60 protein-coding genes and 1 riboswitch (1 of these 61 running past the window's edge) are annotated in these 57,671 nt (G+C 37.8%); of the genes, 40 read left to right on the top strand and 20 right to left on the bottom strand.

Annotated features, from left to right (window positions below; genetic code table 11):
* Positions 1–906, bottom strand: partial view of a PepSY-associated TM helix domain-containing protein gene (locus ACFX4L_RS07615; protein ID WP_377404595.1) — the 5' portion only. 438 nt of this gene lie to the left of the window's left edge; the window shows 906 of its 1,344 coding nt (coding positions 1–906); the start codon lies at positions 904–906; its stop codon lies off the left edge, out of view.
* Positions 907–1,289: 383 nt separating this feature from the next.
* Between ACFX4L_RS07615 and ACFX4L_RS07610 the strand changes: the two genes are divergently transcribed.
* The 5 genes from ACFX4L_RS07610 to ACFX4L_RS07590 all read left to right on the top strand — a co-directional run bounded on the left by ACFX4L_RS07610 (position 1,290) and on the right by ACFX4L_RS07590 (position 5,880).
* Positions 1,290–2,348: a M4 family metallopeptidase gene (locus ACFX4L_RS07610; protein WP_377385500.1), complete on the top strand. Its 1,059-nt coding sequence runs from the start codon at positions 1,290–1,292 to the stop codon at positions 2,346–2,348.
* 32 nt (positions 2,349–2,380) lie between these two features.
* Positions 2,381–2,698 carry a protealysin inhibitor emfourin gene (locus ACFX4L_RS07605; protein ID WP_377404592.1) on the top strand — a complete coding sequence of 106 codons (318 nt, stop codon included), beginning with the start codon at positions 2,381–2,383 and terminating at the stop codon, positions 2,696–2,698.
* Between the two features lie 344 nt (positions 2,699–3,042).
* Entirely contained in the window at positions 3,043–4,149 is a 1,107-nt protein-coding gene (locus tag ACFX4L_RS07600) for a DNA sulfur modification protein DndB (protein WP_377404589.1), read from the top strand.
* The gene (locus tag ACFX4L_RS07595; protein WP_377404586.1) at positions 4,136–5,167 is read left to right on the top strand and encodes a DNA sulfur modification protein DndB; all 1,032 of its coding nucleotides are present in this window, start codon (positions 4,136–4,138) and stop codon (positions 5,165–5,167) included. The genes ACFX4L_RS07600 and ACFX4L_RS07595 overlap by 14 nt, the downstream gene beginning before the upstream one ends.
* A 155-nt stretch (positions 5,168–5,322) precedes the next feature.
* On the top strand, positions 5,323–5,880 hold the full coding sequence (locus ACFX4L_RS07590; RefSeq protein WP_284469766.1) for a competence protein ComK: 558 nt from the start codon (positions 5,323–5,325) through the stop codon (positions 5,878–5,880).
* 83 nt (positions 5,881–5,963) lie between these two features.
* Here the strand turns inward: ACFX4L_RS07590 and ACFX4L_RS07585 are convergent, their stop codons facing one another.
* The 5 genes from ACFX4L_RS07585 to ACFX4L_RS07565 all read right to left on the bottom strand — a co-directional run bounded on the left by ACFX4L_RS07585 (position 5,964) and on the right by ACFX4L_RS07565 (position 9,077).
* Complete coding sequence (locus ACFX4L_RS07585) at positions 5,964–6,209, bottom strand: type 2 periplasmic-binding domain-containing protein (protein WP_377385485.1); 246 nt, start codon at positions 6,207–6,209, stop codon at positions 5,964–5,966.
* A 202-nt stretch (positions 6,210–6,411) separates the two neighbouring features.
* Positions 6,412–6,861: a hypothetical protein gene (locus tag ACFX4L_RS07580; RefSeq protein ID WP_377385482.1), complete on the bottom strand. Its 450-nt coding sequence runs from the start codon at positions 6,859–6,861 to the stop codon at positions 6,412–6,414.
* A gap of 59 nt (positions 6,862–6,920) precedes the next feature.
* The gene (locus tag ACFX4L_RS07575; RefSeq protein ID WP_377404583.1) at positions 6,921–7,226 is read right to left on the bottom strand and encodes a hypothetical protein; all 306 of its coding nucleotides are present in this window, start codon (positions 7,224–7,226) and stop codon (positions 6,921–6,923) included.
* Between the two features lie 426 nt (positions 7,227–7,652).
* On the bottom strand, positions 7,653–8,507 hold the full coding sequence (locus ACFX4L_RS07570; RefSeq protein ID WP_377404580.1) for a DUF1835 domain-containing protein: 855 nt from the start codon (positions 8,505–8,507) through the stop codon (positions 7,653–7,655).
* A gap of 303 nt (positions 8,508–8,810) precedes the next feature.
* Positions 8,811–9,077 (bottom strand): hypothetical protein, encoded by a 267-nt coding sequence (locus ACFX4L_RS07565; RefSeq protein WP_377404577.1) that lies wholly within the window; start codon positions 9,075–9,077, stop codon positions 8,811–8,813.
* A gap of 583 nt (positions 9,078–9,660) precedes the next feature.
* Between ACFX4L_RS07565 and helD the strand changes: the two genes are divergently transcribed.
* A complete protein-coding gene (gene helD / locus ACFX4L_RS07560; protein WP_377404574.1) occupies positions 9,661–11,997 on the top strand; it encodes an RNA polymerase recycling motor HelD in 2,337 nt (778 codons plus the stop codon).
* A gap of 79 nt (positions 11,998–12,076) precedes the next feature.
* Positions 12,077–12,292 carry a hypothetical protein gene (locus tag ACFX4L_RS07555; protein ID WP_377404571.1) on the top strand — a complete coding sequence of 72 codons (216 nt, stop codon included), beginning with the start codon at positions 12,077–12,079 and terminating at the stop codon, positions 12,290–12,292.
* Between the two features lie 1,037 nt (positions 12,293–13,329).
* On the opposite strand, the gene ACFX4L_RS07550 is transcribed toward ACFX4L_RS07555, so the two are convergent.
* On the bottom strand, positions 13,330–14,601 hold the full coding sequence (locus ACFX4L_RS07550; RefSeq protein ID WP_377404568.1) for a cation:dicarboxylate symporter family transporter: 1,272 nt from the start codon (positions 14,599–14,601) through the stop codon (positions 13,330–13,332).
* 200 nt (positions 14,602–14,801) lie between these two features.
* Between ACFX4L_RS07550 and ACFX4L_RS07545 the strand changes: the two genes are divergently transcribed.
* Together ACFX4L_RS07545 and ACFX4L_RS07540 are read left to right on the top strand one after the other, a co-directional pair.
* Positions 14,802–16,073: a sensor histidine kinase gene (locus tag ACFX4L_RS07545; protein ID WP_377404565.1), complete on the top strand. Its 1,272-nt coding sequence runs from the start codon at positions 14,802–14,804 to the stop codon at positions 16,071–16,073.
* Complete coding sequence (locus ACFX4L_RS07540; RefSeq protein ID WP_377385461.1) at positions 16,070–16,987, top strand: response regulator; 918 nt, start codon at positions 16,070–16,072, stop codon at positions 16,985–16,987. Before ACFX4L_RS07545 ends, ACFX4L_RS07540 begins: the two co-directional genes overlap by 4 nt.
* Here the strand turns inward: ACFX4L_RS07540 and ACFX4L_RS07535 are convergent.
* Complete coding sequence (locus ACFX4L_RS07535) at positions 16,959–17,306, bottom strand: DUF3951 domain-containing protein (RefSeq protein WP_377404562.1); 348 nt, start codon at positions 17,304–17,306, stop codon at positions 16,959–16,961. The genes ACFX4L_RS07540 and ACFX4L_RS07535 overlap by 29 nt on opposite strands.
* Positions 17,307–17,504: 198 nt before the next feature.
* Between ACFX4L_RS07535 and sspL the strand changes: the two genes are divergently transcribed.
* A complete protein-coding gene (gene sspL / locus ACFX4L_RS07530) occupies positions 17,505–17,636 on the top strand; it encodes a small, acid-soluble spore protein L (protein ID WP_061464729.1) in 132 nt (43 codons plus the stop codon).
* A gap of 159 nt (positions 17,637–17,795) precedes the next feature.
* On the opposite strand, the gene ACFX4L_RS07525 is transcribed toward sspL, so the two are convergent.
* Positions 17,796–19,058 carry an ATP-binding protein gene (locus tag ACFX4L_RS07525; RefSeq protein WP_377404559.1) on the bottom strand — a complete coding sequence of 421 codons (1,263 nt, stop codon included), beginning with the start codon at positions 19,056–19,058 and terminating at the stop codon, positions 17,796–17,798.
* 204 nt (positions 19,059–19,262) lie between these two features.
* Here ACFX4L_RS07525 and ACFX4L_RS07520 point away from each other — a divergent pair, with 204 nt between their 5' ends.
* From ACFX4L_RS07520 to ACFX4L_RS07510, 3 genes are all read left to right on the top strand, one after another.
* Positions 19,263–19,718 carry an SRPBCC family protein gene (locus ACFX4L_RS07520; protein ID WP_377404556.1) on the top strand — a complete coding sequence of 152 codons (456 nt, stop codon included), beginning with the start codon at positions 19,263–19,265 and terminating at the stop codon, positions 19,716–19,718.
* A 301-nt stretch (positions 19,719–20,019) separates the two neighbouring features.
* A complete protein-coding gene (locus ACFX4L_RS07515; RefSeq protein ID WP_377385447.1) occupies positions 20,020–20,184 on the top strand; it encodes a hypothetical protein in 165 nt (54 codons plus the stop codon).
* Positions 20,185–20,370: 186 nt separating this feature from the next.
* Complete coding sequence (locus ACFX4L_RS07510) at positions 20,371–21,807, top strand: hypothetical protein (RefSeq protein ID WP_377404553.1); 1,437 nt, start codon at positions 20,371–20,373, stop codon at positions 21,805–21,807.
* Between the two features lie 168 nt (positions 21,808–21,975).
* Here ACFX4L_RS07510 and ACFX4L_RS25400 read toward each other — a convergent pair whose 3' ends face one another.
* Entirely contained in the window at positions 21,976–22,107 is a 132-nt protein-coding gene (locus ACFX4L_RS25400) for a hypothetical protein (protein ID WP_483878231.1), read from the bottom strand.
* Between the two features lie 599 nt (positions 22,108–22,706).
* Here ACFX4L_RS25400 and ACFX4L_RS07505 point away from each other — a divergent pair.
* From ACFX4L_RS07505 to ACFX4L_RS07470, 8 genes are all read left to right on the top strand, one after another.
* Entirely contained in the window at positions 22,707–24,530 is a 1,824-nt protein-coding gene (locus ACFX4L_RS07505) for a T7SS effector LXG polymorphic toxin (RefSeq protein WP_377404550.1), read from the top strand.
* A gap of 27 nt (positions 24,531–24,557) precedes the next feature.
* Positions 24,558–25,013 (top strand): DUF4274 domain-containing protein, encoded by a 456-nt coding sequence (locus tag ACFX4L_RS07500; RefSeq protein ID WP_377404547.1) that lies wholly within the window; start codon positions 24,558–24,560, stop codon positions 25,011–25,013.
* 120 nt (positions 25,014–25,133) lie between these two features.
* Positions 25,134–25,346: a bacteriocin immunity protein gene (locus tag ACFX4L_RS07495; protein WP_377404544.1), complete on the top strand. Its 213-nt coding sequence runs from the start codon at positions 25,134–25,136 to the stop codon at positions 25,344–25,346.
* A gap of 125 nt (positions 25,347–25,471) precedes the next feature.
* Positions 25,472–25,981, top strand: a complete 510-nt coding sequence (locus ACFX4L_RS07490) for an ankyrin repeat domain-containing protein (protein ID WP_377404541.1) — start codon at positions 25,472–25,474, stop codon at positions 25,979–25,981.
* Between the two features lie 282 nt (positions 25,982–26,263).
* Positions 26,264–26,476 (top strand): hypothetical protein, encoded by a 213-nt coding sequence (locus ACFX4L_RS07485; RefSeq protein WP_377404538.1) that lies wholly within the window; start codon positions 26,264–26,266, stop codon positions 26,474–26,476.
* A 117-nt stretch (positions 26,477–26,593) separates the two neighbouring features.
* Entirely contained in the window at positions 26,594–27,043 is a 450-nt protein-coding gene (locus tag ACFX4L_RS07480; protein WP_377404535.1) for an SMI1/KNR4 family protein, read from the top strand.
* A gap of 301 nt (positions 27,044–27,344) precedes the next feature.
* Positions 27,345–27,794, top strand: a complete 450-nt coding sequence (locus ACFX4L_RS07475; RefSeq protein ID WP_328136719.1) for an SMI1/KNR4 family protein — start codon at positions 27,345–27,347, stop codon at positions 27,792–27,794.
* Positions 27,795–27,944: 150 nt separating this feature from the next.
* Positions 27,945–28,499, top strand: a complete 555-nt coding sequence (locus tag ACFX4L_RS07470) for a hypothetical protein (protein WP_328136720.1) — start codon at positions 27,945–27,947, stop codon at positions 28,497–28,499.
* 86 nt (positions 28,500–28,585) lie between these two features.
* On the opposite strand, the gene ACFX4L_RS07465 is transcribed toward ACFX4L_RS07470, so the two are convergent.
* Together ACFX4L_RS07465 and ACFX4L_RS07460 are read right to left on the bottom strand one after the other, a co-directional pair.
* On the bottom strand, positions 28,586–28,927 hold the full coding sequence (locus ACFX4L_RS07465; RefSeq protein ID WP_377404532.1) for a BglII/BstYI family type II restriction endonuclease: 342 nt from the start codon (positions 28,925–28,927) through the stop codon (positions 28,586–28,588).
* 116 nt (positions 28,928–29,043) lie between these two features.
* Positions 29,044–30,447, bottom strand: coding sequence for a Sau3AI family type II restriction endonuclease (locus ACFX4L_RS07460; protein ID WP_377404529.1), 1,404 nt, complete (start codon positions 30,445–30,447; stop codon positions 29,044–29,046).
* A 243-nt stretch (positions 30,448–30,690) separates the two neighbouring features.
* On the opposite strand from ACFX4L_RS07460, the gene dcm reads away from it, so the two are divergent.
* Complete coding sequence (gene dcm / locus ACFX4L_RS07455; protein WP_377404526.1) at positions 30,691–31,938, top strand: DNA (cytosine-5-)-methyltransferase; 1,248 nt, start codon at positions 30,691–30,693, stop codon at positions 31,936–31,938.
* A 39-nt stretch (positions 31,939–31,977) separates the two neighbouring features.
* Here the strand turns inward: dcm and ACFX4L_RS07450 are convergent, their stop codons facing one another.
* On the bottom strand, positions 31,978–32,418 hold the full coding sequence (locus ACFX4L_RS07450) for a very short patch repair endonuclease (protein ID WP_377404523.1): 441 nt from the start codon (positions 32,416–32,418) through the stop codon (positions 31,978–31,980).
* A gap of 829 nt (positions 32,419–33,247) precedes the next feature.
* Here ACFX4L_RS07450 and ACFX4L_RS07445 point away from each other — a divergent pair.
* Positions 33,248–34,531 (top strand): hypothetical protein, encoded by a 1,284-nt coding sequence (locus ACFX4L_RS07445; RefSeq protein ID WP_377404520.1) that lies wholly within the window; start codon positions 33,248–33,250, stop codon positions 34,529–34,531.
* Positions 34,524–37,079: an SNF2-related protein gene (locus tag ACFX4L_RS07440; RefSeq protein WP_377404517.1), complete on the top strand. Its 2,556-nt coding sequence runs from the start codon at positions 34,524–34,526 to the stop codon at positions 37,077–37,079. The genes ACFX4L_RS07445 and ACFX4L_RS07440 overlap by 8 nt, the downstream gene beginning before the upstream one ends.
* Positions 37,080–37,170: 91 nt before the next feature.
* Here the strand turns inward: ACFX4L_RS07440 and ACFX4L_RS07435 are convergent, their stop codons facing one another.
* Positions 37,171–38,730: a MutH/Sau3AI family endonuclease gene (locus tag ACFX4L_RS07435; protein ID WP_377404514.1), complete on the bottom strand. Its 1,560-nt coding sequence runs from the start codon at positions 38,728–38,730 to the stop codon at positions 37,171–37,173.
* A 503-nt stretch (positions 38,731–39,233) separates the two neighbouring features.
* Positions 39,234–41,192 (bottom strand): oxidoreductase, encoded by a 1,959-nt coding sequence (locus tag ACFX4L_RS07430; RefSeq protein WP_377404511.1) that lies wholly within the window; start codon positions 41,190–41,192, stop codon positions 39,234–39,236.
* Between the two features lie 340 nt (positions 41,193–41,532).
* On the opposite strand from ACFX4L_RS07430, the gene ACFX4L_RS07425 reads away from it, so the two are divergent.
* From ACFX4L_RS07425 to ACFX4L_RS07415, 3 genes are all read left to right on the top strand, one after another.
* The gene (locus tag ACFX4L_RS07425; protein WP_377404508.1) at positions 41,533–43,293 is read left to right on the top strand and encodes a sigma-54 interaction domain-containing protein; all 1,761 of its coding nucleotides are present in this window, start codon (positions 41,533–41,535) and stop codon (positions 43,291–43,293) included.
* Between the two features lie 96 nt (positions 43,294–43,389).
* The gene (locus tag ACFX4L_RS07420) at positions 43,390–43,530 is read left to right on the top strand and encodes a hypothetical protein (RefSeq protein WP_214793556.1); all 141 of its coding nucleotides are present in this window, start codon (positions 43,390–43,392) and stop codon (positions 43,528–43,530) included.
* Positions 43,531–45,132 carry a sodium:solute symporter family protein gene (locus ACFX4L_RS07415; protein ID WP_377404505.1) on the top strand — a complete coding sequence of 534 codons (1,602 nt, stop codon included), beginning with the start codon at positions 43,531–43,533 and terminating at the stop codon, positions 45,130–45,132.
* An 81-nt stretch (positions 45,133–45,213) separates the two neighbouring features.
* Here the strand turns inward: ACFX4L_RS07415 and ACFX4L_RS07410 are convergent, their stop codons facing one another.
* On the bottom strand, positions 45,214–45,708 hold the full coding sequence (locus ACFX4L_RS07410; RefSeq protein ID WP_377404649.1) for a L,D-transpeptidase family protein: 495 nt from the start codon (positions 45,706–45,708) through the stop codon (positions 45,214–45,216).
* 198 nt (positions 45,709–45,906) lie between these two features.
* Here ACFX4L_RS07410 and ACFX4L_RS07405 point away from each other — a divergent pair, with 198 nt between their 5' ends.
* The 3 genes from ACFX4L_RS07405 (at position 45,907) to ACFX4L_RS07395 (ending at position 47,695) form a co-directional block, all read left to right on the top strand.
* A complete protein-coding gene (locus tag ACFX4L_RS07405) occupies positions 45,907–46,245 on the top strand; it encodes a hypothetical protein (RefSeq protein ID WP_230300828.1) in 339 nt (112 codons plus the stop codon).
* 167 nt (positions 46,246–46,412) lie between these two features.
* Entirely contained in the window at positions 46,413–47,138 is a 726-nt protein-coding gene (locus tag ACFX4L_RS07400; RefSeq protein ID WP_377404502.1) for a ZIP family metal transporter, read from the top strand.
* A 176-nt stretch (positions 47,139–47,314) separates the two neighbouring features.
* On the top strand, positions 47,315–47,695 hold the full coding sequence (locus ACFX4L_RS07395) for a hypothetical protein (protein WP_377404499.1): 381 nt from the start codon (positions 47,315–47,317) through the stop codon (positions 47,693–47,695).
* A 104-nt stretch (positions 47,696–47,799) separates the two neighbouring features.
* Here ACFX4L_RS07395 and ACFX4L_RS07390 read toward each other — a convergent pair whose 3' ends face one another.
* Positions 47,800–48,681, bottom strand: coding sequence for a 5'-methylthioadenosine/S-adenosylhomocysteine nucleosidase (locus ACFX4L_RS07390; RefSeq protein ID WP_377404496.1), 882 nt, complete (start codon positions 48,679–48,681; stop codon positions 47,800–47,802).
* Positions 48,682–48,861: 180 nt separating this feature from the next.
* Positions 48,862–48,965, bottom strand: a riboswitch (purine riboswitch).
* A 316-nt stretch (positions 48,966–49,281) separates the two neighbouring features.
* Between ACFX4L_RS07390 and ACFX4L_RS07385 the strand changes: the two genes are divergently transcribed.
* Complete coding sequence (locus tag ACFX4L_RS07385; RefSeq protein ID WP_089362937.1) at positions 49,282–49,545, top strand: hypothetical protein; 264 nt, start codon at positions 49,282–49,284, stop codon at positions 49,543–49,545.
* A 60-nt stretch (positions 49,546–49,605) separates the two neighbouring features.
* On the opposite strand, the gene ACFX4L_RS07380 is transcribed toward ACFX4L_RS07385, so the two are convergent.
* A complete protein-coding gene (locus tag ACFX4L_RS07380) occupies positions 49,606–49,959 on the bottom strand; it encodes a hypothetical protein (protein WP_377404493.1) in 354 nt (117 codons plus the stop codon).
* 233 nt (positions 49,960–50,192) lie between these two features.
* Positions 50,193–51,119 carry an NAD(P)-dependent alcohol dehydrogenase gene (locus tag ACFX4L_RS07375; protein ID WP_377386090.1) on the bottom strand — a complete coding sequence of 309 codons (927 nt, stop codon included), beginning with the start codon at positions 51,117–51,119 and terminating at the stop codon, positions 50,193–50,195.
* A gap of 203 nt (positions 51,120–51,322) precedes the next feature.
* On the opposite strand from ACFX4L_RS07375, the gene ACFX4L_RS07370 reads away from it, so the two are divergent.
* The 4 genes from ACFX4L_RS07370 (at position 51,323) to ACFX4L_RS07355 (ending at position 53,261) form a co-directional block, all read left to right on the top strand.
* Complete coding sequence (locus tag ACFX4L_RS07370; protein WP_377386087.1) at positions 51,323–51,892, top strand: dihydrofolate reductase family protein; 570 nt, start codon at positions 51,323–51,325, stop codon at positions 51,890–51,892.
* A 280-nt stretch (positions 51,893–52,172) separates the two neighbouring features.
* Complete coding sequence (locus tag ACFX4L_RS07365; protein WP_377404490.1) at positions 52,173–52,682, top strand: DUF6773 family protein; 510 nt, start codon at positions 52,173–52,175, stop codon at positions 52,680–52,682.
* Between the two features lie 11 nt (positions 52,683–52,693).
* Positions 52,694–52,891 (top strand): helix-turn-helix transcriptional regulator, encoded by a 198-nt coding sequence (locus ACFX4L_RS07360; protein WP_063235187.1) that lies wholly within the window; start codon positions 52,694–52,696, stop codon positions 52,889–52,891.
* Positions 52,892–52,904: 13 nt separating this feature from the next.
* Positions 52,905–53,261 (top strand): sigma-G-dependent sporulation-specific acid-soluble spore protein CsgA, encoded by a 357-nt coding sequence (locus tag ACFX4L_RS07355; RefSeq protein ID WP_377404487.1) that lies wholly within the window; start codon positions 52,905–52,907, stop codon positions 53,259–53,261.
* A gap of 46 nt (positions 53,262–53,307) precedes the next feature.
* Here ACFX4L_RS07355 and ACFX4L_RS07350 read toward each other — a convergent pair whose 3' ends face one another.
* Positions 53,308–53,952 carry a hypothetical protein gene (locus tag ACFX4L_RS07350; RefSeq protein WP_061464651.1) on the bottom strand — a complete coding sequence of 215 codons (645 nt, stop codon included), beginning with the start codon at positions 53,950–53,952 and terminating at the stop codon, positions 53,308–53,310.
* A 752-nt stretch (positions 53,953–54,704) separates the two neighbouring features.
* Here ACFX4L_RS07350 and ACFX4L_RS07345 point away from each other — a divergent pair.
* The 5 genes from ACFX4L_RS07345 to ACFX4L_RS07325 all read left to right on the top strand — a co-directional run bounded on the left by ACFX4L_RS07345 (position 54,705) and on the right by ACFX4L_RS07325 (position 57,354).
* Positions 54,705–54,923 (top strand): DUF1659 domain-containing protein, encoded by a 219-nt coding sequence (locus ACFX4L_RS07345; RefSeq protein ID WP_061464650.1) that lies wholly within the window; start codon positions 54,705–54,707, stop codon positions 54,921–54,923.
* Between the two features lie 44 nt (positions 54,924–54,967).
* Entirely contained in the window at positions 54,968–55,183 is a 216-nt protein-coding gene (locus ACFX4L_RS07340) for a DUF2922 domain-containing protein (RefSeq protein WP_377386076.1), read from the top strand.
* A 52-nt stretch (positions 55,184–55,235) separates the two neighbouring features.
* Entirely contained in the window at positions 55,236–55,391 is a 156-nt protein-coding gene (locus ACFX4L_RS07335; RefSeq protein WP_064465749.1) for a YvrJ family protein, read from the top strand.
* 413 nt (positions 55,392–55,804) lie between these two features.
* Positions 55,805–56,188: a VOC family protein gene (locus tag ACFX4L_RS07330; RefSeq protein WP_377404646.1), complete on the top strand. Its 384-nt coding sequence runs from the start codon at positions 55,805–55,807 to the stop codon at positions 56,186–56,188.
* 368 nt (positions 56,189–56,556) lie between these two features.
* On the top strand, positions 56,557–57,354 hold the full coding sequence (locus ACFX4L_RS07325) for a fumarylacetoacetate hydrolase family protein (RefSeq protein WP_284469819.1): 798 nt from the start codon (positions 56,557–56,559) through the stop codon (positions 57,352–57,354).
* Positions 57,355–57,671 lie beyond the last annotated feature (317 nt).

The following is a 57,671-nucleotide window of genomic DNA, read 5'->3' as shown; positions in this document are numbered from 1 at the left end:
ATCCGTTTCTGTTGGAATATTAATGCTATAACTTGGATGCATACCCTCTCGATTCGCTATCGTAACTACATCATCAATGGACAGTGGGATAAAACCTTGAATATCTGAGATAGGTACATCTAAATTTTCTGCTGCCCAAGGTACATCTGCAATATCTTTTGTTTTAATTAAGGATGTTGGAGCACTTCCTGTCCATATGGAAGGAGGATACCCAGATCCGGAATTGGTAGTTAACGTTTGAAAGTTACTTCCCCAAAAACCTGACCAAGGCAAACCTGTCATAATTAAAAATAACATTCCTGCTGATATCCAAAATGCAGGTACTGCATGTAAATCTCTTCTGAAAGTATTTTTACCTTTATTTATTCTTGGAAAAAGAACACCAGAAAGACTTAACTTATTTTTGGGAGACCATAAATAAAGACCAGAGACAATTAACACAACTGCCCAACACGCAGCTAACTCTACAACTCTGTCTCCCAAGGTGCCAGCCATCAGTTCACCATGAAATTCTTCAATCTTATCCATAAGTCTGTCTTCATCTTTTAACTCTCCAATAGATTTACCTGTATACGGGTCTATAAAAATGGTAAGGGACTCATTATTAGCAGTAATGCTTACTTCGCTTGAACGGGAGGCAGTATCTCCGGGCTGATATTTTGTCACCACTGCATCAGGGTATAGCTTCTTCACATTCTCAATCTGCTGAGATGCTGGTATCTTATCTCCTTGCTGAATAACCTCTTGATAGTCTTGGTAAAGCAAGTGTTCAATCTGTGGCTTAAATAAATAGATGGAGCCAGTAACTGCCAGAATAATAAGTAAGGGTGCAAAAATAATTCCAGCGTAAAAATGCCATCTCCATACTGTTCTATACAGAGAAGTGTTTGGTTGTTTAGTTTCCATTTATTCAGGACCTCCGAGTCGTACTATTAATTTCACTATATAGATGATAAAAGAAAAATGTGAGAAAAATATGAAATTTATTAAAAAATTGGAAGTTTGTATTTGTTAAAGATGAATGAGCATATCGACTAAGAAGAATAACTGTAACTAAGGAGTGAATCTGCCGAGAAAGAGTTTGCAAGCAGTACAATAGGAAGGAATGAAGGGAAATGAGGTAAGTATGGCGAAAGTAATCTATAGAAATGTGTTGAATATAGGAAAAGCATCAAACACTCACTTGTTGAACGGATAAGTAGCATGAAGGATGTTGAAGACAGACGCGTTGGCATTATTGTATAACGAAAATGTAAATGATCGAAAAAAAACATGAAGGAGTGTTGAATATGCACAAAAGAGATTGTTCCAAAAAGTGTCAGTGTTTCATCGTACCTAACTATATTCTTGAGAATTTGGCACAAAATGATGTGGAAGAAGCACGGGTCAGTTTAGCGAAAAGCCGTCATATGCGCAGGCGCAGAATCTTGAAAGAATATGATATTGATGGTGTTGTCGCTTTAACTGATGCAGGATCTGGTCCTCGTGGAGAATCTGCCCGCCATGTTTATGATTGCAGGGGAGGAACGAAACTCCGGGAGAATGAGGCCAGGAAAGAAGGGGATCGATCAAGTGCAGACCCAGTAGTTAACGCTGCATATGATTATAGCGGAGTTGTGCGTGACTACTTCAAGGATGTCTTGCATCGTAATTCAATTGATAACAAAGGCCTTGATCTCATTCTGAACGTTCATTATGGGAATAAATTCACGAATGCCTATTGGGACGGGGATGAAATGGTTTTTGGTGACGGCGATGGGGTCATCTTTAGCAATTTTGCCAATTCACTCGATGTTATTGGACACGAACTTACACATGGGGTTACGCAGTTCACAAGTGGATTGGAGTATGATGGTCAGTCTGGGGCCTTGAATGAACATCTTTCGGATGCGTTTGGAATTGCCATAAAACAATTTCATTTAAAGCAAACCGCGGGAGATGCAGATTGGCTAATCGGTGCTGATATAATGGGACCATCACTGAAAGGACAGGCGCTCCGTTCGATGAAAGCACCAGGTACTGCATTTGACAATAAGTTAATGGGGAAAGATTTGCAGCCTGATCACATGAGGAACTTCTATAAAGGAGATCGGGATAATCATGGTGTCCATATCAATAGCGGCATACCAAACAAGGCCTTTTATCTAGTATCGATGGAGATCGGAACGGACAAAGCGGCTTTGATCTGGTTCAATGCGATGCAGAATTTATTTGCAACGGCAAATTTCAATCAATTCGTACAAATTGTCATCAAGTCAGCGCAAAAACTTGTTGATAGTGGAGAAGTTCCGAAAACAGCTGTAGGGACAATTGAAAATGCTTTTAAAGCGGTTGGACTGCCTGAGTAGTCATAATCCATGAATAGGAGGCTTCATTTAACATGCATATCCAATTTAGCTGCATAGGGGGATTTGCCAACCTCGACTTGAACTTTCAGATAGACACAGATGAATTGCCAGAGGGAAAAAATGAGGAATTACTGAATTTAATGAAGACAGCTGACCTTCCAAATGCCCACCTAAGTAAAATGGCTGGAGCCAAAGCCCAAGGAGCGGACTCGTTTTTATACAAGCTGGATATAGCCGATGAAAAGCAGAAACAGTCCTTCTCATTTACTGACACAACAGCACCGGAGGAAATACAGCCCTTATTGGATTACTTACGTAACTTAGCCATTGAAATAAAGATGGCAGAATAGATTAAGCTTAATCAAATTTAGAAGAAAAAAGTCTATCATTCAGATAGACTTTTTTTTACGTGTTCTTAAAACTTCACAAAAATGTCATTTCATTTCACTTTTTACATGGATTTTGGCTGTTTGTTCTTTAAATGGACACAAAATAACAAGGAAATATCGATATAGAGTAGCAGATTTGAAAAGGAAATTGGAAAGTATAGCTCTTTAATGAGAGCTTGTAAAGAGTTAGCCAGTCAAACAGGTAATTGAGTCACAATAGGGAACGAATTTTGATAGAGGTACAAACAGAGCGGTTTTACAAAAAATGCATAAAATAGGATAATGGTCACAGAGAGGTGAAGTGAATGACATATCAAGAAATGAAAGTGACGATACCCGGAAACAGCTGTACCCAATTCGGGAAGAGCATATTGATCTCGCAAATCCAATTCTCCACATTGGAGGCAATATTCGAAGTCGATGAGGCGGTTCAAAGAAAGCTTGATCTCAATAGAAGGACTGAAATCAGGGAGTTCATCATTGATTCTGTATCGGAAGGGGACTTTTACTTTTCCCCGTTCATCTTCTCGAGCAGGGGAGCGATCAAGGAAGTGAACGATGGAGGAGAACTGCCACCAGGAAGCAAAATATACATACTTGATGGTCAGCACAGGACCTACGCCCTAATTTCAGCCATCAGTCACTTAAGGGCGCGGAAGGAAGCGGAAGAAGAAATAGGTAACTTTAAGCAAGCGGAAAAGCTTCAAAATCAAATTGATAAGTTAAAGACCTACCCCGTCACCATTCAAATCTATTTAAATCTGGAAACGCATGAAGAAAGACAGCTATTCAATGATATTAATACGAAGCGAAAAGAGCCGCATATAGGATTGGTGATGAAGTACGATCAGCGGGATGAATATGCAGAACTGACACGGGACATTGCCAGGATATTAGAAAGTGAGATGGAGATAGAAGCCACCCTTTCGAGGATAAACGTGAACTGTACGGCGTTGACTTCGCTGACGATCATGAGGCGCTGCCTTATCGCTTTATTTGAAGGAAACGTCTCCGTGAAAACGGGCAAAGCCAATTATGGTGATGTAACCAAAGACGAAATCATCAGCATCGCAACCGCATTTTTCGAATCATGGCTGGAAATCTTTCCGAAGAAGATGGCAGACCGGAAAACATTCACATCCGGCTATTCCGGCATTCAAATAGCCCTTGCCAAAACGATCCACCAACTTCACAAACATCATGAAATCCCCTATGAAGAAGCAATCGATCACATGCTGCCATTGAAAGAAGCCTGCACATGGAAGCATGAGGATCCCTTGTTTTCACACATCTACGATCCCTTTAAAAAAAGAGTCAAAAACCATTCGACTACAAACGCCATCCAGAAAACGGCTCTCGTGTTCAAACGAAAAATAGAACAGGAAGGAGGATGGCTGCATGATTCTAGGTGAATTGGACCGGAAAAGAAGGAAAATGGTTTCCTACTCAATCATGGAACTGGTCCACATGTATCGCAATGGACAAATCGCCACTAGGGAAATCAACCAGCTGCGGGTCCGGTCGATCAAGAATTATCTGTTGGACAATGCTTTAACGAAAAATATCTATCTGCCACCACTCGTTGCCAACAGCAGGGAAGGAATCATCCTTAATGGAGAAGCGTTCGAATTATCGATCATCGATGGAACCCAACGAATTGCGGCTTTCGCACAATTGGAGGACAGTATCCTTAAAGCGTTAAAGAAGGATGAAGAAAAAGTGAAACAAGCTTACGAACTGGATTCACTCATGAAGGAAAGCTCGATTGCCATCCAAGTATTTGAAGGGCTTACACAAGCGGAAGAATCCCAGCTCTATCTGGATCTCAATCTAAAAGGCAAGAAAGTGGCCCTTTCCAAACGGATTTCATTCGACTCGCGAAACAACCTCAACGTCATTACCAATCAGGTGCTTCAAACTCATCAATCGTTAAAAACAGCCGGTGTCGAACTTGAAAAGCGTTCCATCAATCGACCAGGCAATAAAAACCTGCTATCGCTATCGCAATTGAGGCAGGTCATCGGCATCTTCATGACTGGGAAGGTACACGTAAACATCGAAGAGAAAGTTTCATCAAGTCCGCTTTCTAACAGTGAATACATCACACTCATTCATTTATATCTTAATGAACTATTCGACATATACCCGGCCGAACAGATGGGAGATTACACAAAATGCATGCTTGCCAGCTACCCTCTTTTCGTTGCCGTTGCGCTTTATGCCAATGACAAAATGGAAAACCAGCATATCGAACAAAGACAACAGCTGATTTCCACGAGAATGTCAAAATTGAAAGAGGTGGACTGGAGCCCTGCCAATCCCATTTGGAAGGAGTTTAAAGGAACGTACAAAGGACGGCCGCCATTATTTCACCTAAGCAAAGATAAAAACAATATCGAAGAGCTAGTGCGTTGGCTGTATAGCTGTTGAGGAGGTGAGGGAAATGTGATTTTGAAAACAGTAAAAAACCCCTAGGTGAGTACGTCCGGTCAGACAATCACCTAAGGGCTTGCGAGCAGGAGTATACCTGCCTCTATAACCAGTATACTCCTAAAAAATGAATAGTGAAATGGGGAGTGAATGGAATGATGATACGAAAAAACTATTTATTGAATATGGAAACGGTGGGAATGATGGAGCGTTACGATTCAAATGGTGTCGAGATGACGACGGTAGTGGAGGGAGAGAACACATTCCATGTTGCACAACCGCGTCAGGAAATCCTGAATAACACGCTAAACCACTTTGGCTTGGATCTGGATGGCGGTCTTGCAGCAGCCAAATCCGTGCTTGGCGGTAAATACAGGCTGCCCGTCTGCATAAATGCCCAGCTGGGAATGGTCTGGTTCTCCTCCCGCTCATTCCGGAAAAGAGGAGGGGTCTGGTTTTCCTACATTCACATTAGTGACCTCGAGGAAATGAACGAAAAAGAAACATTGGTCCACACAGACTATGGCCATTGCCTTCCTGTATCCTTAAGCAAAAATCAGCTTGCCTTCAAAAGGGACCAAGCATCCTATCTGCATACGACCTTCCATGGACGCTCTTTGGGCAAAAAAACCTTTTATTACGAGCCGGGAAGCGGAATCACCTTTTGCAAAGAACCTGGGGAGGTTCATTACAGGGTGAAAGGGAAGGCATAATAAAATCAATGAGAGGCAGACCGCCGAATTGGCGGTCTCTTGTATTTCCAACATATCATTGATCGTTTCTGCTGCCTTCTAGGTTAGGTTTTAATGAAATCGATCCAAGTTCTAGTAGTGTAAGAGAGATAACTGTCCTTTTTCCAAGCGATGCCGATTTGCCAGTTAATACGGGGGTTAAGGTGAATGACTTTAATCTTTCCTTCACTAACATCAATTTGTTCTAAATCACTTTGGGGGAGGATCGTTACATCCTCCACAAATCGCACAGTGATAAGGGGATATTCTTTGTGGAATAGTGCCATGAGTTCAGAGAAAATGTCCGACAAACCCCTTCTATTATCTTCTTTTTAATAGAATAGCTACTATTAATGATACTTGTAGGAAAATTATAATTAAAAAAGACAACATATAATCACTATCTAAAGATGCATTATAGCTAAGTATAAAAAATAAAATTACTGATATTACTAGGATAAAAATAAAATTAATAATGATTTGCCTCATAGCCCCTCCCATTCTAACAACAGATCAATAAGACAGAGTTAATGCATATGACCTTGTATCTGTAGTTTGAGTTGGTGTAATAGATAAACCGGCCGGATAAACTGACACAGAAGGTGTACCAGAAATTCTTTTATGACCATATTCTATTTTTATGTTTATTTTACCATTTTTAGATGTGGGAACATATACGTATTGTCCAATATACCCTTTATGCTTAGTTTTACTAGTAGAAGCTTTTAAATCATATGAACCAGCCACACCAGCACTTGGTTCCCAATTACTTGGAGAATACTTGATTGCATAATCAATCCAACGTCCATTTCCTTGTTGATCTTGAGAATATCTGTGTTGGTGTTGTGTTACTTTTCCTCCACTAGTTGGCAGATACAGTCCTGAACTTGAAGGGAAACCAATAGTCATTTTATCAACTAAATTATATGAAGGTGTTTTTAACCATTGAAAGTTACCGTACATATAAAATTTATTTTCTTTTGAACGATCACTAGTTACTTTATATACAGTTCCACCTAGTTTTATAGTTGTTGCAGCGATAGTTGCAAAAGTACTAACTTCCCTGGTTTAATAAATTCTGGTTCTATATCCATAATTTCTGATCCAGAATCTATAAGTTGAGCCTCCTCTTCAATTAATTGTCTTGCAACTTCAACAGGTAACTCCTCGGCTTCTTCTTGAGTATTGCCAACTTCATTTACAAAATAATCTAACTCTTCTTGAGTTAGTATTTCTTCACTACCGTTTGTACCATTTTCCTCAGCAAATCCTATTGTTGTAAAACTAAAAGAAAATAAAAATACTGATACTATAGATAGATATCTCATTTTTTTGCCCCCCTTTAATACTATTATTCTATCATTGAGTAGTACTATTGTCTCATATTTTTGTATGAATTTATCGAAATTTGTAATTTAAATAAATTTTATCGATTAATGGAAAATTCCGAATGACCATTAAATAATAAAAATCGTTTCGCAAATTGTTAACTAATAGTGAATTCTGTAGAAAAGAAAAATAAAAAAAGTGATAAAAGTTTAAACCTAAACTTTTATCACTTTTTTACCTTGTTTTGAGTATGTTCAGCTTGGCGACATGTCCCTGCCTGCCAAATTTCGAAGGGCAAGGGGAAAAGGGTGAAGATTTTTTGAGTGTTTTTCTCAAAAAAATACTACCCGAACCTTGCGTGGAGAAAAGCCTTCTAGGAGATATAGAAGGCAATATTGGTCGAATAACCATTCATTTAAAAAACGTTAAGATCGTAGTTTTATGCTATAGAATCTCATTGCTACAGGGACACCCTCAATGTCAAAAGTACCATTATTTATTAGATGCCTAACCCGGTATTCAATAAATTCGTCTCCTAAATATTGTTCTAGATGACCAATTACTTCACCTACTAATCTTGCACTTTTCATAAAATCCCTATTCTTTTGTTGGCTGTGTACCTTTAGGGCCTTGTTGATGATGAATAGGTCATAAAAATCTTCATCAACGCCATGAACTTCACCATTATCCCAAATACGTAATACATCTTGTGCCTCAGCTAAAAGCTCCCATTCTTGATGGAGTTTTTTTCTATCCTCGATGGAAATAGGGGTGTTCGTTTTATTTTTCTCGTAGATCGACTTCAGTTTTTCCGGAGGAATTCCACCGGTAGTAAGAGGGGAGTATACCCTATTTGAACCCTTGAATTCTTCTTGATAGGCTTTAGTCGTATTAATTAAAATGATGTTATTTCGCTTCTCATTCAATAAATACAAAACATATCTAACTCCTGTTTGTTCATGGGAACTATCGCCTGCCCAAAGGAAGATGGTGGTTTCTTCTGGAACATGACAAACTAAATCCTTAGTTTTATTAAAATCTTTCCCATAGTCCATTTCATAGTAATCATCTTCTGATAAAAACCGTGTTCTGAACCAATCTATTCTTTGTTTCACTCCAACTTCATCATGTAATTTCCAGATAGGTCCTACTGAAAAGATGTCCGAAAAACATAGCACCTGCTCTTCATTTTCCATACCTAGTTCTCTTAGACCCATTTTCAACGATCCAGAAGTTGATTGTCCAAAAACAATGTGTAAAACTTCACTCTTATTTATCACAGCTCTTGCACCAACTTTTTGTACAAGTTTAACTCATTTGCGGTAAATAATCTAATAAGCTTTATTTTATTGGAGCTACGAGTAGCGCCAATAATAAGTAATGCATCCGTTAGTGTTCCTGGTAAGGGCCGGAAATTCTCTATACCTGCTTTAATTCCAATAAAAAGTAAAAAAGGTTTCGGGGAAGCCATTCCGAATCCTTTTTATCTACAAACTGTAGCTAAAGCATACAGGTTTTTAGCCTTTTTCTCGTGGTTTATCTTCCACTAATCCCCATTTAGTTCATTAAGAGTTCATCTTTTTTTATCTTTCAAACCGTCCAAAATGTGTATTTTCTCGCTTTATAAGTGCATCACCAAGATTGATTCTGCTCATAAGTCTCTCATGGTCCGAAGGAAAACGTTCTCTAATGTTTGCAACTCCCTCTATTGTTGGGATATCACGATCAGGGCTAGGACGTTCTTCTCTTTGAAATCCGTGGCTCAAACCACCATCAATATTGTTGTCAGCGTTATTATTAGTAGGATCTCTACGTGTATCGGGGTTCCCTCCATTATTATCTTGTGGCATGTATTTCACTCCTTCGCTTATATTATTTGCTGAAGGCATTAATCTATTCGCACGTTGTACTAATCCCTATCCGTATAATAACGAAAACATCTAATAGGTGCAGGGGCAATTTCGAACTTGAAAAGGGCTGGAGGTACCGTGTCATATAAAGGTTTCAAGAAATGATTGGCTGTTTGCCATCGGAGTTTGCATTGTGATTAATTTGGCCATTTGGGGCAGAAATTTTAAAACCGAATGGAGTTCATGTGGATATGATTAATCATCGTTATTACGAATCAAACCGTTGATGTGAGTGTTGCAGCTTTCATACAAACAGGACTAGCGAAGCATTTAGGCTTTAAAAATGTAAATAGTCATAAAAATAACCAGTCAAGCTACTTGCTCAACTGGTTACTGACTTTAAAACGCCGATTCATTATGGAAACTGTTATGGAATATACATTGATATAATTCAGAAATTGTGATAAATTAGTATAGAAACACATTTGTAAATACATCAAAACAGTTTATCCCTTACTATAAGTATAAGGTAAAGCTCACCTCTAGTCAACCCCTATTTTTATTTTTTGAAGGAGTGTCTGATATGAACGATGAAATTCGGCAGGAGCAAAAACGTTTGGACGGGGTGATAAAAACAATTACGAAACAAATCAGCAAAATAGAAGGAGAAACTTCCCGGCGCAGAAAAGAAGTTGTTAATATCCGTAAACACTTTTGGGATGATCTCAAGGTTAATATCGATACTTTCGATGATTACCTCGAGACCATCATTGGCTTAAGGCAACAGGCTCAAGACTTGTCACAAAGCGAGGGCGCACATAGATATTCCTACAAGAGGTTGTCTACACTGCGCCGCATGCAGGAAGTTCCTTATTTCGGTCGGATCGATATCACTGAAGAAGGGTCCGAACTTACGGAACATATTTATATCGGGACCTCCACTCTTACTGATACAACAGGAGAAAACTTCATTGTCTACGATTGGAGGGCTCCGATTTCGAGTGTTTATTATGACTATCCTCCCGGCCCCGTACAATACTCTACTCCCGGAGGCATGATTTCTGGGATGTTGGAGAACAAGTGGCAATACATGATCAAGGGAGGCGTTATCGAATCAATGTTCGATACGAGTCTCACCATTGGAGATGAGATCCTGCAGCAGGTGCTTGGCAAGGGAACAGATAAGCATATGCACAGTATTGTTGCTACCATTCAACGGGAGCAAAATAGGATCATCCGGAACGATCGCGGACGTCTGCTCATTGTTCAAGGTGCCGCTGGCAGCGGCAAGACATCAGCTGCCCTCCAACGGATCGCTTACTTGCTCTACAAGAATCGGGAATGGCTAAAAGCCGACCAAATCATTCTATTCTCCCCTAACTCAATGTTTAATAACTACGTATCAAATGTGTTGCCCGAACTTGGCGAAGAGAATATGCAGCAGGTAACATTCCAGGAATACTTGGATCATCATCTGACTGACTCGTTTCAAGTTGAGGATCCTTATGAGCAATTAGAATTTTTGTTGACTGCAGCGGATGATCCTTCCTATAGCACCAGGACAGCGAGCATCCAATTTAAGGCATCCATTCGCTTCTTTGAGATAATCAAAGCATACAGACAATCATTAGAACTATCTGGAATGATCTTTAGAGGGTTAAAGTTCCGAGGGGAAACACTCGTCTCCGCCAAACAAATCTTAGAAAGATTTTATAACACAGACACCACATTGCGTTTTCACAATAGGATTGAAAAGTTGAAAGAGTGGTTATGTGAGTTACTTGATGAAACGGAAAAGTCTGAGTTGAAAAAGCCTTGGGTTCAGGAGGAAATCGAGTATCTTAGCAAAGAAGACTATCAAAAGGTATACACCCACTTACAGAAAAAACGCGGCGAAACTGAAGATTCCTTTGACGATTATGAGAAAGAGCAAAAAATGCTCGAGCGTATGATTGTTCGTAAGAAATTGAAGTCGTTACGCAAACGGGTAAAAGCACTACATTTTATCAATATTAAGGGAATCTACAAGCAACTTTTTGACGAACAAATACGGATCGAACTGTGGAATGAGGGTAAAACACCTGCCGAAAGGGAAATATGTTTATCAACGCAAAAAATGCTGGACGAAGGTAAACTGCATTACGAAGACGCGACTCCATTTTTGCTGCTGAAGGAGCTAATTCTAGGATTTCAGACGAATACCGCTATAAAATACGTGCTTGTAGACGAAGCACAAGATTATTCTCCATTTCAATTCGAGTTTTTGAAACGGTTGTTTCCTTCGGCAAGGGTGACGGTGCTCGGTGACTTTAACCAGGCAATATTCGCTCATGCCAGCGAACGGGTAGATTTCCAGACTCTTGCCAGTTTATACGGAATAGGAGAAACCGAGAGTATAACCTTGGATCAAAGCTACAGATCCACAAAGCAGATTATAGAATTTACACGTGAACTAGTTCCTGAAGGCCATCGAATTAAGGCATTCGATCGTGAAGGCGAGAAGCCTGTACTAACTCAAGTGCCTAACCGTGATGAATTGCACCACAAAATCGTGTCTAAAGTCAAAGACTTTCAAAGTCGTGATTATAATACAATCGCAATAATATGTAAATCTGCTGCCGAAAGTGCCGCGGCATATGATGCCCTTAGTATCATCGGTGAAATTAAACTCGTACAGAGAGGCACAAATGAATATGAACAGGGTGTTGTTGTTATCCCGGCTTATTTGGCCAAAGGCATCGAATTCGATGCTGTCATCATTTATGATGCATCTGTGCAAACATATGGTGATGAGAGCTTACGAAGATTATTCTACACCGCATGCACTAGGGCTATGCATGACTTACAGATCTATACTGTTGGCGAACCCAGTCCTTTCTTGCTCAACGATGCAACGAAGCATTTACTTCTGACAAATTAGCGCTTCCTTTTTTCTCCTTTAATTTTATTATTCTTTTATCAAATACTATAAAAGAATCTTTAGAAAAGGAGGAGATGAATTGAATAACGAGAAAGAACAGGCGGAAACGGGAGGAAGCCAGGCGACTGGTGAATCAACAACTCAAACAGTTAATGATGGTCATTATCATTATCCAGGGCCCATGGAAGAAGGCTATAGTGGAAATACAGGAAGAGCGGTGCAGCCTTCCCGGAAAGAAAATAGCGACATTCCTCAGAACAAAGACACAATAAATTACACTCGCGCTTTAAAGTAGATTCTCCAACTTAGTAGGGTATTTGGGAATTACATTTATAGGATTATTGGTTTATGGTTATACAATATGGACAGCAGCTTTTTTGAAACCTGTGTAGAATTTAGTTCTATGCAGGTTTTTTTCGTGATCTTGATAAGTTCCTGGTATAAAGGACGGGCTCTTCAGACTGTAGACAAACTCGATAATCGATTTTAGTTTTTTGAGGGTTTGTAAAATTAGAACGTTCTTTCCACTCCAGGCACTCGCTTTCCGCGGGCGGTCCGGGAGCCTCCTCGGCGACTTTGCGCCTGTGGGGTCTCCCCTAGACGCGCTTTTCCCGCAGGAGTCTCGCACACCCGTTCGAATCACTATTGTTTAAAATTTAGAAGCCCTCTCTATAAAGGAGGGCTTCAGACTGTAGACAAACTCGACAATCGATTTTAGTTTTTTTGAGGGTTTATAAAATTAGAACGTTCTTTCCACTTTAGGCACTCGCTTTCCGTGGGCGGTCCGGGGAGCCTCCTCGGCGCCTTTGCGCCTGTGGAGTCTCCCCTAGACGCGCTTTCCCCGCAGGAGTCTCGCACCTTATGTTCCAATCACTATTGTTTAAAATTTAGAAGCCCTTTCTATAAAGGCGGGCTTCAGACTGTAGACTTAGTTTTTTTGAGGGTTTGTAAAATTAGAATGTTCTTTCCACTCCGGGCACTCGCTTTCCGCGGGCGGTCCGGGGAGCCTCCTCGGCGACTTTGCGCCTGTGGGGTCTCCCCTAGACGCGCTTTTCCCGCAGGAGTCTCGCACCTTATGTTCCAATCACTATTGTTTAAAATTTAGAAGCCCTCTATATAAAGGAGGTTTTTATATCAATTTCCCAGACTCCTGTTATTCATCAACCATATCTGCCATCAAAATCGGAAATTACGATCTATCAAACAGCTCAGCCCCAGAAAAACCTGGGTTTGTCATCTAGTAAGGATTTAAAATAAGATCAAGCTCTTCCTCTGTTAACACATCTTATTGCAGGCATAGTTCACGCACTGATTTTCCTTTTAAAATGTAATTTATGCTACGTCTGATTGTTTAATTGAATCAACGTAATGGTTTGCTTTTTCCTGGTCAAATTCACCTTCCGCCTTCGATATGACAATCGCCGCCAATGAGTTCCCCACGACATTAACCGCTGATCTTCCCATATCCAAAATTCGATCGATACCGGCAATGAACGCAACACCTTCCACCGGCAGTCCCATAGAACCGAGTGTCGTTAAAATAACAACAAATGACGCACCCGGAACGCCAGCTATTCCTTTGGACGTTAACATCAATACTAGTAACAATGTAATCTGTTGTGTAATAGACAGATCAATCCCATACATTTGTGCCACGAAAAGCGAAGCAAGTGCTTGATAAATCGAAGAGCCGTCCAAATTAAATGTATAGCCTGTTGGAATAACAAATGAAGTAATGGATTTCGGGCAGCCAAAACTCTCCATTTTGTCCATAAGCCTTGGCAATACCGACTCTGAGCTTGCTGTTGTAAATGCCAATATCAGTTCATCCTTTAACACTTTCAGGATAACAAAAATGCTTGTCCCGGACATTTTCGCAATTATTCCAAGAACGACGAACACAAAGAAGACCATCGTCACATAAACAGCAACTACTAAGTTCCCTAAAGGGACCAATGTTGCAATACCAAATTTAGCAACGGTTACACCAATCAGTGCAAATACACCAAAGGGGGCAAATTTCATGACTAGATTCGTCACCCAAAACATGACTTCTAACACACCTTCAAAGAATCCAAGAATAGGCTTTCCTTTTTCTCCTATCGCAGCCACACCTAAGCCGAATAAAACAGAAAAGAAGATGATCGGTAATAAATCCGCTTGAGCCATTGATTCAAATACATTTTGAGGAACAATATGAGAAATTGTTTCCCCAAAGCCATCGCTTCCAGCCGTCTTTGTTGTTTCTTCATATTTTGAAATATCACCTTTTTCAAGCTTGCTTGTATCTAAACCAGACCCCGGGTGGAACAGGTTTGCCGCCAATATTCCAATAACAATGGCAATTGTGGTGACAATCTCAAAATAAAGAAGAGTCTTCCCACCTAACTTTCCTAGTTTTTTTATATCGCCCACTCCCGCTATTGAGACTACTAATGCAGCCATGACGATCGGGATGACAATCATTTTAATTAAATGAATAAAAATATCGCCAATCGGTTGCATGATGGCCATGGCTGTTTCATTACCATGGAATAAAGCACCGACACCGATACCAAGTACAAGTGCTACAAAAATTTGTGTAGCTAAGCCAAACTTTTTCATTTAAATTCCCCCTATGCAATTGTTTGTTAACGCTTTCAATATTTAGATTATTCTAAGTTTATAATCAACCTACTGAAAACTACTGGAACCTACTGATACTTACAAGTGATAGAAAAAATAAAAATTTCAGTCAAAACCCATCTCTCTTTTTTACCATTTCATGTGTTATGTTTTTATAAAGTGACTGGGGAGGGACCATATTGAAAGAGAGAATAAGGATATTACTATTGATTATGATTGCAGTGCCTCTTGCGGGTGAATTCAAGTTTTATCCATTCGACGATACATACAGAGTCAGTTTGGGAACCCCCGTCTTTTTCTTGTTTTTGCTGTGGGGGAGGGGAATCAACCCGAATATTGCAGGCATTTTAACGGGGATGAGTGTGTTTGTTTTTCGTTTTTCACTGGCAGTTGGAATACGGGACATATCTGTTGAGGAAGCGATGTATCTTCATTTTCCCGCCTTTTTCTATTACTTCATCTTCGCGTTCGCCTTTCATAGGACGAAATTGAACGAACGGCACGACCAGCCGTTTATGATCGGGCTTTTAGGGGTATTGATCGAGCTTTCTGCAGGTGTATCGGAATTGGCGATCCGTTCCTTCTTGGCCAATCAGGACACACCATCGCTAGATATTGACCAACTCGTGTTAATCGCCTTCATTCGAAGCTTTTTCGTTCTCGGTTTTTTTAATATATTAAAGCTGAGAGAAGCAAAATTCGCAGAAAAAGAGCAGCGCATGCAAAAGGAACAAATGCTGCTTTTCATTTCAAGTTTGTATGAAGAAACGGTTCAACTGAAGAAAACGATGCAAGATGCAGAAGAAATCACCCGCACATGTTATGATTTTTATCGTCGGTTAAAATCAGATGAGACGAGCGGCCCCGATGCGCAAACGGCGCTGCAGATTGCCGGTCTTGTGCATGAAATCAAAAAAGATAACCAGCGGATTTATGCGGGGTTATCGGAACTCATGTCTACCGAAAACCTGCAGGAATATATGAATATCGAACAGCTTTGTAACATAATGGTCGTGTCCAATAGACGATATGCAGAGTCCCTTCACAAAGATATTTCATTTTCCTTGCATATAGATGGGGACCATCCTCCCTACCATGTATTTATGGTATTATCATTAATAAATAATTTGTTGGCCAATGCAGTGGAAGCCATTAAAGAAGAGGGATACGTATCGCTGCATGTGAAAAGGAAAGATCAATCCGTGGAGTTTTGCATCAGTGACAATGGACCCGGCATTGCACCGAGGCAGAAGGAAGTCATTTTTACGGCAGGGTTTACAAAGAAATTTGATGCGGCGGGAAACCCTTCGACGGGTATCGGTTTATCATATGTGAAACAAACTGTTGAAAAATTTGGAGGACATATCAGGCTTATGGATAACTATAAAGAAACCGTATTCATCGTGGAACTTCCGATTAATGCGATTATAGAGAAAGGGTTAACGAGATGAATTATTTCATTATAGATGACGATCCTGCCATTCGAGAAATGCTGACAGAGATGATTGAAGACGAAGACTTAGGAAAAGTGGTGGGTGAAGCAGAAGACGGATCGTTAGTGAATAATAGCTTGTTGTTTTTAAAAAAAGCAGACGTTGTCCTAATTGATTTGCTCATGCCAATAAGGGACGGAATTGAAACGATCAGGGCTCTTGCTGATGGATTTCAAGGAAAGTTTGTGATGATTTCGCAAGTGGAGGCGAAGGACCTGATTGGAGAGGCGTATAAATTAGGGGCGGAATACTACATTACAAAACCGCTGAACCAAGTTGAAATTTCATACATATTAAAAAAAGTAAACAAGCGGGTACTGGTGGATCAATCGATCCAGGGCATTCAACAATCGTTGAACTTATTTACAGCCCCGAAGTCAACGTTCGTGTCCCCCTCACATACAAAAAATATAATGGAAGCCGGACGTTCCTTAATTTCCGATTTAGGTATGATTGGGGAAGTGGGAAGCGAAGATTTACTAAACATTTTACGATTCCTCCAAAATGAAAAGCAAAGACTCGGTTCTGCCTACACGTTTCCATATTTAAAGGAAATTTTTGCAGGAATCGCTGTTGAAAAGCTGGGAGATCAAGCTGGAGAGGCCGAAATCCAGAAAGAAATGAAAGCCTCTGAGCAGCGTGTCCGCCGCGCTCTTCACCAGGCGCTCATCCATATCGCATCATTAGGATTGACGGATTATCTGAATCCAAAATTCGAAGCCTATTCTTCCACATTTTTTGATTTCTCGGAAGTCCGCAAGAAAATGCTGGAGCTAGAAGACAAAAGCAAAAAAGTAAGCAACCAGAGCCGCAATAACCTGAAAAAGTTTATCCAGGTGTTGTTTATGGAAGCGAGACAGATGGTAAAATAATAAACCCTAAATTAAACAACGAAAACGTGACTGAAACCAAAAACACAAGCCGAATAGATTGAAAATTTACAAAACAATTAATTGTAGGATAAAGACAAATCCGTTCAAATGGTTTTGTCTTTATCGCTTTTTTCTTCATATTCGATATAGTGTTTTGTATCTGTTCATGGTAGTTTCTTTTAACATCATCTTTTTTCCCCATAATCATGTCATCGTAAGGTGTATACATGCTAGAAGGCGTTTTCTTTTTGAAAATCATCCTGTAGCCAATCAATCCGATACTGCCAACTACAATAATAGTAAATAGATACGAAACCATACAAGCCCCTCCAGAACTTATCTATGCAGTAAATAAGATAAGTGTAATTACCATATTATAACATATGATAAAGGGCCAATTTTACTCTATATCTTTTATTGCATGTACAGATAAGGAGCAGTGGAATTACGGATTACAAAGAAGGACTCGTTTTTAATTTAGAACAGTTCGGACATAATATACTTGGAGGTGAAGCAAATGAGCAAAAAGACAGGAAGAGGTCGAATCGCACCAAGTGTTAACCCGCAGGGACATGGAAAAGATGTGGAATTCTCCACTGAGCCAAAAAGCGAGCTTGAAAACAAGGCAAAAAAGTCCAATACAAAATAAGCGCATTGGGCAAAAATATGGTCATAATTCATAAAGAATGCCCTTCTCTTAGACGAGAGGGGCTTTTATATTCTATAAGAAGGCTCAATTTGCATAGAATTATAAAAATATCCTACATTGAATATTGGTTATTTAGGCTTATGAGGCGTGATTCTTCATTTATTTTGCAGAATACTCTTCATGATAAACGGGAAGTGTTACTGAAATCGTTGTTCCCTTATTCAAAAGGCTAGTTATATGAAGTGTTCCATTCATTGTTTGGATGGTCTTAACAGCTACCATTGATCCTAACCCTGTTCCTTTTTCTTTGGAACTGTAATAAGGTTCGCCAAAACGATTTATTTGTTCCTTGTTCATTCCTATTCCATTGTCACTTATTTCGATAATGATGTCGAAATTATTTACATAGGAAACAATACTAAGTTCCCCGCCGTTTGGCATTGCTTCTATACCATTTTTAATTAGGTTTAGGAAGCATTGCTTGAAATGCTGAATATTCCCCCGGGTAATGCCTGGAGTCAACTGTTCAGATATAGTAATTAAATTCATGCTAGCCAATGGTTTTATCATTTCAATTACATATCCTATTTCACGGTTAATTGAAATATTATCCACTTTTTCGATTGCAGGTTTTGCAAATGCTAAGTATTCACAAATAATGGATTCTGCACTATTAAGCTCTCTAACAACATGCTGTATATATTGCTCTTTTACTTCTTGAGTTAGATCAGGAGCCTTTAGCAGTTGAACAAATCCTTTCACAACTGTTAAAGGATTTCTAACTTCATGTGAAATACTTGCAGCAAGCTGACTGACTACCTCCATTTTTTCAAGCCTTATCATTTGTGTTCGGATTAAAATCGCATCTTTTAAAATTTCCATGATATACACAGCCAAACCGATAATGAAAGGAGGGAGGATAATAAAGTAAAATACATACGCCTCCGTTATTTGAAAATAGTCAGACATAATGAGTGAAATAAGGCTGGTAAGTATTCCTAGAAACAAAATTAATAGTATGGAGCTATTTAGCTTATTTTTTCTATTAAAAGTATTGAATTTTGAAGAAAATAGAGCCGTTATAATAAATATAACCATATAAACAATTAACGTAAGGGAATTGAAACCATAAAAAGTAAACCTAAGAGTTAATATTATGACTAACAGGGCAGCCCCTACAGGCCAACCACCATAAAGTGTCCCTATTATAAAAGGAATTTGCCGGAGATCATGGATACAGTATTCATCTATATAAATAGGAAACTTCATACATAATATAATAGGAATGCTCATGCATGCAGTGATAAGGGTCTTGGGGTACTGACTTAACTTTTTGACATGATCTAATAAAGTATAATAAATCAAAATACTTACTAAAATATAAAAGAGATTATCTAATATGTTTTGATTAATAAAATTCATTGGATTCTCCCGAAAATTAACAGTTTGGTCTATTATACAAGAATAACACTAAAAAGGAGCTTTTAATAAAGTGATTTATTTACAGAAGGACATTTAAATTCAAAAAAAGTTGTTTAAAGCGCCTCTAGGTATTTACCGATTTATCAATTGTAAATTTTGTTTTACATAATAAAGGAAATATAATATAGGTAGAGGTGATTTTCATTGAAAAGATGGACAAGAGAAACAGAAATTGACGCTCCAATTGAACAGGTTTGGAAGTTTCTTGATGGTTCTGTAGAAAATATGCAAAAAATCATGCCTCAAGTAGTTGAACACAAGCCCGTTAAAATAACGGAAGAAGTGGTTGGAAGCGTATATCGCCAAAAATATCGAGAAGGAAAACGTACAGAAGAGTATGATATAGAAACATTAGAATATTTGAATGCAACTAATGAAAAAAAGCTAAAAGTAGGCTTTACACTTGCTAAAATGTTTGAAATTACAGCTTTTTATGAACTAAATAAAATCAATGATAATAAGACTTCCTTTACATATACAGTCACCAGCCGCCCGATAAAGTGGTTTTTGAAATTACTTTTATTATTTGCCACCGATAAAGTGGTAGTGGAATTTTTAGAACGGGTCAAGAATGTAGCGGAAGCAGAAACGGGTAGGTAATGATTTAAGTTTACTTAAAATCTGTGCATAAGAATCCACTTGAACAATTTTTTCAAGATGGATTCTTTTTATTAGTGTATTAATCTTTCAAACCTTGGCACCTCTGGTGCCAGTTTTTTTTGTGGGGAAAAAGGTATCACATGAGAGGTGTAATGGGTTCACCTCTTTTTAACCCCTCTACTATTTTTAAGGAGAAATATTCCGAATATGAAAATCCTGAGTTCAATTTTGGGATCGATTAATTTGAATTTTTGGCTATTATGCCATTATAGGAATAAAAATTAAAAATGGGGAGAAGAAAATGAAAAAGCAGTTGATGAGGGTAGGGAGTTTATGTGTTTTATTGAGTATGTTTAATTTAAATGCTGTATTGGCAGAGACAAATTTAAGTAATGATGTAAATGAAAATATGGATGATTTGCCTATGGATTTACTCGAGGAACTTGAAGGTGCTGACACCTTTTAAGAGAACCATACATGAATTAGTGTTTGATGGACTTATAGATCAATTAGGCTTAGTTGTTAGCACACCAATCCTAAGCAAATTCCTCCGAGCCGTTTCATTAATGTCCAAATATACAATAAATACAATTTATGTAACTTTATACATAATTTATATGTTAATATTTGATTAGAATAGGGAGGGTTTATTTTGAGTAAAACAAAAAAAATATTAAGAGGTAGTTTTGTTGTAATTTTGTCTTTGCTTTTATTCTTTAGTAGTTATTCTGTTAATTTTTTTGCCAAAGCTAATGAAATGAAAGAAACCACGAATGATTCATCGGAAGAAAAGAATATAGTTATTATTGCTGATGATGAAACAAGCACAGAAGAAACCGTGAATACTGTTGTTGAAGAAAATAGTGATCCGGAGTTTGAAGATATCCAAGATAAAGTTGATAATAATGAATTGAACGTTAGTGTTGTTTCCCCCGAAAATAATCAAGATCTTGAGAAATCAAATTCTATTGCTGCTGATGCCGCTGTTGTAGAAGGAAATAAATCATATAAAGATTTTTTGAAAGCTGAATTAGAAGATGGTAAAAGAGTATTTCTTTACGGTGATGTTCAAGCAGAGGAATATAAAGAAATCTTAGATTTAGATAAACTTACCGTTAAAGAAAATGATGGACAGTTAGAATTTGGTTTGAGCGAAGAAGAATTGAATGAAAAAGCAATTGAAAATGGTAAGGAATTCGTTGACGAAAGTGCGGATGTATCTAATGATTCTGAACATTCAGACGATGAAGTGAATGAAAAAGGTTCTCTTGATGCTGCTGATTCTGAATTTACAAGTCATGTTATAGGATATACAATAGACAAAAGTCAAGAACTTCAGTTTGTAGATGTTTCTATTAATAATTTTGATGAAAATGGTAATTCAATTCCAAACACAAATGAAATGGTGTTACAAGAGGTTATAAATACTCAATCAGAGATTATTGATACTGAAAATGAAATTAATCAAGAACAAAATACAACTGATTCTTTTACTTTTATTACTAATAATAAAGTAAAAGCAGAAAGTGTAAGAGTTAAAAACAAATATAGTTTGGTGGAAAAAGGATATCGTCTTGGACTTTTGGTTGCTAGAATGGATACAGATTGGCACTTGTACAAGCAAAATAGCGAAAAGAGTAAAAAATATGATTATTTCACTTTAAAACCTGTAACTCAAGTCACAAGTTATAAAGGAATATGGGCTAGATCTATTTATACAGATATAGATATACCAGCGGCTTCAGATCAATTAGACGATTGGGGTCCTATGGGAGACAGAGGGACGTCTTCAATTTCATTGTCACTAGGATATCCATTTTCAGTAGGGATTTCCATGAATTTTGGTGAAAATCTAAAAATTGATGATCGATCTAGTTTGGCATATGATTATGCTAGATGGCAGTTAAATGATGGAGCAACGGATTTAAATAGAAATATAAGTGGAAAAACATTTAACCCTGCTGCTGGTTGGGCTTCAACAGGAACATATGCTAGAGCTGGATTAACTGTTGTAGGTAAATTTGATAATTATATAACACTAACTACTAAATCGAATGTAAGTTATGATTATTCAAAGGCCACATACTAAAGAGAGGTAATAGGTTTCCATGAATACAACTTTTAAAATAATTCTTTTAATATTACTGAGCATTTTAATAGTGGTTCAAATATTTATGACGAAAGCAGTATTTGATGTTGTCGACCAACTGACAAATATTTCTCAGACATTACCTGGTATATTGGACCGATAAAGTTATCAAGAAAACGACACTGCCATTTTAATTGGTAGTGTTTTTTGTTTAGAGGGTAGTCTTAATAATAAAAGTAATTTTAATAGGGTTACAGGGTCAATACTTGGACGGCCAACATCGGAATACATATCTTCCACAAAAGGATAAAAACGAAAAATCGATGGTGGGCTTTATTTTACGCTATAGCAATCATTTTAAATTTGTTCTTTTTAAATGAAGTATGTTTAGTTAGCATTATCGTAACCACAAGTATATTTTGATATTTCCTTCTAAATAAAAACTAGAACCTGCACTAAAGCTTATATTACTTCGTGGTCCGTCTAGTCTGACAGTTCTTTCTCAAGCATCAATTATGTCAGATATGTGGAGTGAAGTGACGGCTGATGCTGATTTCAAGAAGTATATTAGTAGCTCAAAAGTGGGTAGAATTAAAGACCAGTTTATATGTCATGCGGCTAATAGAACCGTGACGAAGTTTAATATCATAGGATATTTTTTAATAGGAATATCTATAACAACTTATCTTCTTGTTGGATTGTATATGACCGGAAAAGGATATTATTCAGATGGACACGCCCCAGAAAGGTTGCTTTCTTGTTAATTCTTGAATAAATGAAGAAACTCTTCTAAAATATATTTAGTCCATAATTTTACAGTCAATAAAAATATTACATAAATAAGAAATCTTGTAATCTCTAAGATTTTATAAGAAAAGTAGTTGAAAGGACTTTCCAATATGTCTATGATTTACGAATCTCAAACACTAGTTTCTGCAATGCAAACGCGTGTCGGACAATATAAGGACCTAAAAGAACAGCTCACGGAATTAAAAAAAGGATTTGAGAGCATCGTTAATTTGGATGATGAGCTACAAGGTCAAGGCGCAGAGGCCATTAAAGGGTTTTACAAAGCACAAATCGATGTCGTGGATTCTTGGCTGCGTCTGATCAATCGGCATGTTGCCTTTTTAAGTGGAATTCAAGGAGATACAATCGAAGCTAACCTTAGTGAAACCATAGTTACGGTTCCTTTTTTAGAGGAAGAGCTGGAAAACGCCAGTCGAAATTCCAAGGAAATGGTCACAGCCCAGAAAAATGATCTGAAAAAAATATTTTCCGGAATTGATGATATCATTCAGTTAGAGCCTTTTTCCGATGATGCGTTCTTTGAAAATATCGAGAAGGCTGACAAGAAACGGACCCAAACGATAAACAAAGTAAACGAAATCGATCATAAGTGGACATCTGAATATGCCAAATCCGAAGAGGACCAAGCAGCAGTGACGGCACTCATGGAGCAATTGAAAGTATCCAGTACAAGGGGAGGAGTAGTATCCCCTCTCTATTTTAATGCAACAGCTTATAAAAATAGTGAAGCCTATAAAAACCTAGAAGTTAGGAAAAAAGAGACCGCGCAATATCTGAAGGTTAAGCAAGAGGAAGCAGAGAATCGCCGGATCAAAGACCTGAAGGCACAACTCGATGATGTCACAGGTCCAGATGAGTTCCTCAAAATCGCCAAGCAGATCGGATATGAAAACTTAGCGCCCACCCAGCAGCAATATGTCATGCAGCTAGAAGCGTCCAAGCAAACCGCAGACATTGCAAAAGGAATCGGCGTAGGCCTTTATGATGTAGGTAAAGACTTCGTGACAGGAGTTTGGGACTTTGTCACAGATCCTGGGGAAGTGGTTGAAGGTGTAGCAAACTCGATCATGCACCCGATAAAAACCTATAAATATATATCCAAATCCATCTCCGATTCATATGAACGGGATATGGTAAATGGCGATGCCTACTCGCGGGCTCACTGGGTATCCTATGCCCTTGGAACAGTCGTCACATCAGTAGTCGGAACAAAAGGCGCAGGTGCTGTAGCGAAAACTGGGGCAGCCACTACAAAAGCGGCTGCAGTAAAAGGCGTTACGAAAGCAAAAGAACTGGCCACTATCCCTAACCTATTGCCATACAATCCTAAAAACCAACTGTCGTTGGCAGGTGGAGTACCTTATAATGTGGTTAATGGTGTGGGGTTGAAGGAACAGTTAATTTCTATGGCGAAAGTGGAGTCTGAGGTTAATGGTAGGGTTATAGATAAATCTAATAGACTTATCCCTGGTAATCCAGGTGTTATTACTGGAGGTAACTCCAATAAGTTAGGGAAAAATATGATGGAAGTTATGGGGCTAAAACGTTCTACAAAATGGAGTGGTTATCAAGCTCAACATATAATTCCTTCTGAAATGGCAAAAAACCCCGTTATTCAAAAAATAGGAATGAATTTTGATGACTCATCAAATGGTATTTTTCTAAGAGTGCCAGATAATGATATAAGTACCATGTCCAGGCACAGGGGTTATCATTCTGTTTATAATGAAGTGGTTGAAAGAGCACTAAACAAAATGGATATTAATCAAAGTGTTAATAGTTTACAAAAGGATGTTTATGAGTTAAAAAATAATCTAAGGAAATTGCAAGAGAATGGTTTACCCTTGTATCCTAGTCAAGGTGCAACAGTAGAACTTTGGGAGAGAAAGCTTAAACAATTAGAAAATAAATAAATGTATATTGTATGGAGGTAAGTTCTTATGGATAAGAAAGATATTAGTTTCCTTGAACAGCTACTTTATGATTCAGATAAAGAAATAATAATCAATGAGTTAACGAATATAGAAAACCCTTTATTTCTTCATTATTTTGCTGCAAATTATAATTGGAATAGTGGATTTGATGTACCAAGAGTTATTTTAGAAAACGAGGCTTGTGATTTAGGTACCGGTTTACTAATGTTTCATTATGCTGACGGCTATCGTATGTTAGAAGATTCAGATGAAGTTTCAAGTACTTCGTTAGAGGAATGGAAAGATTTTTTGAATAAGATTTACAATAAACTTATAAACTTTGAGTTTAAATCTCAGAATATTTCCTTTGACCCTGAATTAACAAAAATTCAAAAGTATAAGTTGAAAAAGAATAACCCAAACATTCCTGATATTCTTATTAATAAATCACCAGGCGAAGTGGTTGATATTCCTAAAATATAATATAATATCTCCCTTAGGTCCTCCATGTACCTGGTTATCTCAAGTGCATGTGGTATCTTAAATATTTTAGATTCTGCTTATCATTTTGGAAAGGGCAGTAATTAAGGGGAGGAGGAAAAAATGAGTAAAAAGTTATCTAAAGAGGAATTAGTTGAACTAGTAAATAAAATATGTGATCCGAAGCTCTCTGATGAAGAAGTAAGTGAATATATAGAAATTTTGGAAGAAAATATTCCTCATCCTGCCCCTAGTGACTTAATTTTTTGGAATGATGAGGATTTATCACCAGAGGAAGTAGTAGAGATAGCCTTAGCATATAAAGAAGAAAAATAATTGTATTTGGAACATGTATTAGTAGAACCTTGAATGGCTATTTACCATTCAAGGTTTCTTTTGGTTGATATGCTACTAGGTGAAGAAGCAGTATCAATGAAATAAAGATATTTTTGGAGGATACTATGGATAATAAGGAAAAAGCAATAAAAATTTATGATTTAATTAAGAATGGTGATATAGAACAAGCGAAAGAGATCATTATTACTGATAAAAGTTTACTTGATTTTGTAACACCTTTTGGAACGTGGCTACATGTTGCGGCTAGAGCTGGTAAACTGGATATGATAAAATTTCTAGTTGAATCGGGTATGGATATTAACCTCAACGAAGGCGTACCAAAGTCGGCGACTATTTCACATGCAGCTAGTGAAGGTGAAATTAGTATTGTAGAGTACTTATTTGATAATGGTGCAATATTAGATGTTAGTGACCCGAATAGAAACCCTTTATTCTCAGCGATTTATGGTGGGCACCCTGATATTGTAAAGTATCTTGTTCAGAATGGTATTGATATTACCATTAAGTATACAGGAGATACTATGAAAGATATGGGAGCTTATGAATTTGCTATTGAAAGAGGGCAAACAGAAATTGCTGAATATTTAAAGCAGAAGTTGGATGAAAAAGAATAGAAAAGTGACTTTTTAGTTAGTGCAATAAAATGGTTACAATGACTTTATAAGTTATTCTATCAAGAACCGGATGAAAGCACTTGGTTGCCTTTTAGGAAATGCCTTATAAATGAAGTGTTAAAAAAGGAATTAGGAGCTGTATGTAGCGATTGAAGAAAATCATGCTTCTGTAGTGCCGACCTTTAAAAGTATGGCCTTTCGATTCGCCATTAGATAAAGACCTTTAGAACCTGCTTATCATTTTGGAAAGAAAGCGCAGTAATTAAGGGGGAGGCAGAAAAAATGAGTGAAAAGTTATCTAAAGAGGAATTAGTTGAACTAGTAAATAAAATATGTAACCCTATGCTGTCTGTTGAAGAAGTAAGTGAATACATAGAAATTTTAGAAGATAATGTTCCTCATCCTGCCCCTAGTGACTTAATTTTTTGGAATGATGAGGATTTATCATCAGAGGAAGTAGTAGAGATTTCCTTAGCATATAATGAAGAAAAATGATTGTATTTAGATCACGTAGTAGACCTTGAATGCCATTTACCATTCAAGGTTTCTTTTTTCGTGGGATTACCCCTTAATTAAAAGGACTTTTAAAATTCATATTAGAAGGTGATTTAGATGAATTATTCAGATCTACAGGAATTCATTAAGAACTATGGCAAAGTTAATGATTTTACTGGAGGGGTAAGTGAAGATAAAGTTGAAGAAACTGAAAATAAATTACAAGTCCCATTACCGGAAAGCTACAAGTGGTTCTTAAAAAACTATGGCTCAGGTGGAAGTTTTGGTATTGATATAATTGGATATGATTTAGTAGGTGCATCAGTAGTAACTGCTACCAAAGATCATGAAAAGTACTATGGTTTATTCGATGGACTTGTGGTTATAGAAGATATTGATGAATTTGCTTATTGTCTCGATACTAATAAAATGAAAAATGGAGAATGCCCAGTTATTACTTGGGATAATCAGGAGGGGTATGGTGTTAAACTAGCCGATAATTTTTTAGACTATTTTATTGAACGCCTTGAGGAGGCTAAAGATAATTGGGATGAAGAAGATTGGTAAAGCTGAAGGTAATAGTTATTTATCTTGTTCTAATAAAGTAAGAAATATTTTTTATATAAGGAGAAGTGGATAGAGCCTGAAATCAAAGGGACTATCCATTTTTTTGTTCAAAAAAGGAACAAAACTATTCATATAGGTAAGGAGTTTGTGGAATTTGGGACTCTGTCATAAACTCCTGTGGTAACCACTCTAAAAGCAGCTGTAGTAAAAGGCGTTATGAAGGCAAAAGAATTAGTCTCAACTCCTAAGCTATTGCCTTACAATCTTAAAAACCAACTGTTGTTGGCAGGGGGAGTACTGAATGAATAAAGAGGAATTAACAAATTTTATTAATGAACATAAGGAGTCAGATGACTACACAGGTGGAGTAGATGAAAGTCAAATCAATGTTGTCCAAAATGTGCTAGGGGTGGAATTACCAGAAAGCTATAAGTGGTTTTTAACTACCTATGGTTCTGGTGGGTCATTTGGTGCTGATATTTTAGGAGTGGCTAAGTCAAATAGAGCTCCTGTTGTTGTTAACACGAAGAGTTATAGAGATTTAGGGTTGGATAAGGATTTAGTAGTTATTGAAGATGCTGGAGAATATGTCTATTGTTTATATACAAGCAAAGTGGAGAATAATGAGTGCCCAGTAATAGCGTGGAATAGACAAGGGGGACTTGATAACTACAATACAGCAAAGAACTTTTATGAGTTTTTATCACAAAGGTTATTGGATGCAAAAGAAGCATGGGAAGAAGATTTTTAAAATTGATAACAAGAAGCAAAATATAAAAGGGATCTCGTTATCCAATGGGATAAGTTTTTTAGGTTTATATGAAACTTAATTGGGAAGATAAAATGTATTGGGAAACGTTGGTAGTTTGCCTGAAATGTTCATAAAAGGATGTGGTTATAAATGAATAATGATAAACCTCTTAAATCAGAAACTCCAATATTAGGAACAGACCATACTATTTTAGATTTCTGGCAATGGGGATTTTCAAAAATTTTAACAAACAACCTAAGGGGAATTTTTGCCGAGTTTTTAATCGGAACTGCTCTTGGCTGTTTAAATCAATTACGAGTTGAATGGGATGCATATGATTTAGTTTATAAAGGCATGAAAATTGAGGTCAAATCTTCTGCGTATATCCAAGCATGGCATAAGGAAAGATATTCAAACATCAGTTTTAGTATTGGGGCAAAAAAAGAATATGATTATACAACAAATAAATATAACCCGACCGTAAAACGGAATGCTGATATATATGTATTTTGTTTACTAAAAGAAAAAAATCATGAAATAATTGAACCATTAAATATAAAACAATGGGATTTTTACGTTGCATTAACTAAAGACTTAGATATGCATTTTCCCCATCAAAAAACATTATCTTTAAATTCACTCAAAAAAATAGCTCACCCGTGTACATATGAAGAATTAAAACAGACAATAGATGGTTTATTATAGTCATTATATTCATTTAAAGGAAATTTCTGTTTTGTTGGCGTTGAGCCCCATGTTACAAAGGCGCTAAATGATACCAATAAAAAAGTCTAAATACTTAAATCTGTTAAATATTGTGAGTTGCTACTATTATTATACCCAGTTTGAATGGCTTTTCTAACATGATTTAATTCAGAAGCTAAAACTGGTTTCAAAAGGTTCCAAGCTGTTGCTGAACCGTGATTAAATACAACTTTTATGGATGTCGTTTTTTTAGCAAAATCCAAGCGCCAATAGTCACTTTTCTTATCATCATAGTTAGGGTCCTGAAAAATAGGACTTTCAACAGCCCAATCTAAGTCTTTAAACTCCTCTTTTAATAATTTGTTGATTGTAGTAGAAAGACTCTTATTCTTTGTTTGATAATGTGTTTGATATGTATTGATTAACATTTTATCTGTAATTTTCGTAAGTGCAGGTCATATCTCTTTCCATGAATCTAGAAATTCAATTTCATTTTCTAATATTGTAATTGCATTGCGGTGAGAAAAATACTAATATTGCATTGTTATCTCCTTGTATTAAAATCAAGATGATTTATTATCTCCGCTACATACCCACTATTCAACCAAAAACATTGTTTGGATATAATCTGACCATTAGGTAAAACTACTTTATCCTTGCCATTTTTACCTTTTGATTTTATATGAGCCACCCCGTTAAAAGAACTCTTAGGTAAGTTGTTTGTTTCTTCAATTTTCTTTCCTCGTTTTTTAAATTCAATATGTAATCCTTGTTGTAATAGTCTGTTTACTTCTTCCCATATTTGCTTGATTTCCTGATCAATTGTTGGTAAGGGCATATTCCATAGGTTAATTCCTTTGAAGTACAATTTCCGGTCAGGGTTTTGTTTTTTTGTTTCAGTAAATTCAAAGATTACAAAAAGGAATTTCGTTGTTGTGAATTTTTCCCGTATTAAGCTTTCATCCCATGATTCACTGGTCCATTGATGAAAATCAATGTTTTCAAATGACATGCTTTCTTTTGGTTTTCCGTTAGGCTCGAGGCGTACAGTCTTGAATTGAATGTTTGCTTTTGCAAACTCCTCAATCTTGTCCAACCGAGTTCCTTTTATTCCAAGCAGTGAACTGACTAAGGAAGGGACGAAAGATTTTGAACCATTGTTGTATATAACATTCAATCTTGTGGCTATTTCTTTGTCAGTTAAGCCGATATAGGGAGCAAACTTGTCATTCAATAAACTTTCCAGGGATTTTTCTTGTAAGTCGCTTTGTTTTGCAAATGACACCAGTTCTTCATTATTAACATATTTGCGAAGCAAGGCTGTCATATATGATTGTTTAAGGGAGAAAGCCCTTTGCATGGCCGGAATGTTTGAATTCGGTTGTGTACGCAAAGAGTTTTTGCTGGCTCCTTTTGTACAAGCACCTAAATAGTTGGTGTCACCTTCAGAAATTTCATGGGCCTTGCCGTTTCGGATTTTCTCTACAATCGTTTCCCAGTCCTGTTTAATGATCTCCAAATCTGCAGCCGGATAAGATAATAGGATATTCTTATATATGTAAAAATCCTTAGGTTCATAGCTGGGTAGCCATTCATAAAACATCAGTAAAATTTTTTTGTTTTTTTTCCAAAAACTTGAGGTCTCGAATGTGGTATTAACTTCATCCATGTAATTGATTATATTTAAAACCAATCGTTCCTTTGCAGAGATGGATTTGTTTTTATTCTGCTTGAAAGGGGTGACTTTCAACTCGATACCCAATTCTTCAAAATCAGGTCTTGCATCGGAATTGATTTTATAGCCAAAGAAACTTTCTTCGATTACTTGTCCTAGTCCCCCTTTTGATTTAGTGTTCGTGAGTCGACCTTTTAAATCAATTTCTCCAAAGGTTTTACCTATGGCTTCTTGTGCCTTAGTCATTAACTCTTCGACTGTTCTATATTCCATAAAATAACAAGCTCCTTTCTTGAGTGTTCTGTTAAAATGGAATTTTAAAATCTTTTACAATTCACGCATTACACTTTAAAATGATAGAGGGTATGTAATATTATACCGCTATATTCAAAATTCAGGTATATGAATTAACTTATTTTGGATAAATGAATTTATTTTATATTTTTAATGGATATTTCTTGATCTCACTAGGGATTATTATTATAATAGGTATAAAAGCCGAAAGGATGTTCGGTCATGATAAATGCAATTGAATTATTTGCGGGGGTCGGTGGGTTCCGGCTGGGCCTTGAGGCGGCAAAAGGATTTGATGTGGTTTGGGGTAACCAATGGGAACCTTCAAAAAAATCACAGGATGCTTTTAACTGTTATGCGAGGCAGTTCGATAGAGGAATACACTCCAATGAAGATATTTCTACGGTAGATGAAAAGATATTTGTAAATAAAGGGATTGAACTAATTGTAGGCGGTTTTCCTTGTCAAGATTACTCCGTTGCCCGAAGTCTTTCCGGAGAAAAAGGAATTCAAGGGAAGAAAGGTGTCCTTTTCTGGGAAATCATGAGGCTTGCTGAAGGATTTGGGCCGAAGTATATCTTGCTGGAAAATGTGGACCGATTATTGAAGTCTCCATCGAAACAGCGGGGAAGGGATTTTTCGATCATGCTGGCAAGCTTCAGGGATTTGAATTACTCAGTCGAATGGAGAGTCGTCAATGCTGCGGAGTATGGACAAGCACAGAGGAGGCGACGGGTCTTCATTTTTGCCATCAGGAACGATACGCCGTATGTCAAAAGTAGGGCCAAGGAAGATGATGCGGTAATGTTGCACGAACGAGGTTTCTTCGCGAATGCATTTCCCGTCAAATGGGAAATTTCGAAAAAGCATAAACCACATTCATTCACGATGGAAGACGGTATTCTGGAAATTTCAGATGAGTTCTCGATGACCTACTTGAATTCCGGAATCATGAGAGATGGCGCTGTATATACCGAGGATTTGCTACCAATTGAGGAGCGGCCGCGGATGTTAGGTAATATCTTGCAATCTGGTGTCGATGAAAAGTATTATCTTAGCAAAGATGCAATTGAGAAATTCCGTTACCTTAAGGGCCCGAAAAAGATTGAGAGGACGGCTGCTAACGGACATAAATATGTATTCTCCGAGGGTGGGATGGCTTTCCCTGAATCGTTGGACAAGCCAGGCCGTACGATGCTGACAAGTGAAGGTACTGTGAATCGGAGCAGCCATGTGGTGGAAGACCCCGAAACGAAAAGGCTTCGCATCCTGACCCCGGTGGAATGTGAACGTTTGAATGGGTTCCCTGATCATTGGACGGAGGGAATGTCCGAACGGATGAGGTACTTCTGTATGGGAAATGCTTTGGTGGTCGGACTGATTGAAAGAATGGCAAAACGAATTCTCGAAATCGAGGAAGAAGATGCGGAAGCCATAAAAGTGAATCCACAACAACTTAGTTTATTTTAAATTTAGAATGGTCCCTGGCAATATTGTCAGGGACCATTTTTATTCGTGTGCTATATTTTCCTTGGCATTATCGATGAAAGTGGAGATTTTTTCGATGGTATTATCAAAATCCTTTCTTACCTCATGCTCCCAGATCCGTAAGATATGCCAATTTCCATCTGTATAATATTTTGTGATTTCCAAATCGCGTTCCTGGTTTCTCTCAAGCTTTTTCATCCAGAAATCAACATTGCTCTTCGGCATTTTTCCATGAATCGGGCAAAAGTGCCAAAAGCACGAATCGATGAATATGACGACCTTATACTTTTTGATGGCGATGTCTGGTGTTCCCATCATCCCCCTGACATTCCTCCTGAATCGATACCCCCTGTGCCATAGGTCATGTGAAACGAACGTTTCCAGTTTCGAAACGGCTTTAATGGATGACATGATTTTACTCCGGGTTTCTTTAGTCTCTGGTAATCGTGCATGATTTGCCAATATAAGATCCCCTTTCAATGAATGTATCCTTTTATTTAATTAGTACCAATCCTTCCGATTTATAAACATTTCATTTTATTTAAATTCGCAATATTGTTGTGGGTATAATGAAATAGTATAAAGTTCGTTATTTTTGTCTTTATGATATAATTTTTGAAGGCTGACAAGTAAATTCAGGACCTGTGCCATGTTATTGTAGGTAACTATTTACAAGAAAAATACAAATCATTAGAAAAAACAGTTTGAGATTGGCGAGAAGCAATTGAAATTATCGTGGTTAGAACCAAATTGTTTAAAAGTGGAATTTTGGTTGATTTATCCTAAAATAATGAATAGGATGAACTAGATTTAGATTTGAATACTCAATAAAGGAGGGAATATATAGATAATTCCTTCTGCATTTTTATACCATCCATATGGTATGTTTGATTTGTTAGAAACGGAAGGAATAACATTAACAAGCATTCTTAAATTAGCTTTCTAAGATTTTTAGGTGGAAAAAGTAATTAGCTTGATTAAAATTAAACCTAATTAAATGAAGAAAATTAAAGAGAGTTTACCTTTGGCAATGAAGAAAAATTTAATATAATAATGTTTATTTTAGCTTCTAAAGGAATATCAGTGATAGGGGACTAGGAATTAAACAGATATCCCAAATTTTACAGTTCATAGGTTATCGGATAATGTTCTCTAAAAAATATATATAATTTAATTTGCAAATTAATCTAGGAAAAGCGATTAGTTGTCGAAGGAAACAAACATGTATTACTCAAAAGAATAATATAAGTTATATATAGATAAAGAGACTTTTTATGAGGAGAAATATTAAATGACGATTAAATTAAATGATTTAGTTGGATCGAGGATTATGATGACAGATTCAACGCGTAAATTAACAATTAAAGGTGAAACAAAAGCATATAAGGTCGCTAAAATACCATTGGATTTATGTCATTACAACGATCAAAATGGACGAATTGCAACTCATATTAGTGAACATATTTCAAATGGAAACACGCTTAACAAATCAGCTTTAGAAGAATACAATGGGGTTTTGGAGAATTTCATTTATAAATCAAATTCCACAGCATTAGATGCCACTAAGGCTAATATCGATAAGTTTGGTCAAAGAGTACCAGGTGTTGTATTAAACGACGGACGGATTATCGATGGTAATAGACGTTTTACAGCTTTACGTAAATTAAAACGAGAAAATGGGAAAGATTTATACTTTGAAGCAGTTATCCTTAATCAAGAAGAGGGGATAGAAGAGCGTGATATTAAACGATTAGAACTGAACCTACAACATGCTGAGGAGAAGCCTGTAGATTACGATCCAATTGATAATTTAGTGGATGTATATCGGGACTTGATAGAAAACAAGCTGTTCTCTGAAATTGAATATGTAGAAAATACGAATAAAAAGCCATCTGAAGTAGCATTAATGATGAAGAAGGCAGAATTAATGGTTCAATTTTTAAATTATATTAATGCAGAAGGAAAGTACTATATCGCGCGTGATTTGGCTCTGGATGGCCCATTGCAAGAAATGGTACGTATATTAGAGAATCAGTTCAAAGGGATTGATATTCGTACTATTTTATCGACGGACCATGAAGATAAAGGCGAACAAGCTGGATATTCTCGAGTAAGGAATGCTCTATTTGCAGCAATATTTTCTAAGCGGAAATTGAATGAAATAGATAATAAAGGTGATTTGTCTCGTGATATTCGAGAAATGGGCAAATTCATCATTAATGCGAGCAACCGGGAAGAATTTTTAGAAGAATTTGATGATATCGTAGAGGAAGTTTATGAAACTTTCCAGGAATTGGATGAAGTTGACGTATCTTCAGTCAAAGAAGTAGGTCGAGAATTAGCGGATGTACGTAAGGAAGCTCAAAAAATTATTGATAAGCATATAGAGGATTCACGTTTAGTGACTGCAAAAATTAAACCGGTTGAGTTATTAAACAAAGCATTTGATGATTTAAAACGTATTGAAGTTGAACAAGTAAAACGAATGGACCCTTCTACAGAGCATGAGTTTTTAATAGTATTCGAGGAAGTACAGAGAAAGTTAAAGGAATTTGGAGAGGCACTGAATGTTTGATCAGCTTACTTTATATCCTTCATATTATACAGATACTTCAGATATAGTAGAAGAATTTTATAATCCGGTAATATCTGTAGCGAAAGTATATGATCGTGTAAGCGCATATTTCAGCTCGAAAGCTCTGGCAGCATATGCCAAAGGGCTTTCGGGCTTAATTAATAATGGAGGGAAAATGCGTTTGATTGTCTCACTGGAAATTAGTGAAGATGATTTTGAATCTATCCAGAAAGGTTATGCATTACGCGAAGAATTAAAAACCCATATCACAATCAGCTTAGAGGATGAACTGACGATTGAGGAAGAAATAAACTATTGTAATTTAGCTCATTTAATAGCAAACGGATACGTAGATGTAAAAATCGGTTTTACAAAAACAGGTATTTTTCACTCTAAATTTGGATTGTGCAAAGACAGTAATGGAAATGTAATTTATTTTACGGGTTCAAATAATGAAACAGAAGCTGCAATTAGGGCGAACTATGAAGCATTTGATATTACAGCATCTTGGTTATGTTCGGATTTTGATATTCAAAAATTATATAGAGCGGAAAGCGAGTTTGAAAAACTGTGGAGTTCTAATGATAGTGGCTCAATAGTGTATGTAAAAGAAATCAATGAAATAGTAAAGAACAAGATAATCCAGTTTGACAGGGGGCGAGTAATCTTGAATACAGAAACATTGACTGATGATGCATTAATTTTAGCTTATGAGGGTGACAAAATTGTATTATATGATAATTTGAAGTCGTATAAAATTTCATCTAGAGATATGGCGATTTCCCAAAGATTATTACCATATTATGATGGAGGGTATCCAAATTTCTCGTCAGACTTAACCTACATTGAAATGAACGAAGTAATAAAAATTCTGGAAAAATATGCGAAGAGAAAAAAGTTCAATTTTATTGTTAGTAAGTCTTTAAAAGAATATTTATCAACTGTGGCATATTTTATAAAAGAACGTGCGGATTATGGGAAATCCATTAAATACTATGAAGAAGAGCTAGATCCGATTATCGCTGAGCGTTTTGAAAATTTTAAAACCGTTGTTGAAAACGAATTAGAGAGAACGTTGCGCCTTAAGCAAATGTGGAGTGCATTTTATATGTATGAAATGAAAAATGCTGCAAATTTCTCTGTACCAGGGGCAGGAAAAACATCAATGATCTATGGGGCGTTTGCGTACTTAAATTCAACTGCAATCGATAAAGTTGATAAACTAGTAATGTTTGGTCCTAAAAACTCATTCTTATCTTGGAAAGATGAGTTTAAATCAAATTTTGCTGATAAAAAAACATTGAAATTTTTAGATGTGCAATTAACTAAGCTTAGTGAATTTGAGTTTCGCTTTGAAAGTGGAGACCGTAATTTGATTTTAGTCAACTATGAATCATTACCCAAATATGAGTCTGCACTATTAGATATAATAGATTCCCGTACAATGCTGGTATTCGATGAAGTGCATAAAATCAAAGGTATAACTAGTATTAGGGCTCAAGCTGCCAAACGTATATCTGCTAGAGCTGGTTACAAGTACGTGTTAACAGGGACACCAATACCAAACACCTATCAAGATATTTATAATTTATTGAATATTTTATATGACGATGAATATAAAATATTCTTTAATTTTAATAAGAACGATTTAAAAGAACCTAGTCCTATCATGGTAGAAAAAATTAATGATAAATTATATCCTTTCTTTTGGAGAACTACTAAAAAGGAGCTTGATGTACCACCAGCTAATGAAGATGATTTGGTACAAGTGACTGCATCAAATGAAGAACAAGAAATCATTAATTTGCTTTATCGAAAATATGGAAGAAGTGCTTTTCATTTATACATTCGCCTGATTCAGGCATCTGCTAATCCAGATTTATTATTGAAATCACTAGATTATATAGAAATGTATGGAGATGAAAATAACCCTTGGAAAGATATGGATCCTGATGCAATCGTGTTTACTAAAGAAGAAATCGATCTCATTAAACGAGTTCCTAAAACGTCAAAATATTATGCTGCTATAGATTTAGCGGAGGATTTGCATGCTGAAGGTAAGCAATCCATTATCTGGTGTATGTTTGTAGATACAATAAATAAAGTATATCAGGATTTACGCATCAGAGGCATTAGGGCAGGTATTATATATGGAAGCACCCCTCAAGATGAACGAGATAAGATGATTAAAGCATTCTTGAATAAAGAGATTGAGGTATTAGTAACAAATCCCCATACATTAGCAGAATCCGTTTCTTTACATCATACTTGTCATGATGCGATTTATTTGGAATATTCGTTTAATCTTACACACATGCTTCAATCTCGGGATCGCATACATCGTTTAGGCCTAAAGGATACTGATTATACACAGTATTATTACTTTATGTTGCAAGGTAATGAAGGAGAGCGAAATACAATTGATGAGCGGATTTATTATAGATTGAAAGAAAAAGAGAAAAGAATGGTAGACGCTATTGAAAGAGGTGTTCTCGAACCTGACCCAGAAGTAGATTTGGCAGAAATTTTATCTTTATTTGATAACTAATCTGCTTTTCTAAAGGTAACGTCATAACGATAATTAGGACAAATAAAAGCGGTGTTTGGTTAGTGGGCTAACCAAACACCGCTTTTGATTTTTAGTTATGGAGGTAATTTATATAATGATTTTTGTCAATGAATAGTCGCTCTAAGTCTGATGAGTAATAAGGTTTCTTATCATATTTTAACAATACTTTTTCCAAAGACTCATATGATACTGACTCTGAAAAAATTTCCTCTATCGCATCACGCAATTGACTTAATTTTAGTGAAGACTCTTTTTTTTGCTCTAGGATATACTTAAAGAATTGTTCGCTTTTTAATTTACGATTCGACTTCTTGAAAAATGTAGTGTCGAATAGCTTTATAGGTTTCAGATATGATATCTGACGAATAAGAGATTCATAAAAAATAGAATCGAAACCATATTCCTCGATTTCATGAGAAAAACCGTCTTTTTTTAAGGACTTATAAGTGAAATACTCTTGATTTTCAATTGCATTGAGGACAGCAGATTGATAAGATTCTAGATTTTGATTTTTAAGCCCTGAAGATGCCATAACATTTTTGGTGATATAAGAAGAATGATCTACTTTAACGATAGAAAGTGATTTTTCTAAATTTTTAAGGTGCCTTTTGAAAAAATCCGTTTGGAATATTGCTTTATCAGACAAAACAAAATAATTTTGACTATTGATAATTTCATTGAAAATATCTTTTACTTTCTTGTATTTTTTATTGAAAACATAAGGTGGATGGATTTTTAATCCCATCTCATTTAAAAAGATATCGTTTATTTGAAATAAGTTGAATTGTGGTAAATGGCATTTAACAAGATTATAGAATTCTTCTATGGTATAAATTGGGCTTTGAATATTTGATTGGATTAATTCTAATTCAAAAGGTAACAATTGTGGAACAGAATTTTCAGCAGAACTCCTTACTTCTAAAGGAGGTAAGTCGGATACAGTTTCACCTATGAAATTGGAATTGAGCCAATAACAATGTTTTGTAATTAACTGTCCATCTGGCAATGTTGTTTTGTCATTAGCATCATCAGCTTTAGGGCGTGTGTGCATTACTTTATTATCATTCATGGATGGTAAATCATTTTGAATAACGGTTTTATTTTTTTGTTGAATAGGCGTTAACGTAACACCATTTAAAATTCTATTCTTTAAATGAGTCCAAAAGCTTTTGACATCTGTTTCGAGAGTTTCACTAGACATTTTCCACTTCTTTATACCTTTATAGTATAAAACGTCATCTTGTAGTTCGAAAACTATAAAAAGAAAAGTGGTATGTTCAAATTTACTTTTGATAAAGCTATGTTCCCATTTTTCTTCTGTTACTTTTTGAAAATCTATTTGTTCAAAAGACATTGATTCTTTTGGAGTTCCATTTTCTTGTAATCGTACAGTCTTGATGGAAATGTGGTTTTGTTTGTATTTTTTAATTAAGTTCTCTAAACCAGTGTAAGCATACATTCCTTTCACTAATGTTGCTGTTCCTAAGTGGGGTCCCATTAGAAAAGGATTTATGCCTATAATTTCACCTATGGAATATACTGATAGGTTATTAAACTGATTAAAAGAATCCATATTTAATTGAAAATCATTCTCTGAATTTATGTTTATAAAACCACTATTTTCAAGCATTGTATCACTCGTTTCTCGTTAGATGAATTATCTGTTTTTATGTTTTAACACCATGAAAATACTACCAAAAAAATACGATTCATACAATCGTGATTATGGTGAAGTTTACATCATAATCTAATTTGAAAATACTTTGGGAGCGAATAGTCTTTCTAATTCCAAGAAAGCAGCACAAGGAATGAAAAATTTTTGCGTTAGAAACTAGTAAGAAATGTTAGGGTTAATCAAGAAAAACTAATTAATTGGTTTGGACAATGGTGGTCAACCAATGCCTGGGGGATGGAAGATGGATTTGGAGAAAAAGTCGAGTAGGTAATTGAAGTAGCAAATCAACGATCATCTCGTGTGTTGTCAATTACGTATAAATTTAATTACTAGAAAGGAGAGATTAATAAAGAAGAAAAAGAACCTTTCGTTTAGAAAGGCTCTTTGATGGTAGAGAAGAAAAATATACTTTCTCTAAAATCTGAGAGACATCCCACCCAAGGAATGTCTCTTCCCACCTATAAACTAATAACACTCATCATCCCCTCATGAGTAGCTTCCTCAATCGTCCGCGGTCCAAGGCAATCCCCAATCTGTTTCACGATGGGCGCATGGCCTTTCATTTCTTCGAATAGTTCTGTGTTGGGTATGCGGCCAAGGGAGAGGACGATGGAGTCCCAGTTGGTTAGTTCTTGTTTTTGTTGGGTGAATAGGTTCCGGATGATGACGTGATTTTCTTTGATTGCACCGATGTCGTAATGGGGAAGAAGTGTGACGTTTAGGTTGTATAGTTTTTTTAGGTATTCGTTCCTGAGATATTGGTGAACGGTTTCACCGATGTGCAGTCGTGATGATATGAGTGTGACGTGGCGGCCTTTTTCGGCTAGGTAGATGGCTGCTTCCATGCCGGGCCAGTCACCGCCAAAGTCGAATACGAGTACGTTTTCCCCTACTTTTTTGGTTGAGCTGAAGAGGTCATCACTCATGATGATCCGTGGGTCATCGATTCCTTCGATGGCTGGTGTATAGGGCCTTGATCCTGTTGCACAGATGATGGCGTCCGGTTTTGATTCGGATATTTCCTGGGCGGTTGCCGTTTTGCCTAATTGTACATTTATATTGCTTCTCATCAGTTTCCGGGAGTAGTTATCGAGCATCGATTCTGCCAGTTCATGCCGCATCGGTGCTTTGCGCATGGTGCGAAGCAGGCCGCCGATTGATTTGCTTTGATCGATCAGTGTAACGGAATGACCTAGGTAGTCCGCTGTTATGGCTGCCTGTAATCCGCCGGGTCCGGCGCCGATCACGAGGACATTCTGTTTGGTTCTCGTTTTCTTTAATTCTGGTAAAATCCATGCTTCTTTACCGGTTGTCGGGTTTTGGACACAGCCAATCGGAAGTCCTTTATGATAGTGACCGATACAGGCTTGTAAACAGCCTATGCATGCATCGATTGCTTGCAGGTTGCCATCTTTTGCTTTGTTGGGCATGTCTGGGTCGACGATTAAGGCCCTGGTCATTCCGACGACATCGGCTTTTCCGGTGGATACGATCTGCTCCGCTTCAACGGGGTCGACGATTCGATTACCGACAAAGACCGGTACGGCCCCTGCCATCCTGATTTTGAATCCATGTGGTGAAAGGTATGCGTGCTTTATCGGTGATGGCGGCACGATATGGGTTGATCCCTCGAAGGTGCTAGAATCTCCGGCTGTGACATTAATGAAATCCAATCGGACTTTTTCTGCGAGATATTCGACGATTTGCACGGAATCCTTCATTGTTGTCCCGTCCATCGTCAGTTCATCTGAACTCATGCGAATGCCGACGGTAAAGTCTTCTCCGACTCTGTCCCATACCTTCTCCAATATTTCCACGATGAATCGCATCCGATTTTCGAAAGACCCGCCATAGATATCCGTACGCTTATTTGTATGCTGTGACCAAAACTGGGCAGGAAGATATCCGTGAGAACAGCAAATTTCCACTCCATCAAGTCCGCCTTCCTTTGCCAGTTGTGCTGAATGGGCGAACCCTTCAATCACTCCTTCAATATCCTCTAAGCTCATTGGTTTTGGCATCACACCGAAGCGCAAGCTGGGAACGGCTGAAGGCGCCCATGCCGCATTTCGGTAGTCGCTCGATACGACTTCCCGTCCGCCATGGAATAGCTGCGAAAAAACCTTCGTTCCATACTTATGGAGCGTTTCGGAAAGCTCTTTGTAGGCATCGACAATTCTCCGGTCATATCCTGCAATCGTTTTGGACGTAAGCATGCCGGATGGATGTACCGATGCCGCTTCAAGGATGATCAATCCGACGCCCCCTTTAGCACGGGCTTCATGATAGGCCACCATATCCGAAGTGGGGATTCCATCCGTGACATGATTTGTTTGATGTGCTGTACTTAAGATCCGGTTTTTTAATTCAGTAGAACCGATCGTTAATTGGGTAAACAGATTCTTGAATTGAGCCATATACATGACCACTCCCTAATGTTAGATAGAATGAGAGTATAGAGGGCAGCCATTCGCCCCCTACCTATCCCTATACAGGTTCAATATGCAATAACCATGCCGTTTGGGGGAATTTGGTTTCATATTCGTTTTTTTACTTGGATAAAGAGGGTATGGCTCATGAATATAGTATTTTATATATAGATAAGTGAACCTTTTTTGAAAAGTGGTGATTCATAAAAGGTTCAGCATTAGATTGGTTGATTTAGAGACATTCGTTGCTTATGAAAATGAAACTTATTTCTTTTCGTATAAAAAAGTGTAACAAAATCGGTTCGAAATCAAATTATGGGGTGATGTGATGGAACTAAAAAAGGAATCACTAATTGTATTTTCCGATATTTCCATTTTGGATGTGAAATCCTTACTGAAAATCAATTCCTCTCCTTTTATTGTCATGAAAAATCACTTGGAAATCCTCGGCATTTTAGAGGAAGGTTTCTTTTTGAAGAAATTGGATAGTGAGGGTCATGATCAAGAAATCACGGCTTATCTGAATACATCGTTTGTCGTTGTGGAGGATTTAGATAAGCTAAGTGATGAGGATCTGTGCACCTATGATTTTGTGATTCAATATGGCGATAACCAATATAGCTGCTATCCGATTTCCGAAGTCAGGGAAATGCTGCTTAAAAAGAAGATGAAGAGCTTAATCAGTCTAAATGAATCACTAAAGAAAGAGCTGGAAGTGACAAGAAAAAAGGTAAAGGAGCTCACGCAAATCCTGCATTCCAGCTATGATGAAATTTTCGTGACGGATGCGAACGGGGACACGTTATTCGTGAGTGAGGCGTGCAAGAAGCTTACAGGGCTCCCGCCGGAGGCCTTTATTAATAAGAACATTAATGAGTTAGTTGAAAAGGGACTGATCGTCAATTCGGTTACATTAAAAACGATGAAAACGAAAGCGATCCATTCGGCGGAGCAAACCTATCCGCATGGATTGACGGTATTCAGCACAGCGAAGCCGATTTTTGATGAGGAGGGGAACTTATATAGAATCGTTTCGAATTCCAGGGATATCACGGAATTGGTTGAGATGAAGAATCAATTGAACAGAGTGAACCTCAGGAACCAGCGGGCCCAGCATGAAAATTCGAGAACCGTTTCGTTCAATAACTTCATTACAAATTCGGATAAGATGATGAAGGTTATGGAATTAGCTGAAAAAGTCGCCCCGATGGATTCTTCCATCTTCATTCATGGTGAAACCGGTGTCGGAAAAGGGGTTTTAGCAAGGGTCATTCACGATCTCAGCAGCAGAAAGGATAAGAATTTCATTCAAGTGAATTGCGGCGCAATACCATCGGCTTTAATTGAGTCCGAGCTGTTTGGCTACGAAAGCGGCGCATTTACGGGAGCTAATAAGCACGGGAAAAAGGGGCTTGTTGAGAGTGCTGATGGAGGCACGTTGTTTCTTGATGAGATCGGGGAGATGCCGCTCGACATTCAAGTGAAAATCCTCCATTTGGTCCAGGATCGAACATTCATGAAGGTGGGTGGAACGAAGGAGAAAAAGGTGAATATCCGCATCATCTCCGCCACGAATAAAGACTTGAAGCAAATGATCAAGAATAATCAGTTCCGCGAAGATCTATATTATCGGCTGCATGTCGTTCCAATGGAAATACCGCAGCTGCGTGAGCGGAAGGAAGATATCTTATTATTAACCGATTATTTTCTGAAGAAGTTCAATGAAAAATACGGTCAATCCATCACGATCGATGATCATTCCAAGTTAATTCTGCAGCTGCAGGATTACCCGGGCAATGTTCGGGAGTTGGAAAATGTAATCGAACAAATCGTCGTGACGGCCAGAAAGCCTATCGTAACGATAGAGGATTTGCCTTCCGATTTAACCTACAAAGATACGGCGCTGGTCAATTTAACAGGAATCATTCCCTTGAAAAAAGCGTTAGAGGAAACGGAAAAGCAATTATTGTCACAGGCCCTTTCCACCTATAAATCAACCCGAAAAATGGCCAAGGCCCTGGAGGTCAGTCAAACGACGATCATGCGCAAACTAGGCAAATACCAATTTAGCTATCATGATGATAAATAAAATTAGCCTCTATTGAAATCTGAATATTCAAAAACTTGGTATGGATATTGCATATTTCATTATTGATTATTTCTAATTTGATAAGGGGGGCAAGAAATGGGCGAGTTGATTTTCTCTTTAAGTTATGGGGGTTCCTTAATTGTCATGGGGTGGATCACGAAGGTGTTCCTAGTGAAAATGAAAAAGAATCAAGAAGAGATAAAAGCAAAAGATCCGATTGAAAAGGTGGGGATGTAAGTGGCCTTTCTGCTTGGTATTATCGTATCCTTTTGTGTGTATGTCTCAATCGGAATTTTCTTATTTAGGAAAGTGAAAAGCTCAGAGGAATATTATGTTTCTGGACGGAGCGGAAACACATTGATGATAACGGGTACGCTTGTTGCCTCTTTCCTAAGTACGGTATCTTTCATGGGAGAAGCGGGATTTTCCTATGAAGGGTATCCGATTTTGCTGCTTATCCTCGTTATTTTTAATGCAAGCGGCTATATATTCGGAGTGTTCCTGTTTGGCAGGTATTTAAGAAGAAGCAAATCATTGACCGTTCCTGAATTTTTTGGTAACCGCTTTCATTCTAAGAAGGTAAGGCTGGCGGCTGCGATCACGACGATTCTTGGAATCGCTGCATACTTGGTTGCCGTTACTCAAGGGGCAGCCGTTTTATTGGCCGAGGTTTCTGGTGTTTCCTATCCAATGGCTCTGGTGATCATGTGGGTCGTGTATTCATCCTTCACCATTCTCTCAGGAGCGAAGGGCGTCATGGTCAATGATACGGTGATGTTCTTTTTATTCTCGATCGCAACGTATCTTAGTTTTCCTTATATCATCAAATCCGCAGGCGGGTTTCCTGATGCCGTTATGAAAGCGGCAAACCTGGCTGAACGTCCTGATTTATTAAGCTGGCATGGCATTACCGGACCTGCCGCAACGATGGGCACTCCTTGGGAAGCATTGGCCTGGGCCGTCATCATGGGCTTGGTCTGGGGCATTGTCATTGCCGTGAGTCCATGGCAAAGCAGCCGATATTTAATGGCCAGAAATGAACACGTAGCCATCCGGGCCGGCGTTTGGGCAACGATATCCATTTTGACCGTCTATTTGTTTCTCCATATCAGCATATCGACAATCACCACCATTAAAGCGGATATCGCCCCGACGGAAAAGGTATTCATTTGGGCAGCGATGAATATTGTCCCGACATGGCTTGGAGTCATCATCGTCAGCGGCATCATGGCTGCCGCATTATCATCCTGTTCGAGCTTCCTTCAGATTATAGGAAGCAGCATTACACGGGATATCATGGAACAATCGCGGAAAAAGGAATACACCGATCATCATCTATTACGGGCCAGCCGCATTTCCATGGTTGTGATCAGCTTGATCATCTTATTGATTGGATTGTTCCAGCCGCCTGCCGTCATGTGGATCGGCTACTTTGCGGCTACACTATTTGCGGCATCATGGGGACCGATTGCCATATCAAGCGTATTCTCAAAGAAGGTAACGAAGGAAGGCGCATTTTGGAGCATCGTATTCGGCTTCGTTGGCGTGATACTCGGAGAAAGTCACGGCATGTTCGGAATCAGCCTTCCCGTTTACCTCAATCCTGTCATCATTGGTTTAATTTTAAGCATAGGTGCACTTATCATTGGCTCCAAGTATGGAACGATCACCATCGAAGAAAGGGAATTTCATGCAAATATCCTTCAAACCCCGATTGAAATAGACGAGCAAAAAGAAATGAACATCACCCGCAGATATCCAGCTTATTTAATGATCAGCGGCGTCATGATCATCATGGTTACACTGGTGTTTTATTATTGGCCGATCAATATGAATTGAATGACATATACTCATGTACTGGCAGGGGAGATCCCTGCCTTTTTTTGAATGAAAAAAGTGTCCAGGTTTCCCCTAGACACTTTAAGGATGAATCGTAACCGGTGTCCCGATTGGAACAATCCTTGATAATTCCTCCACGTCCCGATTATGCATGCGAATACAGCCTTTTGAGACGGCTTTACCAATTGAGCTGGGATTGTTCGTTCCATGAATGCCGTAGTGCTCCTTGGATAGACTCATCCACATTGTACCGAATGGGCCTCCGGGGTTGGGGGCTTTATTAATGATGATGAATTTTCCTACCGGTGTACCGAACAGCATTCTTCCAACGGCAATCGGATATTGCTTTTGCAATACTCCATTTTTTGGCAGCCTTAGCTTACGATTATTAACGGACACATCGATCTGAAATGGAATGGTATCAGCAGGAGGAAAACCAGGGATCATAATGGGTTGACCAGGATAAATGACATTTGGATTTATGGTCGGGTTAGCATTGATGATTGCCGATAGCGGTTTCCGATAGTCCCTGGATATCTGTGTCAGTGTTTCACCTGGTTTAACTGTATGAATCAGACTGAACACCTCCATAGGTTATAGTTGTCATGTTTCATTCTATATGATTTTTCAAAAGTGTTTCGTAACTCGCTGTTATCTGTTTTTAATGAAACTAATATGTTAAGTAACTTAGCCGAAAAGAAACCGAAATGAACTTTTGATAAAATAAGTTTTTATGGAGATGGATTTTTTGTTAGTTAAAGAGGGGGATTAAGGGTGGAGGAACATGTGAAAAAGGCTTTAGTAGAATGGAATGAAGAAATCAGTGATGTATTAAATGGGATAGAAAAAGAGTATGAAGAAGTTAAGCGTGATCTTCAGGTTTATTCCTATAAATTCAATATCACCAAGCAAGTTGTACAATCCACTATAAATGATGAAATTATTAGAAACATCCGCGAGCAATATCATAAACCTTTTGAACAAAAATTGAACGAATTGAAAGAATCTATAAAAGAGCTGGAAGAAAAGAGAAAGGTTTTCCAAATGTTTGTCGATAAAATTGAAAAGGTTAGTGAAAGAGAAGAAGGAAAACCGCAAATATCAGTCATATAAGGCAGCGAAGGCTAGGATAATCATAGCGACTCTACTATTCTATACACAACTACCATGGCAGCGAATATAACTGCTTTTTTTTGCTGGAATTGACAAAAAGCAGCCCCTTGTTTACCCCAACATCTACCAGGGTACACTATCCTATAAACAGGAAATGGGGGGATAAGATGTGGAATGCGGTCTTTTGGGGAGGGGTTTCGGGTTCTGCTGTCCTGCTTGGCGCACTAGCCGCTATCTTCATTCCGATAAAGAAAAACATCATTGGCTATATTATGGCTTTTGGTACAGGTGTATTGATTGGTGCAGCGGCATATGAGCTGCTTGCTGATTCGGTGAGTGATGGAGGAATCTGGCCGACTGCAATCGGATTCATAACAGGGGCCGCCGTGTTTACTGGCTTGGATTTTCTTGTTTCCAAAAAAGGTGCGGTTAAAAGGAAACGGTCCAATAATAGCTCTTCGAAAGAAGCGGGCCTGGCCATTTTTATTGGGACGGTGATGGATGCCATACCGGAGTCGATCATGATTGGCGCAAGCTTAATAAGCGGTGGCTCCGTAAGCTGGCTATTGGTCATTGCCATCTTCATCAGTAATATTCCGGAGGGGCTCTCAAGTACAACAGGTCTGCTCAAAAGTGGCTATTCCAGGAAGAAAATCATGCTGCTGTGGTTTTCCGTCCTGCTTATTTCGGCACTATCCTCGATGTCGGGCTATCTATTCCTCGATCATGCCCCGGACTATGTCCTGGCAGCGATGGCAGCATTTGCAGGCGGCGGAATCATCGCCATGATCGCTTCAACGATGATGCCTGAAGCATATGAAGACGGAGGACCGATCACGGGCATATTCACCGCGGCAGGCCTGCTTATCTCTTTGGTTCTGGATTCGATGTGATAACGAAAAGCTGAGATTGTCCCCTTGGAAGGAAAGGGGGCAATTTTTTTTTGTGAATTCTATCATAGAAGGAAATGTACAAGGAATCTATCTCGAAAAAGAATTGTTGGTGTTAAAATATCATTTCAAATCATACACTCTTCATATAGATTTCAGACATTGAGGAGATGTTAGAAATGAACTTCGAGATGCAAATAGCGAATATGCTGGCTGATAATATAAATGGTTTCATTACATTCGTCCGGGAAAATCATGAAAATAAAAACAATTGCCTTTGTTTAAATAGAGATAAATTGTATCAATTAAAACTTCTTGTTGAGGAGTTTAAGTTTCAAGTATTGGCAGATGAACTTAAACGAATCAATCGGTTTACATGGGATGAAAACTACACGCATTTATTAGTTGATAGATTCAGGAAAGGGATGGGGATCATCGAAGAGTACGTTGAAAACAACTACAGTGACTTATTCATTTTTACCGCTAGACTTTACACATTGAATAGCCTCAGCTTATTATTTTGCAAGGAGGAAGAATCGGGCACAGTCTTCCGCGAATAAAAGAAGAGCACATATTATCGTATATAATATGTGCTCTTCTTTATTTCACTATAGGGATAGCTGACCAAAAGATTCTCATTCTTTTATATGCTCCGAGCCCGATCTTATTTGCTTGGCATCGTAGAGATATATTGTTTGACTACTTCATAAACATATTCTTGATTGGCTGCTGCTGTATTAGGGTTATATTTACCGCCATTCACTTTATTATTGGATAGCACTCGTATACCTAAGAAGGGCACATCGTAAGCTTTGGCAATTTGTGCTGCCGAGGCTCCTTCCATTTCTTCTACAGATGTACCATATTTCGTATGGAACCACTTAATCCGATCCACTTCATTATTCCAAACGTCTGCAGAACCGATAGTACCATCGACAACCTTACCTTTTGTGTAGGTATCTTTAACTGCATGAGCAGCCGCGAGTAAATCCTTATCTCCCTCGTAGTAGCGTGGTTTTTCAGCATTAGGATCTTCTCCGGCACTTCCTTTAGAAGCCATTAGGTCCATCGGTTTCCATATAGTTGGATCAATTCCTTGGTTTTCAGTTTTATCTTCTGTTTTTAATGAACCTAGGTTTACCGTTCTTTTTCCTAAAACAATATCAAAAACGTTTAAACTTGGATCATGACCGCCTGATGTGCCTTGATTGATGATGGCGATAGGGTTATATCTTTCTATAGCCAATGCTGTAGCGGCAGCTGTGTTTTCCATCCCTTTACCTGTTTTTGCAACGATTACAGGGTAATTGTCTAAAGTTCCAATGTAAAATACAAAATCTCCTGATTTTTCCTCTTTAACATTTTTTAACTTTTTCGCAAAATTTTCAGCTTCGATTGGCATGGGACCTTGAACGATTATAGGCCTTTGAGCCTTTTTTTCTGCCGTTTCATTTTTGGGAGCAGAACTGCAAGCTGCAATCATCGACACGAAAAGTAAAGTAATGATTCCTAATAACGAGTACTTTTTTAACCTGTTTTTTCTCATATAAACTCTCCTTCAAACAAATTATCTGATCGTTTTGATACACTCGTAGTTTTGGTCTAAAGAAAAAGGTCCAGAACGGCAGAATGATTTTTGCCTTCTAGACCTACGAAAGTCAAAGTATAGATAATTAAGCAAACAATGAAGCGAATGCTAAATCATTAGCTGCCAAAAAAAAACGGGCAACCGAATACTTTAACTCGTAGTCTAGTTCTTTAACTGGGAACCAGGTAGAAACGCTCAGACCATATTTCCGAGCATATATGAGTAATGATATGTACGATTATTACTTTGCTAATATAACAAATAAATAATAGATAATCAATGAAAAAAAGTGAACATTAAATTAAAAATATTATTTAATGTTCGTATTTAGGGTAGTGATCTCTTTGTAATTGTTGATTTTTTTCATATTTAAAGGTTTATTGTGAAGTCTTAAATCATTTCTTAGACAATCATTTAAATCCGGTTTGAAAGTTTTGCAAATCGATAGTGATCCTCAGATGAATTTAACTAAAAAATGGGATTTTATGCTAAATTAATAAAGATACTGAATTTTTAATTTTTTAGTTAATAAAATAACTACAGATGAGGAGGTTATTTATGAAGGCGTATTTCCCTTTATATTCTTTTATAATATCAATTGCTTTAGTGGTGATTGGGGTTTTCATGCTAATTGATAATACAGCTGTTTTTCGATCGATTATGATAGTTGGAACAATTTCAGCACTGCTTTTAGCGTATTTCAGTGAAAAAGGTAAATGGAGGAGTCTGTCTTTTGGTTTTACTATTTTAGTTAGCATTGTGTATTACATTGGCGTTGAATTTATCGGGTTTTTGTTTCGAAGCGGTGGTTTCGGAAATTGAATTCCATCGTAAAAAAGAAGCGTAAAGTATACAAAGACTAATAGGTGCAGAGAGCTGCACCTATTTATTCGTCCATAACAGGATAGAAAAAGCGATTAATAAAGTGATCGTTTTTAGCATTGCCTTCCACTTTGATGATACATCTAACCATGTCAAAACAATGCCTACCATTATTCCAATAGAAAAAAGCACGCCGCTAATCACTTTCATCCATGCAATTTCAAAAATTGGTTCGACTAACAAGAATACGCAACCGAGTGTCACTAAACCAATCGTAGAGATAAAACGCTTACTCGTAAAAGTAGTCTTCACATCATTTCGTTCTTCTTCTGACATCTTTTTATACTCCCGCCACATCATGAAGGCCGGAATCCCTAACATTAAAACTAATCGTACGATTGCATCTATATTCATTAAGTCCTCCAGAAATTACAAGCTACCATCCATATACGATTGTTCCTGGTAAAAGTTTCAACATCTAGATTGGGAGCAAGCTGGAAGGACATTCCTCATAATGACTAACTATGCCGTTATACCCCTATAGATCCAATTGTTTAAGGGGTATTATCATGTCAAAAAGGAGAAAAAATTCTGAAGATGAAATGGCTTAAAGAAGTTCGCGGAATGCGGCAGTGTGCAAGGCTTTGTCAGGATTTATCATGATCGACCAGGGTTATGACTACATTTCCCTTTTTATGTCCTTTTTCTACATATCTATGAGCCTCGGGAATTTGCTCCAGCGGGTAGCGTTTATCAATGACCGATTTTATTTTTTCGGTTTCGATAAGCTCCTTGAGGAGTAATAAGTCTTCCGTAAGTACCTTTGCTATCCCTTGTCCTTCAACAGACACGTATCGTCCGTTCGGGGTCAGAGCTTTCTTGCAAGTGGCCTTCGAACTTTTCCCGACTGCATCAAAGATGATGTCATATCGCTCATTCCTTTTCGAAAAATCCTCTTCCGTATAATCAATTACCTTATCGGCTCCCAACGATTTCACCAATTCAAAATTGGCGGCACTGCATACTCCGGTAACTTCTGTCCCAAAGTATTTGGCAAGCTGTACCGCCGAAGTCCCTACCGAACCGGATGCACCGTAGATGAGGACTTTTTGTCCTTCCTGGATATTGCCTTTTCTGAAAAAATGCAGGGCTGTCGTTCCTCCAAAAGAAATGGCGGCGGCTTCCTCATAGGTCACATTGACAGGCTTAATTGCCATTGCCCCGTCTTCAGGTAAGCATGTGTATTCGGCATGGGCACCAAAATTCATTCCAGTCATGGCAAAAACCTGGTCGCCTTTTTTGAATTTTTTCACATTCCTCCCCGTTTCCTCTATCTCCCCGGCCAGCTCCACTCCCAGTATTGATTTTCGCGGTTTTCTAAGACCCAAGAAGATTCGCATCGGCAGCCATAGCAAGAAAGGGCTCTTGAAACTCCGGACTCTTATGTCCCCTGAAGCCACTGTTGCCGCATGGACCTTTACCAGTATTTCGTTATCATTGGGAGAAGGCTTTGCTACTTCTTTGAGTTCCAGTACATCGGGTGAACCGTATTTTGTGCATACCATTGCTTTCATAGCGAGCCTCCTTAATTTTTTGATTCAATCTTTTAATACTATGATAGAAGCTGTAATATAAAACTACATGTAAGCGAAACGGAAGAAACTTTTGAATGAATGCTTAAAAGCATTAGGTATTTGTCCGGCATCGGTCAGGGGCAAGTGTCTCGCTGAGCGGTCGAAATCCAAGGGACATTCTATAAGACAAAGGAGCTAAAAGTATGACCATTAACGAAAGACCGAGAAGAATAGTTTTAGATTTAGCCGTTACTTTAGATGGATTTATTGAAGGGCCGAAAGGAGAAGTTGACTGGTGCATTATGGACCCTGAAATGGGGTTCATTGATTTCTTAAATGATATTGATACAATTTTTTATGGGAGAAAGAGCTATGATTTATGGGGACAATATACTCCAGAAAATGAGGTATCCGATACTGAAAAAGAAATGTGGAAATTAGTACATGGCAAAGAAAAATTCATGTTTTCCAAAACAAAAAAAAGCACGGATAATAAAGTAACAATCATTAATGATAATATTGTTGAAGAAGTAAACAAATTAAAGAAAAAGCCTGGTAAAGACATCTGGCTTTATGGCGGGGCAAGTCTAATTACATCTTTTATAAGATTTGGGCTGGTTGATGAATTTAGGTTATCTGTTCACCCTGTTGTTTTAGGGGAAGGAAAACCTTTGTTTATTGACATGAAGGAGAGATTGAAACTAAAACTGGTTGATACAAAAAGATTTTCCTCTGGCGTTGTTCAACTTTGCTATCATCTTAATGAAGAGTAATTGCCAAGGTAATTCACGAGTAAAACCCCAAAACTCACGAGTAAATGCTTAGAATTCACGAGTAAAACCCCAAAACTCACGAGTAAATGCTTAGAATTCACGAGTAAATCCCCAAAACTTACGAGTAAAACCATAAATAGGAATCCATACTGACGTGTGGATCCCTTTTTTTATACCTTTTGCCATTTATAAATTATAAAATGTAATATATATATTGCAAAAGGTGAAATAAATCATATAATAAGAGTAAGCAATGGAATTAAATGGAGGGCGATCGACGATGGATTTATTTAAACGAACGAAAAAGATCAAGGATGAGCGGGTTGAGCATGTAAGAAATAAAATTTATAAAGAAATGTATCACGTCATCTTGGCCATTTGCCTGGTGAGTGCACTTTTCAAACTATATAAATATGGTGCAGGCAGCGGGGAGTTATATCTGGAATTCGTGATCATCGTTGCAGGAGGGCTGTATTACTTAGCTCGTTCCATTTTCTTAGGTGTACTCTGGGATGAAGTGGAAATGCATGACCGGACTAGTAAAACACCGATGAGCAGGAAGACAATTTTTGGCACAGTTGCTTTAGCCCTCATCATCGCTATAATTTTGGGGGTGAATAGTGCTGTATCCTATGCGGATAGCAGTTCCCAGGGTCTATGGTATTTTGTATTGGTATCGTTTGTTTCAGTTCTAATCTATTTGCCGATTTTACTTCTGTTTTTTGGTGGTATATACTTGCTAGCGAAGAAAATCGGAATGAAAAATAGCGAAGATAATAAGAAATTGTAGGTGCGAATCCTTTGAAAAATATAAAACTGAAGCTGGCGAGAGTAGAAAAGGACTTGTCACAAGATGAACTGGCCAAGATTGTCGGCGTTTCCAGGCAAACGATAGGATTGATTGAATCCGGGAAGTATAATCCCTCATTGAGTTTGTGCGTGGGTATTTGTAAAGCATTATCGCGTACATTGGATGATTTGTTTTGGGAGGAAGACTGATTAGGGGTATCCATTGACTTGGATATCTTTTTTTTTAGGAATTTATCAACAAAAAATGGGGGAAGGTATAGGTGGAGCTGTAAGCAAAAATCTAACATTCGAGAGGGATGGTATGATGGATCGTACAATCGGTTACTTACGTGAGATATTGTCTAACTATACAGACCAATATCCTGAAGCGCAGGAAATTTATAATAAAATCAAAAGCGGACACTTTCATTCAGAAGAAGAGCTCGTCAATAAGCTAAGTGGTAAAGAAGCCAGACTCCTTAACCATATTCTTCCTCAAGAAATTAAGCATGCAAAGGAAGTCAGTGATACGGAACGGGTCTCTCAATTGTCGGAAGTATACGAACTGATTATTATATAATGAAACCTTGTCCATGGTGACCATGGACAAGGTTTTGTTGGTTTTTTTAATCCATTTCGCTAAGTGAATCCATATGGCTGGCTATCATGGCGATGATCGTGCTAGCTTCTTCCTTGCTGAAAATGAAATTTGTTTCATCCTTTATCAGGTCATCATCCGCTGTCCGAATCCGATTGATCCGTTTCAGCACTCCATCACCCGTTTCCTGCACAATCCCGAATTGATAGGTGACCTCCACTTCATTATCCTGGATATAGGCGGTCACTTCAGGCGTTTCCCAATCTACATCGATTTCGTATATATCGGAATCTCCGCCGCCGTCTGAATCATATGATTCATCATATTCATCATCCAGTTCATATTCATAATCGGTGTCATCCTCTTCCAGATAATTATGGAAGCTCTCATGGACAGCATCGACGATATCTTCAATATCTGAAAGGATCACCTTGCTAATCTGCCCTAAATCCGGCTCGAAGGATTCCATATAAAATTCCTCATTATGTGGATCAAAAAACAGCGTGGAAAAGTAATCCCTCTCATTGTCATCTAGCTCTGTATAAAATTCGATGCGTGGATGCTTAGATCCGCGTTCCACGATCATGCTGCCATTGCGGTCATATTTTTCACAAATTGATTTAAGATGATCCTGCAATTCCCCGCTTACTCTGTCAAACCATTCTAATGACATCCAACATCCACTTCCTTTCGTGATTATTATTTCCCGGAAAAAGAGAACATGACGTGCCATTTAAAGCCAAATGCAATTTAACTTCGCCAAAAAAATAATGAAACTTGTCAGTTATAAAAAAGTAATTTAAAGAGAAGATAAAATGAAATGAATTTCAAATATAAAAAACGGCTTAAATGTCCCCCGTATTTATGGATGGAAAAAGCTAAGGAATCTTTACCTTTTATGATTTATTTAGCAGGCTCTATATAGAAATAAACTCCAGTTTCAGTGTCGATTGTAGGACTTACCTCACTAGTTTGTGTTTTAACGATAGGGCTTTGTTCTTTACTTAATCCGGTATAAATTGTAATGTTCTTTCCTGATTGTGTTTTTGTTCCATATTTTTTGACTTTTCCATTCTTAACAAGTACATCTTGATCTAATACAGTGTTGAAATTGGAGAACGGAACTTATGCTATCCGATACCCCGGTTTTACCGTTTCAAATGGAAATGCAGGTTACGATTTGCATTACATCTAACGGCGTGGAAAAAACAAAATGAATCTTTGAACCTGACGGCCAGGTAAATATGCCGCTTTAATTTTTGGCGATGTAACAGTCAAATTATCATTGAAAGTCAAAACTAATATACCGATAAAAAGCTGCTCAAATGATGGGCGGCTTTTTATTCGTTTTCCTGAAGAAATTTCAAGACCATGCTACTTTCATCCCGAAAAAGTTTATATAGAGTGTGAAGGGGGGTGAGTGGCATGGCAAACCAGATTCCAGTATCAAGTACGTTGCGGATTGATTTTGAGACGGGGTTAAATGAAAATGGGGCTCTTGTTTTCAAGCGGAGGTCATTTTCGAACATCAAGGTTGAGGCAACGGCGGACCAGCTATTTTCGACAGCTGTTGCAATCGCAAGCGTGCAGAATTATCCAATGGGGGAAGTGACTCGAGTGGATACAAGTTCATTGATTGGTTAATCGACTTTTGGAAAGATGTCGGAAGAGGGGGGAGGTGATTTGAAATGGCTAAAGTACTGGAAATGATTTTCGTTACGGAGGAAGGGAAGACAGCGACGATTTCCGTTGATAATCCGAAGCCGGTCAATGTTAATACGATTAAACTGGCAATGGAACAACTGATTGCGGGGAATGTGTTCGTTGCATCTTCCGGAGGTTTCGTCGATTTGAAAGCAGCGCGAATTGTCGAGCGGAATGTCGAGGAAGTGGAACTGATCTAACGAACGGTAAGGGCATCTTTTTAGGACACCCAGGAAGAGAGGTGAATTACAAGTGGATCAAATCCTGCCATTTGTCAGTGATATTGGGTTCCCGATCATTGTTACCCTTTATTTGCTTCATAGGATTGAAACAAAATTGGATACTTTGAATGAAACCCTTGTAGAGCTGCCAAATCGCTTGCGAGAAGGGATTCCGAAGTCTGGTTAAGGAAAAGCGGGGAGCATCATGAGTGATAACATTCATGATGCTTTTCCTAATTGAAATGGAAAAGTTTTAATAGATTCTAGTTTTATTTACAAACTATCGGGTATACATAAAACTGTAGCTAGTTCATGAAAAATCCAAATAATAAGGAGGAGTTTTAATGACTAACAACAATGGAAAAATGAGCAGGGAAGAAGCAGGGCTTAATGGCGGGGAAAAAAGCCGCCGTTAATATAGAATGAAAAATCAAGTAGAACTAATAAATGACCGGGGGAATGAATCATTCCCTCGGTTTCTTTATGTTATTCAACCATTGTCCCATAGAGATGCCCATCACAGCACATTGCAAAGAGTGCTTGGTGTAATTGAGTTTCAAAGGACAGAGATCATAAGTATTAAGGGTAGGTACCACTTATATACCAGTTACTGATATAGAACTTGCTTCGGATTGGTATGTAGGTAAATTGGGTGCAGTGTTAAGTTATAAAGATGAAGACAAAGCAATTCTTAATTTTGCAAACCAAAGTATTTTTCTTGTTAAATCTAAAGAAAACCAAAGCTCCAATTTTTATGATATTTACGGTGAAGAACACTTTTCTATGACATTTGAAGTTAATGGGTTAAACGCTTTAAAAGCTGTTCGTCAAGATTTGATCGAAAAAGAAATAAAAGTTGGAGGAATTGAAAACAGAGGTCACACGGGGAGAAACTTTGTTTTTTATGATTTAGATGGTAATAAATTTGATGTATGGAGTGAATTAAGTCCAATATTCAAAGAAAAATATCTAATCTCGCGATAAAAAATATATACTCTTCATGAGCTAACAGGCGCGTTACTTCAGGAGCTGATCAGCAGCTCCTTTTCTTTATGCAACGATCGGGGCAGGATGGTTTAATAAGAAAAACTGGGCTATATATCACATCTGACACATACTGCGACATAAATGGGAAAAGATAAAAAAAGACTGTTTAATCATACAGTTCTAGTTTTTTATTTGATATTTCTTCTTTAACTAAAGGGGGCTTTAATTGTATTTGGGCGCTAAACTTCAGTTTTATTGTGCTTTTCGGTTATAATGGAGTTGGAAGTCTTCATTTACGATTATGAAGGCCCGAATTTTATATTATCTGAGGTCAGTATACCTTACATCAAAGGAGTTTATTCATAATGCATGTGCTACAAAAAACGCAAAAAATAGTTCGCTATCAGAATCAACAAGGAAAAATACATTACGGTATTGTTGAGGATGAGATGATATTACAACTGTCTAGCAGTTTTGCTGAACTTGTCAACAAGGAAATAAAGTATGACGGGGTAGAGCTGAAATATAGTGATGTAAAAATTCTGGAACCTGTAAAACCTTCGAAAGTGGTTAATTTCGGCTGGACATATGCAGGTCATGCAAAGGAAACAGGGGGAGAGGCAAACCTTGTAGAACCATTTCTATTCCTAAAGCCATTATCTTCGCTTATTGCAGACAAGGAGAAAATCATCCTTCCACCAAACGATCTATCCAACCAAGTGGAACTTGAAGGGGAAGTAGCCCTGATCATTGGAAAGCGCGGAAAAAACATCAAAGAAGAAGATGCGCTTGATTATGTGTTTGGTTGCACGATATTTAATGACGTCACAGCAAGAGATCTTACAAAAAAAGATCCACAGTTTACGCGGGGCAAAGGATTTGATACATTCGGACCTTTGGGGCCGTGCATCGTTACCGGGGTAGATCCTACAAATTTGAGAATTGTGACCACACTAAACGGCCGCGTTGTCCAAGACGGGAATACTAATCAAATGTCTCTAAGCATTCCGTTTTTAATCAGCTGGCTTTCGCAGGTGATGACGCTGGAGCCAGGTGACATTTTGGCTACGGGTTCACCATCTGGCAGCTGCCCGATTAAATCGGGGGATGAGGTCGTTGTTGAAGTCGAGAACATTGGTCGATTAACTAATGGTGTTCAGTAAGATTTGCCAGCATTCTTAATAACCAAGAATGATCAATCCTTTTTATAAAAGAATAATCCAATTAAATAGTATAAGGGCATGTTTTGATCAATCAAAACATGCCCTTTCTATTTTTTTATTCATTTATCAAGGTTTCTTGTATTAATTTGATCAAACTTTATTTCAGGGCTACAACCTCAATTATAGTGAAGTTCTTTTTGCTTATTAATGAAGTATAACAACATGCTTTGGTTCTTTTTATAAGGCTGTTTTCACATACTTTGTTGCTATTTACCAGGTAGTGAGTTGTGGTTGATTTCCCCTCCAGATGCTCGCTT

Source organism: Peribacillus sp. YIM B13482, from assembly GCF_042787975.1.
In the GTDB taxonomy this organism is placed as follows: Bacteria; Bacillota; Bacilli; order Bacillales; family DSM-1321; genus Peribacillus; species Peribacillus simplex_A.
The sequence above is the reverse complement of the archived record's forward strand: the minus strand, read 5'-3'. Positions and strand labels throughout refer to the sequence as shown.

Coding starts and splice junctions, on each gene's coding strand:
- ACFX4L_RS07610 (WP_377385500.1), top strand. CDS start 1,290: ATGCACAAAAGAGATTGTTCCAAAAAGTGTCAGTGTTTCATCGTACCT.
- ACFX4L_RS07605 (WP_377404592.1), top strand. CDS start 2,381: ATGCATATCCAATTTAGCTGCATAGGGGGATTTGCCAACCTCGACTTG.
- ACFX4L_RS07600 (WP_377404589.1), top strand. CDS start 3,043: ATGACATATCAAGAAATGAAAGTGACGATACCCGGAAACAGCTGTACC.
- ACFX4L_RS07595 (WP_377404586.1), top strand. CDS start 4,136: ATGATTCTAGGTGAATTGGACCGGAAAAGAAGGAAAATGGTTTCCTAC.
- ACFX4L_RS07590 (WP_284469766.1), top strand. CDS start 5,323: ATGATGATACGAAAAAACTATTTATTGAATATGGAAACGGTGGGAATG.
- ACFX4L_RS07580 (WP_377385482.1), bottom strand. CDS start 6,861: ATGTACGGTAACTTTCAATGGTTAAAAACACCTTCATATAATTTAGTT.
- ACFX4L_RS07575 (WP_377404583.1), bottom strand. CDS start 7,226: ATGAGATATCTATCTATAGTATCAGTATTTTTATTTTCTTTTAGTTTT.
- ACFX4L_RS07565 (WP_377404577.1), bottom strand. CDS start 9,077: ATGCCACAAGATAATAATGGAGGGAACCCCGATACACGTAGAGATCCT.
- helD (WP_377404574.1), top strand. CDS start 9,661: ATGAACGATGAAATTCGGCAGGAGCAAAAACGTTTGGACGGGGTGATA.
- ACFX4L_RS07550 (WP_377404568.1), bottom strand. CDS start 14,601: ATGAAAAAGTTTGGCTTAGCTACACAAATTTTTGTAGCACTTGTACTT.
- ACFX4L_RS07540 (WP_377385461.1), top strand. CDS start 16,070: ATGAATTATTTCATTATAGATGACGATCCTGCCATTCGAGAAATGCTG.
- ACFX4L_RS07535 (WP_377404562.1), bottom strand. CDS start 17,306: ATGGTTTCGTATCTATTTACTATTATTGTAGTTGGCAGTATCGGATTG.
- sspL (WP_061464729.1), top strand. CDS start 17,505: ATGAGCAAAAAGACAGGAAGAGGTCGAATCGCACCAAGTGTTAACCCG.
- ACFX4L_RS07525 (WP_377404559.1), bottom strand. CDS start 19,058: ATGAATTTTATTAATCAAAACATATTAGATAATCTCTTTTATATTTTA.
- ACFX4L_RS07515 (WP_377385447.1), top strand. CDS start 20,020: ATGAAAAAGCAGTTGATGAGGGTAGGGAGTTTATGTGTTTTATTGAGT.
- ACFX4L_RS07505 (WP_377404550.1), top strand. CDS start 22,707: ATGTCTATGATTTACGAATCTCAAACACTAGTTTCTGCAATGCAAACG.
- ACFX4L_RS07500 (WP_377404547.1), top strand. CDS start 24,558: ATGGATAAGAAAGATATTAGTTTCCTTGAACAGCTACTTTATGATTCA.
- ACFX4L_RS07495 (WP_377404544.1), top strand. CDS start 25,134: ATGAGTAAAAAGTTATCTAAAGAGGAATTAGTTGAACTAGTAAATAAA.
- ACFX4L_RS07490 (WP_377404541.1), top strand. CDS start 25,472: ATGGATAATAAGGAAAAAGCAATAAAAATTTATGATTTAATTAAGAAT.
- ACFX4L_RS07485 (WP_377404538.1), top strand. CDS start 26,264: ATGAGTGAAAAGTTATCTAAAGAGGAATTAGTTGAACTAGTAAATAAA.
- ACFX4L_RS07480 (WP_377404535.1), top strand. CDS start 26,594: ATGAATTATTCAGATCTACAGGAATTCATTAAGAACTATGGCAAAGTT.
- ACFX4L_RS07475 (WP_328136719.1), top strand. CDS start 27,345: ATGAATAAAGAGGAATTAACAAATTTTATTAATGAACATAAGGAGTCA.
- ACFX4L_RS07470 (WP_328136720.1), top strand. CDS start 27,945: ATGAATAATGATAAACCTCTTAAATCAGAAACTCCAATATTAGGAACA.
- ACFX4L_RS07465 (WP_377404532.1), bottom strand. CDS start 28,927: ATGTTAATCAATACATATCAAACACATTATCAAACAAAGAATAAGAGT.
- ACFX4L_RS07460 (WP_377404529.1), bottom strand. CDS start 30,447: ATGGAATATAGAACAGTCGAAGAGTTAATGACTAAGGCACAAGAAGCC.
- dcm (WP_377404526.1), top strand. CDS start 30,691: ATGATAAATGCAATTGAATTATTTGCGGGGGTCGGTGGGTTCCGGCTG.
- ACFX4L_RS07445 (WP_377404520.1), top strand. CDS start 33,248: ATGACGATTAAATTAAATGATTTAGTTGGATCGAGGATTATGATGACA.
- ACFX4L_RS07440 (WP_377404517.1), top strand. CDS start 34,524: ATGTTTGATCAGCTTACTTTATATCCTTCATATTATACAGATACTTCA.
- ACFX4L_RS07435 (WP_377404514.1), bottom strand. CDS start 38,730: ATGCTTGAAAATAGTGGTTTTATAAACATAAATTCAGAGAATGATTTT.
- ACFX4L_RS07430 (WP_377404511.1), bottom strand. CDS start 41,192: ATGGCTCAATTCAAGAATCTGTTTACCCAATTAACGATCGGTTCTACT.
- ACFX4L_RS07425 (WP_377404508.1), top strand. CDS start 41,533: ATGGAACTAAAAAAGGAATCACTAATTGTATTTTCCGATATTTCCATT.
- ACFX4L_RS07420 (WP_214793556.1), top strand. CDS start 43,390: ATGGGCGAGTTGATTTTCTCTTTAAGTTATGGGGGTTCCTTAATTGTC.
- ACFX4L_RS07400 (WP_377404502.1), top strand. CDS start 46,413: ATGTGGAATGCGGTCTTTTGGGGAGGGGTTTCGGGTTCTGCTGTCCTG.
- ACFX4L_RS07395 (WP_377404499.1), top strand. CDS start 47,315: ATGAACTTCGAGATGCAAATAGCGAATATGCTGGCTGATAATATAAAT.
- ACFX4L_RS07390 (WP_377404496.1), bottom strand. CDS start 48,681: ATGAGAAAAAACAGGTTAAAAAAGTACTCGTTATTAGGAATCATTACT.
- ACFX4L_RS07385 (WP_089362937.1), top strand. CDS start 49,282: ATGAAGGCGTATTTCCCTTTATATTCTTTTATAATATCAATTGCTTTA.
- ACFX4L_RS07380 (WP_377404493.1), bottom strand. CDS start 49,959: ATGAATATAGATGCAATCGTACGATTAGTTTTAATGTTAGGGATTCCG.
- ACFX4L_RS07375 (WP_377386090.1), bottom strand. CDS start 51,119: ATGAAAGCAATGGTATGCACAAAATACGGTTCACCCGATGTACTGGAA.
- ACFX4L_RS07370 (WP_377386087.1), top strand. CDS start 51,323: ATGACCATTAACGAAAGACCGAGAAGAATAGTTTTAGATTTAGCCGTT.
- ACFX4L_RS07365 (WP_377404490.1), top strand. CDS start 52,173: ATGGATTTATTTAAACGAACGAAAAAGATCAAGGATGAGCGGGTTGAG.
- ACFX4L_RS07350 (WP_061464651.1), bottom strand. CDS start 53,952: ATGTCATTAGAATGGTTTGACAGAGTAAGCGGGGAATTGCAGGATCAT.
- ACFX4L_RS07345 (WP_061464650.1), top strand. CDS start 54,705: ATGGCAAACCAGATTCCAGTATCAAGTACGTTGCGGATTGATTTTGAG.
- ACFX4L_RS07340 (WP_377386076.1), top strand. CDS start 54,968: ATGGCTAAAGTACTGGAAATGATTTTCGTTACGGAGGAAGGGAAGACA.
- ACFX4L_RS07325 (WP_284469819.1), top strand. CDS start 56,557: ATGCATGTGCTACAAAAAACGCAAAAAATAGTTCGCTATCAGAATCAA.